This is a genomic window from Caldicoprobacter faecalis, assembly GCF_900115765.1.
GTDB lineage: Bacteria > Bacillota > Clostridia > Caldicoprobacterales > Caldicoprobacteraceae > Caldicoprobacter > Caldicoprobacter oshimai.
The window spans coordinates 1-57671 of sequence record NZ_FOXR01000010.1 but is presented as its reverse complement, the minus strand read 5'-3'; the positions used below and the strand labels follow the sequence as shown (position 1 = coordinate 57671).

General features: G+C 47.7%; 55 protein-coding genes, 1 tRNA gene, 1 riboswitch and 2 other annotated features (1 of these 59 running past the window's edge). Of the genes, 49 read left to right on the top strand and 7 right to left on the bottom strand.

Features of this window, described 5'->3' with window-relative positions; all coding sequences use genetic code 11:
* The 5 genes from BM241_RS05715 to BM241_RS05695 all read left to right on the top strand — a co-directional run.
* Positions 1–938, top strand: partial view of a metallophosphoesterase family protein gene (locus BM241_RS05715; RefSeq protein WP_051456370.1) — the 3' portion only. 286 nt of this gene lie to the left of the window's left edge; 938 of the gene's 1224 nt are visible here — the last part of the coding sequence; the start codon falls outside the window, past its left edge; it ends in the stop codon at positions 936–938.
* Entirely contained in the window at positions 935–3499 is a 2565-nt protein-coding gene (locus tag BM241_RS05710; RefSeq protein ID WP_092282251.1) for an AAA family ATPase, read from the top strand. The genes BM241_RS05715 and BM241_RS05710 overlap by 4 nt, the downstream gene beginning before the upstream one ends.
* 435 nt (positions 3500–3934) lie before the next feature.
* Complete coding sequence (locus tag BM241_RS05705; protein WP_092282250.1) at positions 3935–4498, top strand: RNA polymerase sigma factor; 564 nt, start codon at positions 3935–3937, stop codon at positions 4496–4498.
* A 17-nt stretch (positions 4499–4515) separates the two neighbouring features.
* Entirely contained in the window at positions 4516–5331 is an 816-nt protein-coding gene (locus BM241_RS05700) for an anti-sigma factor family protein (RefSeq protein WP_177206101.1), read from the top strand.
* Positions 5332–5436: 105 nt separating this feature from the next.
* The gene (locus tag BM241_RS05695) at positions 5437–6387 is read left to right on the top strand and encodes a hypothetical protein (protein WP_092282248.1); all 951 of its coding nucleotides are present in this window, start codon (positions 5437–5439) and stop codon (positions 6385–6387) included.
* 177 nt (positions 6388–6564) lie between these two features.
* Here the strand turns inward: BM241_RS05695 and BM241_RS05690 are convergent, their stop codons facing one another.
* On the bottom strand, positions 6565–7503 hold the full coding sequence (locus BM241_RS05690; protein WP_092282259.1) for an ArsR/SmtB family transcription factor: 939 nt from the start codon (positions 7501–7503) through the stop codon (positions 6565–6567).
* A gap of 475 nt (positions 7504–7978) precedes the next feature.
* Between BM241_RS05690 and BM241_RS05685 the strand changes: the two genes are divergently transcribed.
* From BM241_RS05685 to thiT, 18 genes are all read left to right on the top strand, one after another.
* Complete coding sequence (locus BM241_RS05685) at positions 7979–9454, top strand: alpha-N-arabinofuranosidase (protein WP_092282247.1); 1476 nt, start codon at positions 7979–7981, stop codon at positions 9452–9454.
* A 75-nt stretch (positions 9455–9529) separates the two neighbouring features.
* A complete protein-coding gene (locus tag BM241_RS05680) occupies positions 9530–9790 on the top strand; it encodes a DUF6171 family protein (protein WP_025747964.1) in 261 nt (86 codons plus the stop codon).
* 432 nt (positions 9791–10222) lie between these two features.
* Positions 10223–11548, top strand: coding sequence for an aspartate kinase (locus tag BM241_RS05675; RefSeq protein ID WP_242948275.1), 1326 nt, complete (start codon positions 10223–10225; stop codon positions 11546–11548).
* Positions 11545–11673 carry a hypothetical protein gene (locus BM241_RS12945; protein ID WP_278292257.1) on the top strand — a complete coding sequence of 43 codons (129 nt, stop codon included), beginning with the start codon at positions 11545–11547 and terminating at the stop codon, positions 11671–11673. The genes BM241_RS05675 and BM241_RS12945 overlap by 4 nt, the downstream gene beginning before the upstream one ends.
* Positions 11648–11918: a binding site (T-box leader), on the top strand. (Overlaps the previous gene by 26 nt.)
* Before the next feature lie 209 nt (positions 11919–12127).
* Positions 12128–15247 (top strand): isoleucine--tRNA ligase, encoded by a 3120-nt coding sequence (gene ileS, locus BM241_RS05665; RefSeq protein ID WP_092282244.1) that lies wholly within the window; start codon positions 12128–12130, stop codon positions 15245–15247.
* Positions 15248–15571: 324 nt separating this feature from the next.
* Positions 15572–15772, top strand: a complete 201-nt coding sequence (locus BM241_RS12995) for a YkvA family protein (RefSeq protein WP_340147906.1) — start codon at positions 15572–15574, stop codon at positions 15770–15772.
* 1 nt (position 15773) lies between these two features.
* Positions 15774–16406: a cyclase family protein gene (locus BM241_RS05655; RefSeq protein ID WP_025747959.1), complete on the top strand. Its 633-nt coding sequence runs from the start codon at positions 15774–15776 to the stop codon at positions 16404–16406.
* A gap of 407 nt (positions 16407–16813) precedes the next feature.
* Positions 16814–18028: an endonuclease Q family protein gene (locus tag BM241_RS05650; RefSeq protein WP_092282243.1), complete on the top strand. Its 1215-nt coding sequence runs from the start codon at positions 16814–16816 to the stop codon at positions 18026–18028.
* Between the two features lie 38 nt (positions 18029–18066).
* Complete coding sequence (locus BM241_RS05645; protein WP_092282242.1) at positions 18067–18930, top strand: 5'-methylthioadenosine/S-adenosylhomocysteine nucleosidase family protein; 864 nt, start codon at positions 18067–18069, stop codon at positions 18928–18930.
* Entirely contained in the window at positions 18923–19903 is a 981-nt protein-coding gene (locus tag BM241_RS05640; protein ID WP_092282241.1) for an SPL family radical SAM protein, read from the top strand. Before BM241_RS05645 ends, BM241_RS05640 begins: the two co-directional genes overlap by 8 nt.
* 202 nt (positions 19904–20105) lie before the next feature.
* On the top strand, positions 20106–21038 hold the full coding sequence (locus tag BM241_RS05635; protein ID WP_092282240.1) for a hypothetical protein: 933 nt from the start codon (positions 20106–20108) through the stop codon (positions 21036–21038).
* Positions 21039–21523: 485 nt separating this feature from the next.
* Entirely contained in the window at positions 21524–22867 is a 1344-nt protein-coding gene (gene mgtE / locus BM241_RS05630; RefSeq protein ID WP_092282239.1) for a magnesium transporter, read from the top strand.
* A gap of 280 nt (positions 22868–23147) precedes the next feature.
* Positions 23148–24542: an ABC transporter substrate-binding protein gene (locus tag BM241_RS05625; protein WP_025747953.1), complete on the top strand. Its 1395-nt coding sequence runs from the start codon at positions 23148–23150 to the stop codon at positions 24540–24542.
* A 74-nt stretch (positions 24543–24616) separates the two neighbouring features.
* Positions 24617–25465, top strand: a complete 849-nt coding sequence (locus BM241_RS05620) for a carbohydrate ABC transporter permease (protein ID WP_025747952.1) — start codon at positions 24617–24619, stop codon at positions 25463–25465.
* The gene (locus BM241_RS05615) at positions 25462–26292 is read left to right on the top strand and encodes a carbohydrate ABC transporter permease (RefSeq protein WP_025747951.1); all 831 of its coding nucleotides are present in this window, start codon (positions 25462–25464) and stop codon (positions 26290–26292) included. Before BM241_RS05620 ends, BM241_RS05615 begins: the two co-directional genes overlap by 4 nt.
* Before the next feature lie 68 nt (positions 26293–26360).
* Positions 26361–27407, top strand: a complete 1047-nt coding sequence (locus BM241_RS05610) for a LacI family DNA-binding transcriptional regulator (RefSeq protein ID WP_025747950.1) — start codon at positions 26361–26363, stop codon at positions 27405–27407.
* A 119-nt stretch (positions 27408–27526) separates the two neighbouring features.
* A complete protein-coding gene (locus tag BM241_RS05605) occupies positions 27527–29818 on the top strand; it encodes a glycoside hydrolase family 31 protein (RefSeq protein WP_092282238.1) in 2292 nt (763 codons plus the stop codon).
* A gap of 172 nt (positions 29819–29990) precedes the next feature.
* Positions 29991–30100: riboswitch (TPP riboswitch) on the top strand.
* Positions 30101–30165: 65 nt separating this feature from the next.
* The gene (gene thiT / locus BM241_RS05600; protein WP_025747948.1) at positions 30166–30723 is read left to right on the top strand and encodes an energy-coupled thiamine transporter ThiT; all 558 of its coding nucleotides are present in this window, start codon (positions 30166–30168) and stop codon (positions 30721–30723) included.
* Positions 30724–30853: 130 nt separating this feature from the next.
* Here thiT and BM241_RS05595 read toward each other — a convergent pair whose 3' ends face one another.
* Positions 30854–31147 carry a hypothetical protein gene (locus tag BM241_RS05595; RefSeq protein ID WP_025747947.1) on the bottom strand — a complete coding sequence of 98 codons (294 nt, stop codon included), beginning with the start codon at positions 31145–31147 and terminating at the stop codon, positions 30854–30856.
* Between the two features lie 260 nt (positions 31148–31407).
* On the opposite strand from BM241_RS05595, the gene BM241_RS05590 reads away from it, so the two are divergent.
* From BM241_RS05590 to BM241_RS12940, 4 genes are all read left to right on the top strand, one after another.
* Complete coding sequence (locus tag BM241_RS05590; protein WP_025747946.1) at positions 31408–32649, top strand: adenosylhomocysteinase; 1242 nt, start codon at positions 31408–31410, stop codon at positions 32647–32649.
* A gap of 160 nt (positions 32650–32809) precedes the next feature.
* Positions 32810–34141 (top strand): amidohydrolase, encoded by a 1332-nt coding sequence (locus BM241_RS05585; protein ID WP_242948273.1) that lies wholly within the window; start codon positions 32810–32812, stop codon positions 34139–34141.
* Complete coding sequence (locus tag BM241_RS05580; RefSeq protein WP_092282236.1) at positions 34131–35729, top strand: ATP-binding protein; 1599 nt, start codon at positions 34131–34133, stop codon at positions 35727–35729. The genes BM241_RS05585 and BM241_RS05580 overlap by 11 nt, the downstream gene beginning before the upstream one ends.
* A 447-nt stretch (positions 35730–36176) precedes the next feature.
* Positions 36177–36308 (top strand): hypothetical protein, encoded by a 132-nt coding sequence (locus BM241_RS12940; RefSeq protein WP_276576387.1) that lies wholly within the window; start codon positions 36177–36179, stop codon positions 36306–36308.
* Between the two features lie 177 nt (positions 36309–36485).
* On the opposite strand, the gene BM241_RS05575 is transcribed toward BM241_RS12940, so the two are convergent.
* From BM241_RS05575 to BM241_RS05565, 4 genes are all read right to left on the bottom strand, one after another.
* Complete coding sequence (locus BM241_RS05575) at positions 36486–36815, bottom strand: cell wall hydrolase (RefSeq protein ID WP_242948271.1); 330 nt, start codon at positions 36813–36815, stop codon at positions 36486–36488.
* A gap of 30 nt (positions 36816–36845) precedes the next feature.
* Positions 36846–36980: a hypothetical protein gene (locus BM241_RS12935; protein WP_278292247.1), complete on the bottom strand. Its 135-nt coding sequence runs from the start codon at positions 36978–36980 to the stop codon at positions 36846–36848.
* Between the two features lie 65 nt (positions 36981–37045).
* Positions 37046–37477, bottom strand: a complete 432-nt coding sequence (locus BM241_RS05570; RefSeq protein WP_025747942.1) for a ferritin-like domain-containing protein — start codon at positions 37475–37477, stop codon at positions 37046–37048.
* 14 nt (positions 37478–37491) lie between these two features.
* On the bottom strand, positions 37492–37935 hold the full coding sequence (locus tag BM241_RS05565; protein WP_025747941.1) for a hypothetical protein: 444 nt from the start codon (positions 37933–37935) through the stop codon (positions 37492–37494).
* Positions 37936–38109: 174 nt separating this feature from the next.
* On the opposite strand from BM241_RS05565, the gene BM241_RS05560 reads away from it, so the two are divergent.
* On the top strand, positions 38110–39780 hold the full coding sequence (locus tag BM241_RS05560; protein ID WP_092282234.1) for a formate--tetrahydrofolate ligase: 1671 nt from the start codon (positions 38110–38112) through the stop codon (positions 39778–39780).
* Positions 39781–39999: 219 nt separating this feature from the next.
* Here the strand turns inward: BM241_RS05560 and murC are convergent, their stop codons facing one another.
* Positions 40000–41388 (bottom strand): UDP-N-acetylmuramate--L-alanine ligase, encoded by a 1389-nt coding sequence (gene murC / locus BM241_RS05555; protein ID WP_092282233.1) that lies wholly within the window; start codon positions 41386–41388, stop codon positions 40000–40002.
* Positions 41389–41547: 159 nt separating this feature from the next.
* On the opposite strand from murC, the gene BM241_RS05550 reads away from it, so the two are divergent.
* From BM241_RS05550 to BM241_RS05455, 21 genes are all read left to right on the top strand, one after another.
* Positions 41548–41632 (top strand) — tRNA-Tyr (locus tag BM241_RS05550).
* 202 nt (positions 41633–41834) lie between these two features.
* Positions 41835–43025: a methionine adenosyltransferase gene (metK, locus tag BM241_RS05545; protein ID WP_025747938.1), complete on the top strand. Its 1191-nt coding sequence runs from the start codon at positions 41835–41837 to the stop codon at positions 43023–43025.
* A gap of 205 nt (positions 43026–43230) precedes the next feature.
* Positions 43231–43599 carry a glycosyltransferase family 2 protein gene (locus BM241_RS05540; RefSeq protein WP_092282232.1) on the top strand — a complete coding sequence of 123 codons (369 nt, stop codon included), beginning with the start codon at positions 43231–43233 and terminating at the stop codon, positions 43597–43599.
* A gap of 188 nt (positions 43600–43787) precedes the next feature.
* Positions 43788–44390 (top strand): RNA polymerase sigma factor, encoded by a 603-nt coding sequence (locus BM241_RS05535; RefSeq protein ID WP_025747936.1) that lies wholly within the window; start codon positions 43788–43790, stop codon positions 44388–44390.
* A 37-nt stretch (positions 44391–44427) separates the two neighbouring features.
* The gene (locus tag BM241_RS05530) at positions 44428–44652 is read left to right on the top strand and encodes a DUF1659 domain-containing protein (RefSeq protein ID WP_025747935.1); all 225 of its coding nucleotides are present in this window, start codon (positions 44428–44430) and stop codon (positions 44650–44652) included.
* 34 nt (positions 44653–44686) lie between these two features.
* Positions 44687–44902 (top strand): DUF2922 domain-containing protein, encoded by a 216-nt coding sequence (locus BM241_RS05525; protein ID WP_025747934.1) that lies wholly within the window; start codon positions 44687–44689, stop codon positions 44900–44902.
* A gap of 195 nt (positions 44903–45097) precedes the next feature.
* Positions 45098–45244 carry a YvrJ family protein gene (locus tag BM241_RS05520; RefSeq protein ID WP_084054691.1) on the top strand — a complete coding sequence of 49 codons (147 nt, stop codon included), beginning with the start codon at positions 45098–45100 and terminating at the stop codon, positions 45242–45244.
* A gap of 341 nt (positions 45245–45585) precedes the next feature.
* Positions 45586–45987: a binding site (T-box leader), on the top strand.
* 67 nt (positions 45988–46054) lie between these two features.
* Positions 46055–47068: a 3-deoxy-7-phosphoheptulonate synthase gene (aroF, locus tag BM241_RS05515; RefSeq protein WP_025747933.1), complete on the top strand. Its 1014-nt coding sequence runs from the start codon at positions 46055–46057 to the stop codon at positions 47066–47068.
* Between the two features lie 391 nt (positions 47069–47459).
* Entirely contained in the window at positions 47460–49685 is a 2226-nt protein-coding gene (gene recD2 / locus BM241_RS05510; protein ID WP_025747932.1) for an SF1B family DNA helicase RecD2, read from the top strand.
* Positions 49686–49698: 13 nt separating this feature from the next.
* On the top strand, positions 49699–50418 hold the full coding sequence (locus BM241_RS05505) for a ComF family protein (RefSeq protein ID WP_177206100.1): 720 nt from the start codon (positions 49699–49701) through the stop codon (positions 50416–50418).
* A 46-nt stretch (positions 50419–50464) separates the two neighbouring features.
* Entirely contained in the window at positions 50465–50884 is a 420-nt protein-coding gene (locus BM241_RS05500) for a MerR family transcriptional regulator (protein ID WP_092282230.1), read from the top strand.
* Positions 50885–51019: 135 nt separating this feature from the next.
* Positions 51020–51304, top strand: a complete 285-nt coding sequence (gene flgM / locus BM241_RS05495) for a flagellar biosynthesis anti-sigma factor FlgM (protein WP_092282229.1) — start codon at positions 51020–51022, stop codon at positions 51302–51304.
* Positions 51305–51444: 140 nt separating this feature from the next.
* Positions 51445–51942, top strand: coding sequence for a flagellar protein FlgN (locus tag BM241_RS05490; protein WP_092282228.1), 498 nt, complete (start codon positions 51445–51447; stop codon positions 51940–51942).
* Positions 51943–51959: 17 nt separating this feature from the next.
* Positions 51960–53627: a flagellar hook-associated protein FlgK gene (gene flgK, locus BM241_RS05485; RefSeq protein WP_025747926.1), complete on the top strand. Its 1668-nt coding sequence runs from the start codon at positions 51960–51962 to the stop codon at positions 53625–53627.
* 38 nt (positions 53628–53665) lie between these two features.
* Positions 53666–54550: a flagellar hook-associated protein FlgL gene (gene flgL, locus BM241_RS05480; RefSeq protein WP_025747925.1), complete on the top strand. Its 885-nt coding sequence runs from the start codon at positions 53666–53668 to the stop codon at positions 54548–54550.
* A 182-nt stretch (positions 54551–54732) separates the two neighbouring features.
* Positions 54733–55296, top strand: a complete 564-nt coding sequence (locus BM241_RS05475; RefSeq protein WP_143094058.1) for a DUF6470 family protein — start codon at positions 54733–54735, stop codon at positions 55294–55296.
* 2 nt (positions 55297–55298) lie between these two features.
* On the top strand, positions 55299–55742 hold the full coding sequence (fliW, locus tag BM241_RS05470; protein ID WP_025747923.1) for a flagellar assembly protein FliW: 444 nt from the start codon (positions 55299–55301) through the stop codon (positions 55740–55742).
* A gap of 22 nt (positions 55743–55764) precedes the next feature.
* Positions 55765–55995, top strand: a complete 231-nt coding sequence (csrA, locus tag BM241_RS05465) for a carbon storage regulator CsrA (protein ID WP_025747922.1) — start codon at positions 55765–55767, stop codon at positions 55993–55995.
* 135 nt (positions 55996–56130) lie between these two features.
* On the top strand, positions 56131–56256 hold the full coding sequence (locus BM241_RS12930) for a hypothetical protein (protein WP_278292238.1): 126 nt from the start codon (positions 56131–56133) through the stop codon (positions 56254–56256).
* Complete coding sequence (gene hag / locus BM241_RS05460) at positions 56253–57086, top strand: flagellin Hag (RefSeq protein WP_092282227.1); 834 nt, start codon at positions 56253–56255, stop codon at positions 57084–57086. Before BM241_RS12930 ends, hag begins: the two co-directional genes overlap by 4 nt.
* Before the next feature lie 43 nt (positions 57087–57129).
* The gene (locus BM241_RS05455) at positions 57130–57594 is read left to right on the top strand and encodes a glycosyltransferase family 2 protein (protein ID WP_242948270.1); all 465 of its coding nucleotides are present in this window, start codon (positions 57130–57132) and stop codon (positions 57592–57594) included.
* Positions 57595–57671: the final 77 nt, after the last annotated feature.

Sequence of the window (57671 nt, the reverse complement as noted above, 5' to 3'; positions counted from 1 at the left end):
ACGACCTACACAACGCTGCGGGAAAGGCCACCTCGGTTGAGATATATGATGTGGTTGACCTCCCGGGCGTGTACGTGCGCCGGAAGCCCAGCCTGGATGTTTTAAATACGCGGCGCGGCGCTTTCCAAGTGGTGGCCCTACCCTATGCTTCGCCCAGCAACCTTGCCGTTGAGGGTTCTACCATAGAAGAGATTTCCATCGCCATCCGCGCTAAGCTGGGGCATCTGCTGGACATGTTGATAGAGAAGCTGGACCCTGCGCTGCCTGCCGTCCTTATGGCGCACTTTTCTCTGATAGGCGCGGTGTCAGGCTCCGAAAGGGCCATTATGCTGGGGCGAGAAGTGACGCTCCCCGTTGGGTTCTTTGCAAGGCCCGAGATTGACTATGTGGCTATGGGGCATATCCACAAGCACCAGGTGCTTTACGATAAGCCACCCGTGGTCTACTGCGGAAGCCTGGACAGGGTGGACTTCAACGAGGAGAAAGAGGATAAGGGCTTTGTCGAGGTATTGCTAAAGAAAGGCGCGACTTCCTTTGAGTTCATTAAGCTGGATACCCGGCCTTTTAAGACCTTTTATGTGGATGCCACCACCGGCGATCCCTTCAAAAAGGTGGTGGAGGCCATTCAAGGGCAACCTTTGGAAGAGGCAATTGTCAAGGTAAAGGTGAGGCTGCCAGCCCATGCCCTGTCCCATCTTAGAGAAAAGGAGCTTTACAGGATACTTCGCGAGAGGGCTTTTTATGTGGCCGGCATTGAAAAGGACATAATTTCCGACCTTTCGCACTTGAGGCATCCGGGCATCACCGAGAAGATGGACGTCATGCACGCGATAGCCGAGTACATTTCAAAGAAGGAGGAGTACAAGGATATAAGGCAGGCGCTGCTTAAGGCAAACGAGCAGCTGATTCAGGAGCTCAAGGAGGAGGGAGCCATATGAGACCTCTCACTTTGTATCTGCGTAATTTTAAGTCCTACGGCGAAAAAGCGCCGGTGCTGGACTTTAACTTATTCGATGTAGCGCTGCTCAGCGGGGACAACGGCAACGGCAAGTCGTCCCTGGCAGATGCCATCGCCTGGTGCATATGGGGCAAGTGTAAGGGCATGGACGGCAGGGGTGGCGTAGATGACCTGGTGAGGACGGGTGCCGACGAGATGGAGGTGGCCTTTTCATTTGAAGAAGATGGCCAAGTTTATAAAGTGGTGCGCAAGCGCGACAAGCGAAGAGGCCTGTCATCCCTGGACTTCATGATAAAGAGGGGTGATGCCTTTGTACCCATAAGCGGGAACCGCATAGACGAGACCCAGCAAAAGATCCAGGAGGTCATCAAGCTGGATTATGAGACCTATCTGTGTACGGGGTATTTAAGTCAGGGTAAGGCTGACCTGTTTGCTACTAAAAAACCCAGCGAACGGAAGGAGATACTGGCCGAGATACTCAATTTATCGGTTTACGATAAGCTGGAAAGAAAGGCGCTGGATAAGCGCAATGAGGTGCAAAACAGCCTGGAGCTGCTGGAGAGGGAGATAGAGCTGCTGCAGCAGCAGATTGCCGAGAAAGAAGCTGTTCAAAGCGAGATAGTTCAGGTAGAAAATGCCCTTGACGAATTGCAGACAAAGGAGAAGGGCCTGAAAGATCAGCTGGAAGCGTTGAACAGGCAGAAGGAAGAGAAAAACGCCATAAAGGAGAGGATCGAATATCACCAGCAGCAGTTGAACCTGGAACAGAAACAGCTGATTGTCCTGGAAAAGGATAGGGGGAACCTGCAGGCGCGAATTGAGGACTACCGAAAGACGCTGGAGAACGAAGCCGAGATCGAGAAGCATTATGCAGAATTTAAGGCTTTGGAGGAACAGGAGAAGGCCCTGGCTTACAAATACCAGTGCACCGCTGAGCTTAAAAATAAACGGGAGCGCCTGCTGGGCGAGCTGAGGGTCAAGGAGCAGGAGCTGCGCCACCGTATCGATGTGCTGGAGAGGGAGAAGGCTCAGCTTGAAGGCAAGATTGCGCAGGTAGAGGCTCTGCACAAGGAATACCAGGTGTGCCGGAAAAATATCGAGGAGCTGAATGCGCTGGAGAAACAGCTGGAGGCGCTGGAGAAGAGGGTGGCAGAGATTGTGCAGGAGACGGCCGAGCTGGCCAGCAGGGAAGGCGCTTTGAGGCGACAGCTAGAAGAGCTGAAGGAAAGGTTTACTGCCCTTAAAGGTGCTGAGTCCAGCTGCCCGGTTTGTGGGAGGCCGCTTGATGTGCAGCACAGGGATGAATTGATGCATGGGATATCGGAACAGGGGAAGGCCGTTCAGCAGTCCATACAGGGACTTAAAAAAGAGATGGCCAGCCTTGAAAACGAAAGGAAGCAGGTACAGCTCCGGATCGACGGCATAAAGACAAGGCTTAAAACTCGAAGTAGGCTGGAATCCCAGATGGCTTTGATAAGCAACCAGATCAATGAAGCTCAGGAGGCGCGGCAGAAGGTCGAGGAGCTGATGGTACAGCTCGATCCTCTTAAAAAGCAGCTTGAAGCAAAGGACTATGCCCAAGATGCGATGCAACAGATAGAGGAGATTGAGCGTCAAATACAGCAGGTAGGCTATGACCCGCAGGAGCATATTAGTGTGCGGGACAGGCTGAGCAGGCTGGCTAAGGTGCCCAGCCAGTGGGAGGCCGTGCAGAAGGCTCGGGCGCAGATGGATTCCGACCTTGAGAGCTTACAGCGGGTTGCCAAGCTTATCGATGACAGAAAAAAGCACATACAGGACATGATGCTTCTGTTGGATACGCTGGAAGGCTCCATAAAGGACTTGCCGCAGATACTTACGAGGATTTCTGAGCTGGAAAGAGAGCTTCAAAGCCTTCAGAGGGACATCCGCGCCATGGAAGCCAGGAGAGGAGCTTTAAAGGAGCGCATGGGAAAGATTTTAGCCGCCGAGCGACAGCTTGAGAAAAAGAGGGAGGAGCAGCGTCAGCTCTACCAGCAGCTGGAGGTGTACAAGGCGCTGGCCTTGATATACGGCAAACGAGGCATTCAGGCCGCTATCATTGAAAATGCCATACCCGAGCTTCAGGATGAGACCAACCGGATTTTGGCCAAAATCACCGACGGGCGACTTGCGGTGGAGTTTTTGACGCAGCGCGATACCAAGTCGGGCAACGTGGTGGAGACGCTGGACATCAGGATATCCGATGGTATGGATACCAGGAAATATGAGACCTATTCTGGCGGCGAGGAGTTTCGCATAAACTTTGCAATACGCATTGCCCTTGCCAAAATACTGGCCAACAGGGCGGGAGCCAACATGCGTATGCTCATACTAGATGAGGGCTTTGGTGTGCTCGATGAGCAGGGACGGGAGCGGCTGGTAGAGGTCATAAACGCCATAAGGGACGAGTTTGACAAGATACTGGTGATCACACACGTTCAGGAGCTCAAAGACGCTTTCCCGGTTCAAATCGAGGTCATAAAGACGCCTGAAGGCTCAACTTTCAGGTTAGTGGGCTGAAGTGTATAAACTTGATATAATATGAAGTGATAATACTGTCGGAAATAAAATTTGATAAACTGTTTTGATAAAGCGATGGCTTAACTATATATTTTTTTAGATGATTGTAAAGACGAGAATGATATTTCTCAAAATAGTGGCTGAAGCAATACAATAAATACAATTAGAAAAACGTTTTTTATTTTTGCGTTTTAACTGATTGCTTTGATAAAAGTTTGATGAAAATAGACATAAAAGAGTATAAAAATTATACGAGATCCCCAAAAATTCCTCATATGTATTAAACGTCTATATGCATTGTGATATAATTAATATCTAAGTAGTATAATTAGTATCTAACAAGAGGCTTATTGAGGCGTTTATGGGTAAGAATAGCGGCTGGCAGTAACGGGATGGCAATCGGGGCTGTGTAATCTAAAAGGAGGAGGGAATTGAATGAATGATGAGGCCTTGCTGATAGAAAGGGCCCAGAACGGCGATGTGTTGGCATTTGAAGAGCTGGTCTCCCTTTATGCAAAGAAGATATACAACTATTGTTACAGAATGACCGACAGCCGTGAAGACGCAGAGGATTTGGCCCAAGAAGTGTTTATAAAGGTATACCGAAATTTGAAATCGTTTAAAGGGAACAGCAAATTTTCAACCTGGGTATACCGCATTGCATATAATACATGCGTTGATAGATATCGAAATGGCAGGAAGCTTGATACCATTTTGCTAAATCCCGGCAAGAATGAAGACGCCGTTGAGATAGAGCTTGTATCCAATGATCTGCTGCCGGAAGAAGAGGTGATAAAAAGGGAACGATACAGGAAGCTGCAAGCCTGTCTCGCCAGTTTAAAGCCCGAATATAAAACGGTGATTATACTGAGAGATATACAGAATTACAGCTATGAGGAAATTGCGGAAATCTTGCAGGTCCCTTTGGGTACCGTTAAATCCCATATAAGCCGTGCAAGAGCTGCATTATGCGACGCTCTTCGGGAAATGCTGGAATGACAGGAGGTGAGCTTAGGATGGATTGCAGGGTTGCGCAGGAACTTATTTCTTCGTATATAGACGATATGTTGGACAGGGAAGAAGCCCGGCAGCTCGAAGCGCATATAGGGAGCTGTTCTGAATGCAGGCAGAGGTTTGAACAGATGAAGGATGTGGTGCAAATGGTAGGTACGCTTGAAGAAGAGGAGTTGCCCGATGGCTTTTCGGATAGGCTGCGCTCTCGCCTGGAAGCCGAACAGGTAAGCAAAATGGTGTATAAAAAGCACAGCGGATTCTCCAAGTGGGTAAAGTGGGTGGGTATAGCTGCAGCAGTGGCCGTTATTGTTCTGGTTATCAGGGTGTTAAGCGTGGACGGGTTGCTGTATATCTCTCCGCAGGGAAAGGGACAGACCGATTCGGCAGCTCTAGAGGATGTGTCTAAGAGCTCGCTGAAAGGCTCGCAGGCCGAAGAGTCGGCAGGGGCAAGCGATAGGCCGGCAGCACAGAGCGAGGTGCAACAAGAGCAAATAAGGGATAATGGGGATGTGCGGGTTTCTGATACTGAGTCTAAAACATCAGAGCAAGCCGAAGACGCGGATGGCTACATCAAGGTGGATAAGGTTGAGCTGAGGGTGCAAGATGTATGCATAACCCCTCAAACCCTTATGATAAGGGCTATTCAGCATGGTATAGAAGTGGTTGAGCAGACGGAAAACAGCATTACGCTGAAAGTTAAATCCATTGAACAGCGCAAGGCTCTATACCGTGAGCTTGAATTGCTTGGAGAAGTGGAAGAGGTGGGGACGAACTTTGAATCGGATATGGTATCCATTGTAATCGTACAGCAAGAGTGATGTGTTTTTAAACTTTATATAATATACAAGCATCAACTGTATAAACAGGATAATTATGGTTAATAATATAGGTAAAAATTAATAAATTGAATGGGAGGGATACGCATGGCTAGGAATGAAACCGTCAAGAATGACAACGCTGTGGACAACAGCGCGCCAGGCATCGATGCTGAACTCATGTCTTCGATGAAGGAAGAGGTGCTCCGTGCAAAAGAGGAAAATGTTCCTATGCTGCAGGCTTTTGAAGCGGTGGCCAAAAAGAGCGGTCTTAAGGTCAACACCATAAGAAACTATTATTACCGCTATTTGCATGCTCAGCTTGTGGACAATAATGAATCAGGTGGCAAAAGAGGAAAGGTAAGGTCTTTGAAGGGAGTAGCAGGAAAGTCTTTTACAGAGGACGAGGTCAAAAACCTGGTTATGTCCATATTGATAGCGCAGGCCGAAGGCGAGTCGGTACGCTCGTGCGCCAATCGCCTGGCAGGTGGAGACCCCAAGAAGATGTTGAGATTACAAAACAAATACAGAAATGTAATAGCCAGCCAGCGTGAATATGTTGAGAGTTTGATGGCCGAGATGTCTCAAAAGGGGATGAGGTATTTCAATCCTTATACGAGACAAATAGTGGATGGCAACTCTGTCCCAGTATTTGCTGAACAAGGTGCAGGATCTAAAGCAGATACAAGAAGCGGTACTGATACACAGCCTAGCGGCAAAGATTCGCTCATAGGGATAATCGGGGATGCTGTTGCCACGTTGAGCACATTTGACGATTTCTCGGTTGAGGGCTTCTTCAAGGGATTGAAGCAGCTGGTGGACATGGCAGCAAGGGGCAGAGAAAAGGGAGATGGCGATGAGTTGACCCGCCTGGAAAAAGCATACAATGAGCTTAAAAGCAAGCTGCAGGAGCTCCATGATTTTGTGCGCCAACTTGCGGGTATCAATCAAAGGTTTGTGGATTTGCCGGATGAGCAAAAGCTATCTGCATTGAGCGATTATATAAACGAGGTCAAAGCATGGTTGGATACTTATGAGAAGGTATATAAAGATGCTTAATCGCTTGACGATTAAGCGTCAGAAGATGGACCATAAAATTTAAAGGCCAGCCTGAGATACAGAAAAAGGCTGGTTTTTGTTTATTTTGGCAGACAAAAGGGTTTTTAAAGCCAACACGAGTGCAAAGTTGAGAAAAACAAAGGAAGCAACCCAGTAAGGAAGTAGCTCAAACGATTTTTATGAGGAAGATGTTTGTGGAGCAGAAACCGGCCTTATGCTGTAATACACGCGAACCACGATATCCTGGTCATAGTTTCCAAACCCTTTGCCGTAAAGGGTGACTCCTCCTATGTGTTTTGCGTCGTCCAGAACCGCGATGCGAAACGACCACTGCTTCAGCGTGAGGGATAGATCTTCAATGGTCACCTCTGACAGCTTTTCCCCATCGATGAAGCTCCCTTTGTCGTTTACGCGTATAACCTTTAAAAGGCCATACTGATTTATGTTATTGCTCCACCATGAAGGAGTATATATTCCCCTTTTTCCCCCAAAATCGCCGGGGCTGGTCCAGTTCCCGATGTATACTCCGTTGATGAAGAAGGATATATCCGATGGCCAATTATCGTTAACGCCCGGGGCTTCGGAGCCCAGCTCCATTGAAATCTCCAGCTCTTCGGGTTGCTGGTTGGGCAGAAGGTAATTCGGGATTTTGTATTCCACATACCCCTGCGTAAACCACAGGATTCTGGCGTTTACCCTTTCGGGGTCAAGGAAATAGCGGGGGTCATCGAAATGGCCTATGACTTTTTCGTGGCTGGCCAGCCCGCAGGTGGGCGTCACCTTAAAATCGGTATAGTGTCCTACAGGGATGGATATCTCGTGGTACTTCCTTTCGGGCTTTTGACCTGTTGGGAAGGATATTTCCAGCGAATCTATTGCCAGGCTGCATAGTTTTTGTATACCACCCCTACAAGGGGTTATCTCGGCTTTTATGATGCCGGCCTTTTCAAGTTTTCTTATATGCATGGTCATGATTGCATTGCTGAGATTCAGCTTTTCGGCCAGCTCTTTGATGTTCATCGGTTTTTGGGCCAGCAGGTTTATTATCCTCAGCCTTACATTGCTGGCCAGTGCTTCGTATACAGGCAGCCATCTTTCGGTGGCATCAATTTTCATACAGGTGTGGCACATGAAGTTCCGGCTTTATTAAATCGAGAATGTGCCTTTTCCTCCTTTCCCTTATTTGGTGTGTACGTTAACACAGCTTTGTAATTAACACTATTATAAACTACTTAATCAATACAGTAAAGACTGTATTTACCACCAAGAAGTCTGTCTTTGTCGTCGACATATATTATAAAACGCGTTTTGTATTGCTGTTTGCTTTTTGTAGTTTACATATATTTTGTGTTTACGCAGTGTGTTTGGCACGCGTTATTTAAACGGATGTTGAGGGACGTATTTGCAGTTATAACGCTTTAATAACCGCATATTTCATGTATGAGACATATATTTAAAGATGTTCAAAACCATTTGATAAATAAAAAATTGACAGATATCGCATCGACGCCTTATAATGAATACAAACAATTATATTAAGCATTTAACATAATCATTAAACACTTAAAAGGTGAGAAGGAGGGGGTTTTAAATGATCAAGATGATCTTGAATGCCGATGTCAAAAAGGGGAGGATAAACAAAAACATTTATGGGCACTTTGCCGAGCACCTTGGCAGGTGCATCTATGAAGGGTTCTGGGTAGGCAAGGATTCGCCCATTCCCAACACCGACGGCATACGTGATGATGTGGTTGAGGCCTTGAGGAAGGTGAAAGTGCCCGTGCTCCGATGGCCGGGAGGGTGTTTTGCCGATGAATACCACTGGCGGGACGGCATCGGTCCCTATGAGAGCCGGCCCAAGACCATCAATACCCACTGGGGTGGGGTGGTGGAGAATAACCACTTTGGAACTCATGAGTACTTCAGGCTGTGCGAGCTGCTGGGTGCAGATGCGTATATTACCGGCAACGTGGGGAGCGGCACCGTCAGGGAGCTACGTGAGTGGATTGAGTACATAACCTTTGACGGCGACTCTTCGCTGGCCAACTTAAGAAGGGCGAACGGCAGGGAAAAGCCCTGGAAACTGCCTTATGTTGGCATAGGGAACGAGAACTGGGGCTGTGGAGGGAACATGCGCCCCGAATACTATGCTGACCTGTTCCGCCAGTACGCCACTTATGTGCGCAATTTCAGCGGCAACAGGATATACAAGATTGCCTGCGGGCCCTCCGACGCTAACTATCACTGGACCGAGGTATTAATGAGGGAAGCTGGACGCTATATGGATGGCCTGAGCCTGCATTATTACACCGTGCCGGGGACGTGGCAGAAGAAGGGATCGGCTACCCAGTTTGACGAGCGCGAATGGTTTGTCACCTTGAAGAAGACGCTGATGATGGATGAGCTGATTACCAAGCATTCCACCATTATGGATCGGTATGACCCCGAAAAGCGGGTAGGGCTTATTGTGGATGAGTGGGGCACATGGTATGACGTGGAGCCGGGTACCAATCCGGGATTTTTGTATCAGCAAAATACCCTGCGGGACGCCCTGGTGGCAGGCATCAACCTCAACATATTCAACAACCATTGCGACAGGGTGCACATGGCCAACCTGGCTCAAACGGTAAACGTGCTGCAGGCCATGATTCTGACTGAGGGCGAAAAGATGATCGTTACTCCCACCTATCACGTATTTGATATGTACAAGGTCCATCAGGATGCTCAGCTGCTGTCTCTGGAGTTTACCAGCAGCCTGTACAGCTACGGAGACGAGGGCATTCCTCAGGTCAGCGCCTCTGCTTCCGAGGATGATCACGGCAAGATCCATATATCGCTGTGCAATCTGGATCCCAACACGGTAGCCGATATACGCTGTGAGCTGAGGGGAACTCGCAGGACTAGGGTCAGTGGAACCATATTGACATCCTCTGAGATGAATGCCCATAATACCTTTGATGAACCCAATGCTGTCAAGCCGGTGGCCTTTAGCGATGCGGCTCTGGTGGATAACGTGCTGGAGGTCAAGCTTCCATCCAAGTCTGTGGTAGTGCTGACTCTTGAATAGAAAGATGTAGCCTAAGGAAAAGTATTGCTCATAGCATGTTTTTGTAAATTAAGTATTCTCAAGAGGTGCAATGTCATGGAAAACGGCGAATGCAAGGGGTGCAGCGCTACCGTCAGGCTTTCACAGGAGGAGATAGAGAAGATATTTGGCGAAACGCTCAAGGTGAGGAACGTCAAGCTGGTAACCCAGGAGGAGTATCACGGCAGGCTTGAGATTTGTAGACAGTGTCAGTATTTGGAGTATGGCACCACTTGCAGGCTGTGCGGCTGCATAGTACAGATTAAAGCCAAGCTGGCCGGTGCGCGGTGCCCTTATCCCTATCAGCCCAGGTGGTGATGGCCTTGAGCAGCCCCTGAGGGGATTTCCACAGGGGCTGCTTTTTTTGCTTTCTTTTTGTTCTGCGGTGTTTTCCATATATAAGAGGGAGCGGGTGAGATGGTGAAAGGTCATATGGTTTAATGTGCCATACGGCCAATTCAATGCGGCGATGAAGGGGTTTTACTGGTCGATCTTTTATGAGGCTTAAAATGCAGGATGTGCAGCCAGGTGTTTCAAGTAAGGCCGGCGATGCAATTTGATTGTTATGGCCTGTCCAACATGTTCCACTAATTGTGGCTTAAGCGGTTTCTACAAATATGAAAAACGCAGTTTTAAAAATTGCAAAATTTTGAATAGTGCATGGATTGAATGTATCAGTCACACTTGACTTTTATATTGCATAATTCTATAATAATCCTTGTTATTCTAGCGTTGGGAGGATTGAAGGAAGTGGGAGTGATAGTTGCAAAATTCGGGGGGACGTCCCTTGCAAATGCCCAGCAATTTCGAAAGGTGCAGAATATAGTATTGAGCGATCCGCGGAGGCGATATGTGGTTGTGTCGGCGCCTGGAAAATGCCACAGCGGAGATACCAAAGTAACCGACCTTTTATATGCCTGCCATAAAAAGGCTAGTCAGGGTCAGGAATTCGGGGACGTATTTGAGGTTATAGCGCAGCGTTACATGGATATAATCAAGGGGCTAAACCTCGATCTGGATTTTGAGCCGTTGCTGAGGGATATCAAGGAGAGGATTGCAGCTGGAGCTTCTGCTGACTATGTTGCAAGCCGCGGCGAGTATTTGAACGGTCTTATCCTGGCAGAGCTGCTGGGATATGACTTTATCGATGCCGCAGAGATAATATTCTTTGATCAAAATGGCGTATTTGACAGCGAACGCACTAACGAGGCTGTAGCTAGACGCCTCAGTCACCATGAGCGGGCTGTCATCCCCGGGTTTTACGGTTCGATGCCAAACGGCGAGATAAAGACCTTTCCCCGTGGAGGCTCTGACATCAGCGGTGCTATAATAGCGCGGGGTGTAAATGCCGAGGTATACGAAAACTGGACCGACGTTTCGGGATTTTTGATGGCCGACCCGCGCATAGTGGAAAATCCTAAACCCATTCGCAAGATCACCTATCGTGAGCTGCGAGAGCTGGCCTATATGGGAGCCAGCGTGCTTCACGAGGATTCGATATTTCCGGTCAAAAAGGCCGGCATCCCGGTACACATAAAGAACACCAATGCTCCCGATGAGCCGGGAACGATAATAGTAAACGAGGCTGAGCCGGTTACGTGCACAGGGGGTATAACGGGGGTAGCCGGACGAAAAGGGTTTACGGTGATCGCCATCGAGAAGACGCTGATGCACGTGGAGCTGGGGTTTGGGCGGCGCCTACTTTCCATCCTGGAAGCCAACGGTATTTCCTTTGAACACATGCCGTCGGGCATAGATACCATATCCGTGGTGATTGCCGATTCCCAGCTGGATGGCAAGCTTGAAAAGGTGATTGAGGAGATCAAAGCACAGCTCAACCCCGATTCGGTAGAAGTTCACTCCAACATGGCGCTAATTGCTACCGTAGGCCGCGGTATGGCTCGTACCCCCGGCATAGCGGCAAAGCTGTTTACGGCGCTGGGCAACGAGGGCATAAACGTTCGGATGATTGACCAGGGGTCCAGCGAGATCAACATAATCGTAGGGGTTGAGAATGAGGACATGGAAAGGGCGGTCAGGGCCATCTACTACGCTTTTGTGGATAGTTGCAAATGAAAAGTTGCAGCCAGGCCTTTACAAACGACCATATTTTGATTATAATACTTGCAAACGGGAATTTGGAACAGCAAGCTGTACGGATGATATATCTTGAAGCCAAACGTGATGAAGGGGAGAAGTAGGTACCTTTGATGGCACAGCGAGTTGGGGATGGTGCGAGCCCAACCCACAACAGAGGTACTGAATATCACCCCGGAACGGCCGGCCGAAAAGTATTGCCATGAGGCGGCACATGAGTAGGCTAGGACGGAGCCCTACCGTTAGAGAGGGAGCATATAGGGGAGCCCCTGTATGTGTAAGAGAGGGTGCACGCATACCGTGCGCCAAATCAGGTGGTACCGCGGAAGCCAAGCCTTTCGTCCTGATGATGGATGAAAGGCTTTTATTTTTAAGCAAAAATCTTCTTATATCCTCTGTGTTTTCAAGCGGAACTGGGCGTAAATTTTCTAAACGTGAGGAAGTTGTGCTTTGTGACCCAAGAAGTATTTGGGTTAAAGCTGGACTTTATGAAAATGCTGTATTAAAAGCGTGTGAATTCTGAATGCGAGACTATATTGAGCTGATGGAGGGGACGGTATGTATCAGAAGGTTTCAACCAGCCTGGATTTTGCACAAAGAGAACAGAAAATACTGGAATTCTGGAAGCAGAACCGCATATTTGAAAAGAGCATAAAGCTCCGTGAAGGAGGGCCTACCTTTACGTTTTATGATGGGCCTCCTACTGCAAATGGTAAACCTCACATAGGGCACATATTGACCCGCGTGATAAAGGATATCATCCCCCGGTATAAGACCATGAAGGGGTATAAGGTGCTGCGCAAGGCAGGATGGGATACCCATGGCTTGCCGGTGGAGCTTGAGGTGGAGAAGGAGCTGGGTATAAATGGCAAGCCCGAGATCGAGAAGTACGGTATTGAGCCGTTTATCAACAGATGCAAGCAGAGCGTGTGGAAATACAAGCAGGAATGGGAGAGGATGAGCGAAAGGGTTGCCTTCTGGGCCGATATGGAGAACCCTTATGTCACTTATTACAATGAATACATCGAGTCGGTGTGGTGGGCCCTTAAAAAGATATGGGAGAAAGGGCTGCTGTACAAGGGGCACAAGGTGGTACCCTATTGTCCGCGCTGCGGCACTTCGCTGTCCAGCCATGAAGTAGCCCAGGGTTACAAGGAGGTCAAAGACCCATCCATTTACGTAAAATTTAAGGTGAAGGGTCAGGATAACGCTTTCCTCATGGCATGGACAACCACTCCGTGGACGCTTCCATCCAACGTGGCGCTCACCGTCAATGGCAACGAAACCTATGTTAAGGTCAAGTGCGCAGATGAGATATACATCCTGGCCGAGGCGCTGGCTCCCACTGTGCTCAAAGAGGAGTATGAAGTGCTGGAGCGCATGAAGGGTATAGATCTGGTGGGCATGGAATACGAGCCGCTGTTTGACTTCGTCAAGGTGGACAAAAAGGCCTATTACGTCGTAGCCGACGATTTCGTAACGCTGACTGAAGGTACCGGTATCGTGCATACCGCTCCTGCTTTCGGCGAAGATGATGCCAAGGTGGGTAAGCAGTACGACCTGCCTTTTGTTCAGCTGGTGGACTCTGAAGGCAAGTTTGTGGATGCCGTCAAACCGTGGAAGGGAATGTTTGTCAAGGACGCCGATCCGGAAATAATAAAGCACCTGGAGCAGAGAAACCTGGTATACGCCGTGATGGAGTATGAGCACTCCTATCCTTTCTGCTGGCGGTGTGATACCCCTCTGCTGTACTATGCTAGGGACACCTGGTTTATCAAGATGACGGCAGTAAAGGAGCAGCTGCTCAAGAACAACCGCCAGATTAACTGGTTGCCAGAGCACATAAGGGATGGCCGGTTCGGCAATTTCCTGGAGAACGTGGTTGACTGGGGTTTGAGCCGCGAGCGATACTGGGGTACCCCGCTGCCCATATGGGAGTGTGAGTGCGGTTACCGCCATGTGGTGGGCAGCATAGCCGAGCTTAAGGAGATGGGCAAGGATGTACCTGATGATATTGAGCTTCACAAGCCATATATTGACCGCGTGTTCTTGAAGTGTCCTGTGTGCGGCAATGACAGGATGAAGAGGGTGCCTGAGGTCATAGACTGCTGGTTTGATTCGGGGTCTATGCCCTTTGCCCAGTGGCATTATCCTTTTGAGAACCAGGAACTTTTCAAGGAAAACTTCCCTGCCGACTTCATAAGCGAAGCCGTTGACCAGACTCGAGGGTGGTTTTATACCCTGCTGGCCATTTCTACGCTGCTGTTCGACCAGCCGCCATATAAGAACGTGATAGTGCTTGGCCTGGTGCTGGATAAGGACGGGCAGAAGATGAGCAAGCACAAGGGCAATGTGGTGGATCCGTGGGTGGTGCTTGATCGCCAGGGGGCCGATGCGGTACGATGGTACTTCTATATAAGCAGCGCGCCGTGGCTGCCCAGCCGCTTCTCGGAGGAAGCCGTAAGCGAGGCCCAAAGGAAGTTTATGGGTACCCTGTGGAACACTTACGCATTCTTTGTGCTGTACGCTAACATTGACCAGTTTGATCCCACCAAGTATGCTCTGGAGTATGATAAGCTGTCAGTGATGGACAGATGGATACTGTCCAGGCTGCACTCGCTCATAGCCGTGGTGGACGGCAACTTGAACAACTACCGCATCACCGAGGCCGCAAGGGCCATACAGGATTTTGTGGATGACCTGAGCAACTGGTATGTCAGGAGGAGCCGTGAGCGCTTCTGGCAAAAAGGTATGCCGCAGGACAAGATAAATGCGTATATGACTTTGTACACTGTGTTGGTAGAGCTGGCTAAATTGGCGGCGCCTTTTGTGCCCTTCATTACAGAGGAGATATATTGCAACCTGGTAAAGAGCGTGCGAAGCGACGCTCCCGAGAGCGTGCACCTGTGCGATTACCCGCAGTCTGACCCCAAATGGATCGACAAAGAACTGGAGCAGAACATGGACATGGTGCTCAAGCTGGTGAGCCTGGGGCGTGCCTGCCGCAACGCAGCCAACATAAAGATACGCCAGCCGCTTAAGGCGCTCTATGCAAAGCTGAACTGTGATCTGCCCGAGAGCTTTATCGAGCTGGTCAAGGATGAGCTCAACGTCAAAGAAGTGGTATTAACCGATGATATCGATAGGTTCACTGTTGTGACCATCAAGCCTCAGCTTAAGACCGTGGGGCCCAAATACGGTAGGCTGGTGCCCAAGATTTCAGAGGCGTTAAAGGCGGTGGATGGCAAGAAGGCGCTGGAGGACTTCGAGAACGGCAGGCCGCTTGTGCTGACGGTGGACGGCACGACGGTGGAACTCACCAGGGATGACGTGCTGATCGAGACAGGGCACATGGAGGGCTTCGTGGTGGAGAGCGAGCACGATATAACGGTGGCTCTTGACACCAACCTTACGCCCGAGCTGATTGAAGAAGGGTTTGTACGCGAGATCGTCAGCAAGGTGCAGAATATGAGAAAGGAAGCCGGGTTTGAGGTAACCGACAGGATTGCCCTGTATTATCGCGACAACGACAGGATTGCCGGAATAATTGAGCGCAACAAGGAGGCAATAGCCGAGGAGGTCCTGGCTCAGGAGATACTCGAAGGAAGCGCCGAGGGGTACACCAAGGAATGGAACATAAACGATGAAAGGGTAACGTTTACTGTTGTGAAGAAGTAGGGGAGATTTAAAAGGATGGGGTTTTTACCCCATCCTTTTTTGACTCGTTGTTTTTGGTACTGCATTGTGGAAGGCGTATATAGAGATAAAAATGTGATTGACAGAGAATTCATAATCTGCTATGGTCATAGTTAAGGTTTCAGGCCACACAATTAAAGCAGTGTAATACTGATGAAGTATACGAGGCCGGTGTTTTATTATGTTGAAAAAAATTGCCAACACCCTAAAAAAGCGATCTAAAGAGTTGAAAAAAGAGGTTGCGGCGCTCTACCTTGCATGTAAGAGAAAAGATGTTCCTGGTATGTAAAGGCTGTTGTCACAGCTGTGGTTGCCTATGCTTTAAGCCCTGTTGACCTTATTCCAGACTTTATCCCTGTGTTGGGCTACTTAGACGATCTTATAATATTGCCTTTAAGCATACTGCTGGCGATAAAGCTTATACCAGCTGAAATTATGGCTGAGTGCCGAAGTCAAGCCGGTGACTTATTTAAAGATGAAAAAGTTTTAAAGGAGGGAGGAGATTAGCATGAAGTGGATAGACATAACCCTGCCCATGGAGGAAGGTCGCCCTAGTTGGCCGGGCGATACCCCGTTTACCCGTCGTGTAACTCGCGAGATAGGCAAAGGTTCCAATGCCAATGTATCTACCATTGAATGCAGTGTCCATTTTGGAACTCATCTGGATGCTCCCTATCATTTCATACCCGATGGCAAAAAGGTTGATGAGTTGGATTTGAATCTGCTCATTGGGCCCTGTCAGGTGGTGGAGGTACCAGCAAGGGGCGTATATGTAGACCTTGAAGCCCTTAAAAAGCTTGTGGTGCCGGGAGTCAAGAGGCTGCTCATCAAGACCACCAACTCGCGAATAATCAATGACAGGGAGTTTCACAGGGATTATGTTGGACTGTCGGCAGAGGCAGGTCAGTGGCTGCTCGAGCAGGGCGTAAGGCTCCTCGGCCTGGACTATTTCTCGATAGGCGCCTACGGCGATACAAAGGACATACATACCGTATTTCTGGGGCGCAATGACACAGTAGCCCTTGAAGGAATCGACCTGTCTGGCGTGCAGCCAGGAATGTACTATTTGATATGCCTGCCCATGAAGATTGCAGGGGCGGACGGAGCGCCTGTGAGGGCGGTACTGGGCGTTGAGGATTGATCTTTTATAAGGGATTTGTGATAGGATGCGTTTTGGCGTTTGACAAATACTATGCTTTTGTGGTTCGTGGTGCTGGGCAAAACCTGATTTCTTATGCGGGGTGTATGCCGGCATATATTTTGCCGTATTGTGCCTGTGTGATCCTATAAAATTCCTTTTAACCATTTTTAGGAAATCCAAAGTACGAATTATAAAGGGATGAATTTATATAATTGTTGGTAAGCATGGGCAAATAATTCAAACGACTTCCATAAAGAATACTATGAAAAGGGAATGCTATAAAAAATAAAAAAGTTCACAGGAAACATCTATAAAAAGTTTTTAAACAGCGCTATATGAGTATCGAAGAACGCCATACGATAAAAGTAATTGAAAGTATCTGCATACTAAAAGGAGTAGCAGCAGTTATGAAAGAGTACTTTGTGGATTTGCATGTCCATATCGGAAGGTCTTCGGATGGGAAAGTAGTCAAGCGCGGTACCGCCAATGACCTGACCTTTGCAAATATCGCATATGAGGCTCGCTACCGCAAGGGTATAAATGTCATAGGAGTGGTGGACTGTGTCTCACCCTGGATTATAAAAGATATAGAATACCTCCTCAAAAAAGGCGAGCTGGAGGAACTGCCTGAGGGAGGCATGATATACCGGGATGACCTGGTCATACTTCTGGGCTCTGAGATTGAAACCCGGGAAAAAGGGGGCTGCCATGCCCATTCTGTGGTGTTTTTTCCCTACTTTTCGCAGGTCAAGGAGTTTTCGCACATAATGGAGGACTACATGCCCAATCTGGCAGAGAATTCCACTATGAGCAGGCTTTCGGGGCAGCAGCTTTTCCATATAGCGGATTCGCTGGGCGGGTTTTATATGCCGGCCCATGCCTTTACGCCCCACAAGAGCTTTTACGGCAACTGCACTCATAGCCTGCACACTGTTTTTGATGAGGACTCCTTTGCCAAAATTCCTGCCATAGAGCTGGGGCTCAGCGCCGATACCTACATGGCCAGTTTGCTTTCTGAGCTGGACGGGAAGGCCTTTACCAGTAATTCGGATGCCCATTCGCTGATCAAGATGGGCAGGGAGTACAACGTCATGAGGCTTGCTGCTTTGAACTATGAGGAGGTGTTGAAGGCGCTAAAAGGGCAGGACGGCAGAGGAATTGTAGCAAATTACGGCCTTGACCCCAAGCTGGGGAAGTACCACAGGACCTTTTGCCTGCAGTGCAAGGAGATTACCGATCTACCGCCGCCCGTGCTCAAGTGCCCCAATGACCCTGGGCATAGAGTAGTGGTGGGCGTCCGAGACCGAATAGAGGTTATCAAGGATCGCGATGACAGCCCGACTGATATGAAGGAGCAGTTTGCTAAAAGAGCCTCAAGTGCCAAACGTCCACCCTATCATTATCAGGTGCCTCTTAATTTTTTGCCCGGGGTGGGGCCAAAGACCATAGACAGGCTTCTTGATGCCTTTGGTACCGAGATGAACATCCTGCACAGGGTTGAGCCGGAGGACCTGGCCAAGGTGGTCCCACAGTCCATTGTGGACCTGATAGTAAAAGGGCGCGAGGGACGCCTGGCCATAGCTCATGGAGGCGGGGGTATATATGGAAAGGTTTTGGACTGATCTTGCGTTAGGTTTTTTGTATTAAAGGGGAGTGCTCTATGATATATATTGTGACCGCTTTACCATGTGAGGCCAGCCCCATTGTTAAAAGATATGATTTAAAGCGGGATGACGCCTGCAGGCATTTTCCCCTTTACCGGGGCGATGACATGTTCCTCATAGTGAGCGGTGTGGGCAAGATGGCTTCAGCAATAGCTACCGCTTACCTGATTGCTCAAAACGTAAAGCGTGACGAAGCTGGAGGGGAGGAAGGCCTGGCCATTATCAATATAGGGGTGTGCGGTACGCTCAATCAGCGATATCCAATCGGAACTCCGCTGCTCATTCACAAGGTCATAGACCATGAGACCGGGAAGCAATATTTCCCTGATATTCTAATAGAACACCCTTTTGAAGAGGGAAGCATTGAGACGTATAACGATGTGGTAAGGCGGGAGGACGTTTTAAGCGGACGAGTGGAGCTGCAGGCTGATTTGGTGGACATGGAAGCATCGGGCTTTTTCCAGGCCGCAGCCCGCTTTTTGGCCCCGCACCAGATATATGTCATAAAGGTGGTGGGGGATTACCTGGATGTGGTGGATTTTGACAGGCAGCGGGTTGCTCAATGTATATCGGGGGCCCTGGATGCGGTAGATGGGTTTATAAAACAGGTCGAAGGGTTATGCAGGGTGGAAGGAGATGTGCTAACCCAGGATGAGCGCCTGCAGCTGGAAAGAGTTAAAGAAAGCCTGCGCCTTACTGTGACGCAGAGCCATCAGTTGATGGACATGGCCAGGAGGTATAAGCTCAGGACCGGCAGGCCGCTCCCTGACTTTTCGGAGTTTGCTCAAACCAGGGTCAAGGTCAAGGCTGAGGGGAGGAAGGCGCTTGAGAGAATCAGAAGGCTGCTCCTTTATGAGTAAATTTTCCCACATATATATAGAGGAACGAGCTGCAGCTTATCCTGTGGCACAGCACGTGTTGAGCCGTTTTCCCGGATCTATAAGGGTGATGATACGGCACTACAAGGATGTGTTCAACAGGCCCCATCAGGACTTCCGATGTCAAAAGGCTTCCACAAAGCTGATCCTAGCTGTGAAGCGAGAGCCTTTTCTGTATCCTGGCCCCGAAGTGTGTGAGGATTTTGGCAACCCGAACTTTTACTACACATCGCCCGTTTTGAACTGCGTCTATGACTGCGATTACTGCTATTTGCAGGGGCTTTACCCTTCAGCCAATATTGTAATTTTCGTAAACATAGAGGAATTTTTCAAGGCCGTGGACAGACAGCTTGAGAGCGGGCCTTTGTACCTTTGCCCCTCTTATGACACCGACCTGCTGGCTCTGGAAGGGATAGTTCCCTATGCCTCCCGCTGGATAGAGTTTGCGGGCATCAGGCAGGGCCTGCGCATCGAGCTGAGAACCAGGAGTGCCAACTACAGCGCCATTGCCGGTTTGACCCCGGTAGAACAGGTGATACTGGCATGGTCGCTGTCGCCTCATGAGGTTGTGCGGCGCTATGAGAGGCTGGCTCCTCCCCTTAAGGCCAGGCTGACGGCCATAAAGGCTGCCCTGCAGGACGGATGGCAGGTGAGGCTGTGCTTTGAACCATTGATTAAGATACACAACTGGCAGCAGGTATATCGTGAGTTTTTGGATGAGGTTTTCAGCATAATCCCGGCGGAAAGGGTTTTTGATGCCAACATAGGGGTTTTTCGCATGAGCAAGGAGCAGTTCAAGAGGATCAGCAGACTGAGGAGCGATACCGATATATTTGCTTTTCCCATGGTATGCCGTGAGGGAGGGGTTGTGACGTATGAGGATGAAAAGGAGCTAAGGGACTTTTTTTACCAGAACCTTAATAGGTATTTGCCAGAGGAAAAGATATATGGATGAGAGATGTATGTGTAATGTAGCACGTATAGCACAGGCTATTCAGCGAGCATTCTGCAAATTAAGTTTGCTGCAAAATCAAATTTAAATGTTTGCTGTAGCAGGAATTTCGACTGTTTGTGAAGAATGTCATATTATTGTAAAAAGTCATATTTAGCCTCCAAAAAGCAAATACCAAAAATTCAGAAAGGAGAGTGGGTCAGCTATGCCCGTTACGGTTAAAGAGGTCAATTACGGGGAGTTTGGCAAATGTGTTGAGATTTCCAATGGAACGGTTGATCTGTTGGTCACGGTCGATGTGGGGCCTAGGATCATAAGGTTTGGCTTTGTAGGCAGAGAGAATGAGCTGTGCGAGGCACCCCAGGCTTCACAGCCGGTGATGGAGCCCGTAGGAGGGGTATGGAAGATAAAGGGTGGGCACAGGCTGTGGCACAGCCCCGAGAACAACCCCCGTACCTATGTACCCGACGACCAGCCTGTGGAGTGGCAAGAGGTTGAAAACGGCATAAAGGTCAAGCAGAAGGTGGAGCCATGGGTGCAGATCGAGAAGGAGATGGAGATCACTCTGGCATCCTGCTGCGACAGGGTACGGATAGTCCATCGCCTGACAAACAGGAATGCATGGCCTGTGGAGTTTGCCGCATGGGCCTTGACCGTCATGGCACCCGGTGGCAAGGAGGTTGTACCCCAACCTCAGAGGGATACCGGCCTTCTGGGCAATCGTGTGCTTGCGCTGTGGCCGTATTCCAAAATGAACGACCACAGGGTGTACTGGGGAGACAAGTATATCGTGCTGCAGCAGGACCCCAATACCAGGCATCCCTTCAAGTTTGGTATAAACAATGAAGATGGATGGGCGGCCTATTTCAATCACGGCAATCTGTTTATCAAGCGGTTTGTGCATCAGATGGGCAGAAAGTATCCCGATTTCGGGGTTTCGTACGAGACCTACACCACCGATTTCATGCTTGAGATGGAGACGCTTTCGCCCATGACCCTTGTCGAGCCCGGAGATACGCTGTCCCATGTGGAGGAATGGGAGCTCATCGGCGATGTGGAGATGCCTTCTAACGACGAACGCGAAATCGATGAAGTGGTAAAGAAATACATAGTGTGCTGCTGCAGCTGCTGCGAATAAGCCATGGGATTGTCTGTTAAATGAGCGGGTTTGCTCTCTACAATAAGCCCGCTTTCTCTTTTTTGGTGTCTAAAAAATTTTGTTTGAATTTTTGACAGGTGTGTGTTATTCTATTCGAGTGAAGTTTACAAATTTTGAACTGGTATGGAGGTGGTAGAATGGACGCCGGCCCTAGTAATTTGCCTAAAAGTATAAATGAAATAGGGTATAGAGGGGGTGGTGCGTTCTACTGCCTCTGTTTTCCATTTAATAAAAATTTAAACATGTTTTGGCATTGAAAGCTTTTTACAATTGTCTGAGCCATACATTGCCTAATAAGGCTATATGGTTTTGAAAGTAATAGGGATAATAAGTTTATGAAGCTGGTTTGTAAATGGAAAACACGGGGCAGTAGATGAGGTAGAGATAGTGCGGTGTTTTGATGCAAACGGATTTCTCGACTCTATTATGCTTTCAAAATCATATAGCGCAAAGGAGGTAATGGTATGGCTATCGATGACATCAAGCAGCTGCTGGAGGAAAAGAGATATGCTGAGCTGAAAGAAAAGATAAAGGATATGCAGATACAGGACATAGCAGAGATTGTCGATGAGCTTGATACCAAAAACGCCATTATTCTGTTCAGGTTGCTGCCCAAAGAGATAGCGACTGATGTCTTCTCGTATCTCTCTTCCGAACGGCAGAGCGAAATATCCATGATGATAGATGAAAACGAGCTTAACGAAATTGTAAGCGACCTGTTCTTTGACGATAAGATCGACTTCCTGGAAGAGATGCCGGCCAACGTTGTCAAGAGAATATTGAGAAATACCTCTGAGGCCGAGCGCAAGTTGATCAACCAGTTTTTGCAGTATCCGGAATATTCGGCTGGCAGCCTGATGACCATTGAGTTTGTTGACCTCAAAAAGGAGATGACGGTGGCTGAAGCCCTGGAGAAAATTCGCAGGGTTGGCCGGGACAGGGAGATAGTTTATACATGTTATGTGACCGACGCCTGGCGCAAGCTGGAAGGCATCGTCTCTTTAAAAGACCTGGTTTTGGCTTCGCCCGATACCAAGGTCGAGGATATAATGAAGAAGGATGTCATATATGTTGATACCTATGATGACCAGGAAGAGGTTGCTGATGTGTTCAAAAAATATGACCTTCTGGCTGTGCCGGTAGTGGACCAGGAGAAAAGGCTTGTGGGTATAATAACCATAGATGATATCGTCGACGTCATTGAAGAGGAAAATACCGAGGATATTCAGCGCATGGCTGCCATTCAGCCCACCGAAGAGGAGTACCTGGATGCCACTCCTTTTATGATTGCAAGGAAAAGGCTATTATGGTTGCTCATATTGATGATATCGGCTACCGTAAGCGGATATATCATACGGAAGTATCAAGTTGCTCTTGAAGCGGTAGTGGCTTTGGCGGCTTTTATACCCATGCTTATGGATACCGCCGGGAATGCCGGTTCGCAGGCCTCGGTTACGGTGATACGAAGCCTTGTATTGGGAGAATTGAAGTTTGGTGATATATTAAAGGTCATATTGAAGGAAGCTCAGGTAGGAGTGCTGGCTGGTGTGGCGCTGGCTTTGGTTAACTTCATCAGGGTGTATTTTGTTGAAGGCTATGGTTTTGGCATTGCAATTACCATATCCCTCAGTTTAATATTTACGGTTATAATTGCTAAAATTATTGGTGGGACGCTGCCGATGATTGCTAAAAGGATTGGACTTGACCCCGCTATTATGGCCAGCCCGCTGATTACCACCATTGCCGATGCCATTTCGCTGACCATATATTTTTCATTGGCGGTTTGGATACTGCATATTACGATGTAAAGTTGATACGCTCGTTAGTTAATATGTTATTCTATGCATATTGATAGGAATATGAACCAGCGTGTGTACCAGTTATAAAAAGTTTTTTACTCTGTCAAGAATTTGATGGGGTAAAAGGCTTTTTTATTTTTATTGTAATGGTTTCAATATATAAAAATTTAATTAGACTCTTGAATTTTGATATTGCTGTTGATATAATAATTGGTAACGATACCGGTAAGGTTACCGGTAATGTTAACGGAATTATGTTTGATGAAGGGAGAGAAAGGGGATGTATTTGATGAAAAAAGGAAGGGGTTTTGTTGCTTTTCTATTAGTATTGGTGATGGTGTGTGGAGTTCTATCTGCATGTACTTCAGAAGAGGCAGAGAATAATCAACAGCCCTCACAGTCCAACAATAATGAGAAGGTTGATGAGATTTACTTTTTGAATTTTAAGCCAGAAATAGCAGATGTCTATAACAAGATTGCGGCTGACTATGAGGCTGAAACGGGTATTAAGGTCAAAGTTGTGACGGCAGCGAGTGGTACATATGAGCAAACGCTGAAATCTGAGATAGCCAAATCAGAACCTCCTACCATATTCCAAATAAATGGGCCAATTGGTTATCAAACATGGAAAGAATATTGCCTTGATCTGAAGGATACAAAGCTATATAGCTTTTTGAGCGATCCAAACCTTGCAATAACATCCAATGGCGGTGTATACGGTATACCATACGTAGTTGAAGGATACGGAATAATATACAACAATGCTATTATGGAAAAATATTTTGCTTTATCGAATCGAGCTACTGACTTTAAGTCAATGGATGAGATAAATAATTTTGAAAAACTAAAGGCTCTAGTAGAAGATATGCAAGCTCATAAGGATGAGTTGGGAATTGAAGGGGTGTTTGCTTCTACATCTTTAGCACCTGGAGAAGCCTGGAGATGGGAGACTCATCTCGCCAATATACCTTTCTATTATGAATTTAAAGATAAGCAAAATTATGATAATCCAATTTTGGCAGGCTTGGCATCAAATGAGATTGCTTTTAAATATAGTGAAAACTACAAGAAAATTTTTGATTTGTATATAAATAATTCGTGTACTGAAAAGGCTATGTTAGGTACGAAGACTGTAAATGATTCCATGGCTGAGTTTGCTCTTGGGAAGGTAGCTATGGTTCAAAATGGTAACTGGGCATGGGCACAGATTAAAGGTGTGGAGGGCAATGTAGTTGATGAGAAAGACATCAAATTTCTGCCAATTTATATTGATGTTGAAGGAGAAGAATCCCAGGGATTGTGCATAGGTACGGAGAATTATCTTGCCATCAATAGCAAAGTTTCTGAGGCCAAGCAAAAAGCTTCCATTGAGTTTATTGAGTGGTTGTTTAGCAGTGAAAAGGGTAAGGATTATGTGGTCAACGAATTAGGATTTATAGCACCATTTAATACATTTGAGGAAGATGAAAAGCCCAAGGATCCGTTAGCAAGAGAAGTTTTAAATTGGATGGAAAAGGATGGAGTAAGTAGTGTTCCATGGGTGTTTGCTGTATTCCCAAGCCAGAATTTCAAAAATACTTTTGCCGATGCATTGCTAGAGTATGTTCAAGGAAATAAATCGTGGGATGAGGTTACAAAAACCGTAATCGAGTCTTGGAAGGTCGAAAAAGCTAAGGGAGAATGAAAAATAAAAATGGTGAGTCAAGCAATATATTTGACTCACCATTTTTAGCTAATTCTTAAGCGGGAGAGATGTATATGCATAATAGGCATATGTCAAGATATTTTTTTGTATTCGTCTTTCCAACTTTGCTCGCGTTCTTGTTATCGTTTGTTATACCTTTTATATTGGGAATCGTATTATCGTTTACTGATTTTACCTCCATCATTGACGCAAAATGGGTAGGCATTAGTAATTATATAGAGGCTTTTTCAAATAAGGACTTTCTTAATGCCCTGCGGTTTACGGTAAAAATTGCAATTGTAACAGTTATTACAGTTAATTTCTTTGCAATGTGCCTTGCTTTGTTGTTGACTAGAAAAATAAGAGGGACCAATGTTTTTAGAGCAATCTTTTTTATGCCCAATTTGATCGGGGGTATTGTATTAGGTTATATATGGCAACTGATCATAAATGGAGTGTTGTATAAATTTGGCGTTACCTTGACATATAAACCTGAATATGGATTTTGGGGATTGGTTATATTGATGAATTGGCAAATGATTGGCTATATGATGGTAATTTATATAGCGGCAATCCAAAGTATACCTAATACTTTAATAGAAGCCGCCAAGATTGACGGTGCAAGCCCATTTCAGATTTTGACAAGGATCAAACTTCCGATTATTATGCCGTCCATTACTATATGTCTGTTTTTGACTATGGCGAATTCTTTCAAGAATTTTGATTCTAACTTGGCTTTAACAGCGGGTGCACCTTCTAGAAAAACGGCTATGCTTGCCTTAGATATATACAATACATTTTACAACACTTTAAATGGTGAAGGTGTAGGCCAAGCAAAGGCAGTTGTATTTTTTATCATAGTAGCTGTAATAGCATTCTTGCAGCTAAAATTAACCCGCAGAAAGGAAGTTGATAATGTATGAAGGATAATAAAGGCAACGCCCTGTTATTCATATTGCTGTTTATATTATCTGTATTATATTTGATCCCGATTCTAATCGTCTTTATAAACTCGTTTAAAGGAAGGCTGTATATAAGCGATCAGCCATTTGCATTGCCAAATGCAGAAACCTTTTACGGATTAAAGAATTATACTATTGGGCTTGCCAAAACAGGCTTTTTTAAGGCAGCGTTTTGGTCATTCTTCATTACCGTGTTATCTGTTGGTGTCATTGTAATCTGTACCTCTATGACAGGTTGGTTTATAACAAGGGTAAGAAATAGGGTAAATAACTTTCTGTATTATGCTTTTGTATTTTCGATGATAGTGCCTTTTCAGATGGTGATGTACACTATGACAAAAATAGCAAATATGTTAAATCTTGATAATCCAGTGGGTATAGCTGTTATTTATTTAGGATTTGGAGCCGGTCAATCGGTGTTTTTGTTTAGTGGTTTTGTGAAATCAATTCCTGTTGAGCTTGAAGAGGCGGCAATGATCGACGGGTGTAACCCTGTGAAAACTTTCTTCTGGGTGGTTTTTCCGGTTCTTAAACCTATTGCGATTACTGTAGCGATTTTAAATGCAATGTGGATATGGAACGATTATTTGCTCCCTTATCTTGTCATAGGAGCAGAGTATAAAACTATACCCATAGCAATTCAGTACTTGAAAACTGGATATGGTGGAATTGATATGGGAGCGATGATGGCAATGTTGGTTTTGGCTATTATTCCTATTATCGTATTTTATTTAGCATGTCAGAGGTATATTATAGAGGGAGTTATTGCGGGTGCGGTAAAAGGGTGATTATACTATAATTGATAGATAATAACTTGCAATAAAGTGACAAATAAGGAGGAGAATGATATATAGAGATGCCGTTATTGACGATTAAAGATATAGCGAGAAAATGTGGTGTTAGCGTAACAACTGTTTCCAGAGCTATCAATAATCATCCAGATATTAATGAAAAGACAAAAGAACGTATTATGCAGGTGATAAAGGAGTATAATTATATACCTAATAACAGTGCAAGAAATTTAAAGCGCATTGAATCGAATACAATAGCCGTGCTTATAAAGGGAATTACCAATCAGTTTTTTAATAAAATGTTAAAAGTTTTCGAAGCTGAAATTGAAAAGAATAAGTATGACTTTTTGTTACATCCTGTGGAGGAAGATGAAAACGAAATTGACGTAGCAATTTCATTAGAAAAAGAGAAGAAACTGAAAGGAATTATCTTCTTGGGAGGGTATTTTTCCCATTCTGTTGATAAATTGAAATATTTAAATGTACCATTTGTGTTAAGCACTGGTGGCTTTTCTGAAGAAGTGGAATCGGATAAGTATTCCTACGTAATGGTTGATGATTTTAAGGAGAGCTATAAGATAGTTGATTATCTGTGTAAATTGGGGCATAGAAGGATAGCCATCATATCTGTTCCTGAAAGTTCACAAAATATTGGGAAAACGAGACTCTATGGGTACAAAAAGGCGCTACAAGATAATAATATTCCTTTTGATCCAGCGTTGGTTAGATATAAAGACGTTGAAGATAGGGACTTTTTTTCGATGAGGTATGGCTATGAGGTCGCCAAAGAGTTACTTCAATCGAATGTCAATTTTTCTGCAATATTTGCTATATCTGATACTATAGCCGTTGGCGCCTGTAAAGCGATATTTGATTCGGGGGGAAAAGTGCCAGAAGATTATTCTGTGGCTGGATATGATGGTATCGACATTGCCCACTATTATAATCCTTCTATAACCACAATACGTCAACCTGTAGAAGAAATCGCTCGAGAATCTATACGAATTCTTTTTGAGAAACTTAACAACAATAAAAAAATAGAAAAACACAAAATATTCGATGGTGAATTAATTGTCGGACAGTCAACAATACCTTATAACAAAAAGAGTTGATATATTCTGCAAGACTATGGAAACCATGGAGGAAAATTTTTTATATGCATATAAAAGTAATCATGTAGCGCCTCATTGTAGGTCAATAGCAATATACCATAAAATTTTTCGGGAGGGGAATGAAGCAAATGCTGGACAAGATTGAAACATATAGAGTAACAGGAAACATGGTAGCACTGGAAACTAAAAACGTTAATGTGTACATCGAAATATTTGACGAGGGAATAATAAACATTGACGTTGCATTTGGTTCTAAGGATCCATACAGCCAGGCAGTGGTCATAAAAAATAAAGATATTGCATTTGACGTAAGCGAAAAGGACGACTGTATGTGCATTTCCACTGGTTTATTGCGTTTAAAAGTGCATAAAGACAACTGCAATATGGAAATAGAAGGTAGGTATGGGCTAAAACTTGATGATATAGAATTGACCTTGGAAGAAAGCAAGCGGTCATGTGCTATAAAGATAAGGGAAGATGAGTGTTTTTATGGTTTAGGAGAAAAGACGGGGTTCTTGAACAAGAGGGGCGCAAAATACACAATGTGGAATACCGATTGCTATGAACCCCATACCGAGAGCACTGATCCACTATATGCCAGTTTTCCCTTTTTCATCGGATTCAATCGATATGGATGTTACGGTATATATTTTGACAATACGTTTAGGACCTACTTTGATATGGGGAAAAGCGATAGCAGTAAAGTCGAATTTGGGGCTGAAAAGGGACCGTTGAGTTTCTTCTTTATTTATGGCCAAACCATGAAAGATATAATAAAGGGATATACCGATATTACAGGTCGAATAGACCTGCCACCTATATGGGCTTTGGGATATCACCAAAGCAAGTACAGCTATTATCCTCAGAGTGAGGTTGAACAGCTGGCTAAGACTTTTAGGGAGAAGGGCATTCCCTGCGATGCAATATATTTGGATATACATTACATGGATGGGTACAGAGTATTTACTTTTGACAAAGAAAGGTTCCCTGATGTAAAAGCAATGTTAAAACGGCTTAAAGAGATGGGATTTAAAATGGTAACTATTATAGACCCAGGTGTTAAGGTAGACGGAAATTATAGTGTGTTCAAAGAAGGCCTTGAAAACCGCTATTTTGTTACAGACAGTAATGGTTTGCCTTTTGTGGGTAGGGTTTGGCCAGGGCCTTCATGCTTTCCTGACTTTTCGAGGAGCGATGTGAGGAAATGGTGGGCAGAGAAACACAGAGAATTTATTGAAATGGGAATAGACGGAATATGGAATGACATGAATGAGCCAGCGGTTATGGATACACCTTCTAAAACTATGCCCGAGGATATGATACACTTAAACGATGGCCAGCCAATCACACACGCACAGTTTCACAATGTTTATGCGCTGAATATGGCTATGGCGACTAAGGATGCGATGTTGAGGTTTAGACCCAATCAACGGCCTTTTATATTGACAAGGGCGGCTTTTTCGGGTATACAGAGATACGCGGCTGTGTGGACAGGGGACAACAGGAGTCACTGGGATCACGTCAAGCTTTCCATTCCAATGCTTTTAAACATGGGGCTTTCGGGAGAGCCGTTCTGCGGAGCCGATATAGGAGGTTTTGAAGATGATTGTAGTGAAGAACTTTTTATAAGATGGATTCAGGTAGGCGTATTCTATCCGTTTTGTAGGAATCACAATGCGCTGGGAAAGAGGGAACAGGAGCCATGGGCGTTTGGAGAACGAGCACAAAAAATCGCTACGCAATTTATAAAGTTGCGCTATAAGCTGTTGCCGTATATCTACAATTTGTTTTATGAATCACACAAAAACGGCATGCCCGTACTGAGACCTCTTGTTTTGGAATATCCGGGTGATGAGAAAACTTATTTCATGTTTGACGAGTTTATGCTGGGAGATAGCATACTTGGAGCTCCCATATATGAACCCGGCAAAACGATAAGGGCAGTATATTTGCCAGAAGGTAACTGGATAGACTGGTGGACGGGAAAAGAATATGAAGGTGGCAAATACTATCTCGTTGAAGCGCCATTGGATAAAATGCCGCTTTTTGTTAAAGCGGGAGCAATAATACCCATGGCTGAACCGGTAAGCTGCACTGCCGATGGCATAAAAGTAAAATTCCATGTTTTCCCGGGAGTTGCGCAGGCGGAATATGTTTATTATGAAGATGATATGATTACGGAAAATTATAAGAATGGAAAGTACAATTTATATAGAATAAAGTATCGGAAGGATATGGATACAGTGAAAATAGAGATGGAGAAGTTGTATTATGAATACCCTGAAGGGCAAAAGGGATTCAGAGTAGTATTTGAAGGAGGAGAAGGTATCGAGAAAATCCTGGTAAACGGTCAGCAGGTAAACCCGCATGTAATAGATGAAACTGCTGTAGCAATATATGTGGAGCCATAGAAAAACAAATGCGCTTTTGTATGAAATTTTGCCACAATCTTGTTGTAAGATGGGGAAATGGACTTTCATTTGATTTTTAATGGATTTATTGAGGTTATCGGGGTTAAAATGTTGGGTGCTAGGCCTGGACAATTACATGTATAAATGTTATTATATTACCATAATAAAAATTAAATATCAAACGGGGAGCTGAAGCAATTCGGCTGAGAGGGAGTTGTATGACTCCGACCCGATGAACCTGATCTGGGTAATGCCAGCGTAGGGAACGAATTGTGGAAGGGGACTACGTGCCCTATTGTTTGGCATGTAGTCTTTTTTCTCCCCGGAAAAAGGGAGGAGAGGATAGTATGAAGAGGACGAACACCAGGATGCTGGTGGAAGCCGGAGTTATGATAGCTCTGGCGCAGGTGCTTAGCTATGTAAAGGTTTATGAATTACCGCAAGGTGGGTCGGTTACGGCAGGATCCATGGTTCCAATACTCTTTTTTGCGGTAAGATGGGGTGCCCGAGGGGGCATACTTGCCGGGATGGCATATGGCTTGCTTCAGTTTATTCTGGGCGAAAAATACAGCTATCATATAATATCGATATTGTTCGATTATATCATAGCGTTTGGCTGCCTCGGTTTGGCTGGTTTGTTCAGGCAAAAGGGCATGGCTGGGGTTATGGCCGGGGTATTCTTGGGTATACTGGGGCGCTTCATATGCCATGTGATATCGGGTGTAACGGTCTTTGCAAGTTACGCTCCTGAGGGACAAAGCCCATGGGTATACTCCATACTCTACAACGGCTCTTACCTGCTTCCAGAGCTTATAATCTCAATGGTGATTGTAGGGTTGCTGTACAGGTCCCTCGAATTCCAACTGCACATGGATAATAGATCCTCTTCTAATTATTCAGCTTAATGTGCAAAGTAAAAAACTCAGGAGGAAACTCCTTTAATCATTTATACACAAAAGTTTGGAATCTTCGGTTATTACAATCCTTTGAATGCGATGCTTGTAAAATAAAAAGTCCAGGTATTTTGCCTGGACTTTACTCGTTAAATGGTACCTTGTTCTTTTCTGCGAATCTCTTGAGCACATCGACGATCCACTGGAAATCGTCCTTTATAATGCCCTTTTCGATGATATATGGTGCATCTTCGCCCTGAACGTGAACTTCTATCCTTTCAACGGGCTTGGAGAAGAATAGTATTTTCTTTATGCCGGTGGTGCGTTGAAACTTGATTATCTTGCTGGCATGGAATCTTTTCCAGTGTTTGCCGCCTGCAAGTAATGAAAGCTCTCCCAGATCCGCATTAAACTCCTTGACATACTGGGCCCCCATACTACCCATTCCTCCTTATACGTTTTTACTCCCGTTGAAGTAAAACGCTGAGGAATACGGTATAATAGATATGCAAATACGCTTTCTGGATATGATACAGCGGCAAACGGGATGCTATATTAATTATAGCATACTACTAAAACCGAGAAAAGGGGTAAGGATTGTCATACGTTTAGAATTTAACGATACATTTTTGTGACAATGTGCTAAAATATGGTTATGCTGTACTTTGCGAAATCAATACGGGGAGGCATTTTTCTATGAACAGCACTATCAGAGACATAACTCTGGCAGATGAAGGCCAGAGACGAATCGACTGGGTCAGGCGCTACATGCCATTGCTCAACCAACTGGAGAAGGAATTTGAGGCGACAAAACCTTTTAAGGGTAAGAAGATTGCGGTGTCGGTACATCTAGAGGCCAAAACGGCTTATCTGTGCCTCGTTTTGGCAGCCGGAGGTGCTGAAGTTGCTGTCACCGGCAGCAACCCTTTATCTACGCAGGATGCCGTGGCGGCGGCGCTGGTAAAAGCCGGGCTTACAGTTCATGCATGGCACGGCGCCACCGAAGAGGAGTATAAAGAGCATTTGAGCAGGACGCTGGATATAAGGCCCGACATCATCATCGATGATGGGGGAGACCTGGTGGCTATGCTGCATTCTTCGCGCCAGGAACTGTGTGACAGGATAATAGGCGGCTGCGAGGAGACCACCACCGGCGTCCTCAGGCTGCGGGCCAGGGAACGGGAAGGCAAGCTTAAGTTTCCCATGATCGCCGTAAATGATGCCTACTGTAAACACCTCTTCGACAACCGGTATGGCACGGGACAGTCGGTATGGGATGGTATCATGCGCACCACAAACCTCATCATCGCGGGCAAGAACGTGGTGGTGGCAGGGTATGGCTGGTGCGGAAAAGGGGTGGCCATGAAGGCCAGGGGCCTTGGTGCAAACGTGATCATAACCGAGGTGGACCCGATAAAAGCCTTGGAGGCTGCCATGGATGGCTTCAGGGTGATGACCATGCTTGAGGCTGCCGAGATTGGCGATGTATTCATAACCACCACCGGTTGCACCAAGGTCATAAGGCGAGAGCACTTTGAAAGGATGAAGGATGGGGTACTGCTAGCCAATGCGGGGCACTTTGACGTTGAAATATGCAAACCTGATCTGGAGGCCCTGGCGGTGGAAAAGCGCATGATGCGCCATAATGTTGAGGGCTACGTGATGAAGGATGGAAGGGTGCTGAATCTCCTGGCCCAGGGAAGGCTGGTGAACCTGGCCTCGGGTGACGGGCACCCTGCCGAAATCATGGATATGAGCTTTGCGCTGCAGGCCCTTTCGGTGCAGTATCTGATTGAGAACGGGGACAAGCTCGAACCAAAAGTATACAGCGTTCCACGGTTTATCGATTACAGGGTGGCACGGATGAAACTCCAGGCCATGGGCATCAACATCGATTCCCTGACCCCAGAGCAGGAACGCTATCTTATGTCTTATTGAGTTTACATGGAAATGCTGTGCCGGGACAAGCGTTTTTGAAGGATAAAATGAGTTTGGCGTGTGAAGCCAGAGGTGAAAACTGAGGCGGTTCAAGATAAGCATATAAATGCACGGAAGGAGGCAATGGGCGCATTTGTGATATCCTGTGTAGAGATAGGATGTGCTGCGCCGGTATGTTATGAAGGCTCTCATAAGAAACGTTTATGTAATTACCATGGATGATCAAGACAATCGATATCCTGACGGCTGCATTGCCGTAGAAGGCGATACAATTGCATACGTAGGGGATGAAGAACGTCTGCCTGCGGGTTTTGTGCCCGATGAGATACTTGACGGCTGTGGCATGCTGGCCTTACCTGGGTTTGTCAATACCCATACCCATTCGGCTATGTCGCTGTTCCGGGGCTATGCCAACGATATTCCGCTCATGGATTGGCTGGCGCAAAAGATATGGCCTCTTGAGGATAGGTTGCAGCCACAGGACGCTTACTGGTTGTCCATGCTGTCCATTGCAGAAATGGCCATGAGCGGGGTCACCGCTTTTGCCGATATGTACATGTTCATGGATCAAACCGCAAAAGCGGTGGAGCATTCAGGGATTCGAGCTGTTCTGGCAAGAGGATTGCAGGGGCCGGATGCCAGGTCGGAGCAGCGCCTTGCGGAAAACCGCCGGCTGTGGGAGGAATGGCACGGCCGGGCAGGAGGGCGTATAAGGGTTATGGTGGGGCCACATGCCATCTATACCTGTGACGGTGACTACCTGAAGCGCTGCATGGATCTGGCAGGGCAACTGGGGGTGGGCCTCCACATCCATTTGGCCGAGACGCGCACCGAAGTCGAAGAGGCATTGAAGAAACATGGAAAAACCCCTGTTGAATACCTGGAGAGTATAGGCTTTTTTAATCTGCCGGTTTTGGCCGCTCACTGCGTGCACCTTACGCAGCGCGATATGGACATACTTAAGGAACACGACGTACAGGTGGCGCACTGCCCTGTTAGCAATTTAAAGCTGGGCAGCGGCATCGCGCAGGTATCCCGGCTCCTTGAAAAGGGGATAAACGTGGGGCTGGGGACCGACAGCGCAGCCAGCAATAACAGCCTGAGCGTTATGAGGGAGATGACCTTTGCCGCTTTGCTGGGCAAAGGCATAAATGAGGACCCAACCGTTATTCCGGCAAAACAGGCCCTTAAAATGGCCACTGTTTGCGGTGCAAAGGCTATAGGGTGGAGCCATGAGATAGGTTCCCTGGAGCCGGGAAAGAAGGCCGATATAATACTGGTCAGGTGTGATGCCCCGCATTATCATCCTGCTGCTGACCCGGTCACCCATCTGGTGTACAGCGGGCGCGACGCTGACGTTGATACCGTTATTGTAAACGGAAAGGTATTGATGAGGAAGCGGCAGCTGACCACTATAGACTTGGAGAGGGTATACCATGAGGTTGAACGAATAAGACACAGGGTTATGGGGGGAACTGGAGATGCGCGTTGAAAATGTTGCAATGAGTCGCATTGAGGAACAGGCAAGGAGGGTCGACAGGGCCTTGAAGGGCCTGGTTTTGTACAGGCAGCTGCGGCATGAGCCGGCTGTTCAGGCATTCGAGGATTTTGTGGCCGGCCTTGTAAGCGACGGCGTTTGTGCCGGACGGCTGTGGGATGACTACAACCGTTTTGTACACTGTATGATAAACGCTCTGGTGGAAATCGGCATCCTTCAATACGGTGATGGCACTTCATTATATGGCGGTGAACTTTCGGAAAGCAGCTTTTTATCCGGGGAAAACGGAGCATTGCCCTGCAATGATGGCGTTTGGCCGCACCATGGAAGTACACAGGAGTCACAGGCAAACGATATGGGCTGCCGTGAGGAGATGGAGGATGGGAGTAAAGCCAAGGATGTAGGTTGCCTTGAGGAGATACGTAATGGTGGTAACCAGAAGAACGCTGCACAGGACGAGGGAGGCGTTGCAGGGGATATGCTGTGGAAGGCCTACTGGGGCTACAATATGCTGAGCCACGAGACCGTTTTTAGCCGCTTTGCCGAACACGCAGGCTTTGAAGGGATTCCGGGATGGCTGAAGGCTGCCATGGAATTTGAGTTGGGGCACTTAAGGCAAATAGCCATGGTGGACTGGAATGAGCTTTTAACCCTGGCCAGGCACAAGACTGGCATCGACGGATGGCTAAATATATTCGCCTGTGGTGGAATAAACCAGCCGGTACCGTATCACCAGGTGGTAAACTGGGGGGTGCGGGAGCTGGCACATCACTTCTACCGCAACGGGTCTGGCATGTTTGGCATATTCAAGGGTTTCAGGTGGGAGCGTGTGGATGGCCATGGACGCCTTAAAGGAATTGCCGGCGTGGATCCTGTGACGCTGGACCAGCTGGTGGGCTATGAGGAGCAAAAGGCAAAATTGATCGAGAACACCGAGCAGCTGCTCAAAGGGTACAGGGCCAACAACGTACTGCTTTATGGCGATAAGGGCACCGGCAAATCGTCACTGGTCAAAGCGCTGGTGCACCGGTATGCCGGGCAGGGCTTGAGAATTGTGGAGGTGCCCAAGGACTGCCTGAGGGATTATTATCAGATACTGGAACAGCTGGAAGGGCGCAGGCAGAAGTTCATACTGTTTGTGGACGACCTGTCTTTTGAAGAAGGCGAAGTGGAATACAAGCATATAAAAGCGCTGCTAGAAGGAGGGCTTAAGGCCAGACCTGCCAACGTGGTGGTGTACGCTACGTCCAACCGCAGGCACCTGGTAAGGGAGTTCCATCGCGATAGGAGCGGCGCGTATTCAGGCCAGGAGGATGAAATCTCGCCCATCGACTCGATGCAGGAGAAGCTGTCGCTGTCGGATCGGTTTGGCATAACCCTGACCTTCACCGCGCCCAACCAGAGGACCTACCTGGAGATGGTGGAACGCCTTGCGGCCAGACGCGGGATCTCGATGGACGCCGATGCTTTGAGGGAAGAGGCCTTGCGCTGGGAGAAAAGGTATAACGGCCGCTCAGGCCGCACGGCTCGCCAGTTTATAGATTATCTCGAGGCAAAGCTGGGCACCGCGTCTCGGAGCTAAGAGGTCGTGTCAAGGTATAGCGATGGAGTGCAACCATCGGCAAAAAACGGCGTCAGCTGATGGACATTGGCATAAATGGCGGCGTTGGGGTGTTTGTCAGAAAGCTTCGAACAATTAAAAAGCTCAGCTCCTGATTCAAATAGCTATAAAAAGATCGCCAACTGAATAGGGTAGTTGTTGTATGACCGGGAGGCATACACTGAGAAAGATTGAAAAAATAAAAGTAATATCGTAAATATTTTCAAAAGGCCTGTAGTTATAAAGAGCATGTGAGAATCTTAATAGTCGGTATGGGCGTCCCCGCTATTATATGGAAGACTTTGATGCTGTGATGTGGTATTTAATACTTTGTTAGATGGTTATTAAAGGTTTTATAAAAGTTGCGTAAAACTTTTGAAATATATCTAGGGTATAATATAAGCAAACCAAATAAGAGGGGGGAGGCCCATGTACAGGCTGTTCAGGAGCGAGGTCGGAAGAGGGATTACCGGAATCATAGTTTCGATCATACTGGTGTTGGCGGCATTATTCCCCATATTCTTTATGGAGCTGTTAAGCCAGCTGGTGTCTTTGACCTGAGTTTTGTGGCAAATGCTGTGTTGGGCATTTGACGGACGATATAGATTGTGGTGGATATAACATCTGCACAGGTACATGAAAGTCAGTGGCATATGAAAGCCATCTCCGTGGGAGGGGATGGCTTTTGTGTTTTTAAGTGAACTGGTATTAAACATGAAATGACCGGGTAGTACCCGGTCATTTCATGAATACATGGTTGCCTATCACTATTCTGCTTGCAGCTTTGCGCTCTTTCATCCACCTGGATGTGGCCGTCCTGGGGTTATAATAAAACAGGCATCCTCCGGTTGGGTCATACCCCATTACGGCATCCAGGGCGGCTCGATAGCATTCTACATCGGGGGTGAGATAAATCTGTCCGCCCTGAACGCACGTGAAGGCGTAAGGCTGCATTATAACCTCTTTTAAGGTATTGGGGAAAAGGGGAGATTTCAACCGGTTCATTATTACGGCGGCTACTGCTACCTTACCTGTATAGGGCTCTCCTCTTGCTTCGCCATTTATCACTCTGGCCAGCAGGTGTACATCATCTGGCTTTCAATGGGTAATACTGCATATCCTGTTGACGTAGTCTGTTATGACTCTGTGCTGGTTTAAGTCTGTCTCTGCCAGTGCCTGGGTGGGTATCATGAAGCAGGCTGTTGCAAGCACGAAGGCTAGAGCCTTTTTCATGATTGTTCCCTCCTCCATGTATTATTTTGTGCTGGCCAGAACTTAATATACCTTGAAATAAAAGGCTATATCTTGTTATAGCGTTTTAGTATGCCCTGCAGCATTCTCGCGTGCCTTGCTTCATCTTTTGCCGAAAGGTTGAAATAGTCCCGGGCCGAAGCGATACCCAGCTCTTGTGCCTTGTCTGCTGCCTCTTTCTTTCCTTGATTGGCAAATACTTCACCTTCTAACATTCTTTTGATGTTTTCGAATATGTCTTCCTGCAACATGCCGTTGAGCTCTGCAAATACTGCGGCATGCTCGGCTTCCTCCCAGGCAATGGTTTTGAGTACCTCTGCTATCTCAGGATAACCCTGCCTTTGGGCCAGCCTTGCCATGGCCAGGTACATGCCCACTTCGCTGGTTTCGCCGTTGAAGTTTTGTTTGACCACCCTTTCAAGCTCTGTACCTTTGGTTTCGCCGAGTATGTTTTCAGTTACAAGCTTTAAATCCTGCATATTATCGCCTCCCATCACTTGTTGTTTTTTATATTGCTGAAAGCGTCAAATATCCTTTGTGCAATTTCCTTATTTTTATTGTTCAAATCGGCAAAGTACAGAAAGGTGCTGCCCTTATATTCTAAGTAGTCTCCCAAAAGCGCTATTTCCATACAGCTTCTTATTATGTTTATGACGCATTCGTCATCGTGATATAGCTGACAGTTTTTGCATTCGTTAAGTATAAAGGCTATGGCATTTATTAGCTCTTCTTCATCATACAGCTTGGTGTCGAAGGAGGGTATGTTGTCCATGCCGCCCTCTATGAACTCGTTGTGTTGCTTAAAGGCCTTCAGCAATACGTGCTTGCAATAGCCTATAAGGCACGCCTCTTTTTGACATGTACCGCAAAAGTCCTCGGTGAGGCAGCATTTTCCTACCTGTTCAATCAGCCGGTCGTAGTTGATGTTTTTGTTCAACCATCATCCCCCTTTTATTGTGCGCTGTGATGTGGTATTATCTCTATATATTTAATTAACCACCAGATAAAGAGTTAAAACAGTTTTTGTCCATGCAAGTAATAATTTGAAATAATGACAGCAATGCGAAATCTTAAATGGCAAACTTAAACAGAAAGGGGAAATGCGTACATAATGCTCAGCGATATCGAGATTGCACAGCAGGCAAAGCTCAGGCCCATCGTCGATGTGGCATCACAGATTGGGCTCAGTGAAGATGACCTGGAGCTGTATGGCAAATATAAGGCTAAGGTGAACTTGGCGGTATGGGACAGGATTAAAGACAGGCCAAATGGCAGGCTCATATATGTAACCGCTATTACCCCCACTCTTGCCGGCGAGGGGAAGACCACAACCGCGGTGGGGATCACCCAGGCACTGGGCAGGCTGGATAAGAAGGTGGCGCTGTGCTTGAGGGAGCCGTCCCTGGGTCCGGTGTTTGGCATAAAAGGCGGGGCAACCGGCGGGGGTTATTCTCAGGTGCTGCCCATGGAGGATATAAACCTCCACTTTACCGGCGATATATACGCGGTGGGGGCGGCGCATAACTTGCTGGCCGCCATGATTGACAACCACATCGTCAAGGGCAATGAGCTTAACATCGACCCCACGCGCGTTGTCTGGAAACGGGTGATGGATATAAACGACAGGCAGCTGCGCAGCATAGTCACCGGTTTAGGAGGAAAGGCCAACGGCATTCCAAGGGAGTCAGGCTTTGACATCACGGCCGCCTCCGAGATTATGGCCATACTGTGCCTGGCATTGGATATGGAGGACTTAAAAAGGCGTCTGGGAGACATGCTGGTGGCTTATACCTATGATGGACGTCCGGTGTATGCCAGGGATCTGAAAGCCGTGGGCGCCATGGCCATACTGCTCAAGGATGCCATAAAGCCCAATATAGTGCAGACTCTGGAAGGTCAGCCTGCTTTTATACACGGTGGCCCGTTTGCTAATATTGCTCATGGCAACAACTCTATTATGGCCACCCGTATGGCTTTGAAGCTGGCCGACTACGTCGTTACCGAAGGCGGTTTTGCAGCCGACTTAGGCGCCGAGAAGTTCTTTGATATAGTCTACAGAACCGCTCATATAAGGCCCGATGTGGTGGTGCTGGTGGCTACCATTCGCGCGCTCAAGTTCCACGGCGGCCTGCCTTTGTCCGCTTTAAATGAAGAGGATTTGGCCGCGCTTGAGAGAGGACTGGCAAACTTGGATCAGCACATAGACAATTTGAAGAATATTTTTGGCCTACCCGTTGTGGTGGCTTTGAATAGATTTCCTGCCGATACTGCCGCCGAGATACAGCTTTTGAAAGAGCATTGTGCAAGGATAGGGGTGAAGATGGCGGTATCAGAAGTGGTAACCCGCGGTGGAGAAGGCGGAATTGAACTTGCCGAGGCGTTGCTGGAGGCAATGCAGCAGGAGAACAACTTCAGGCCGCTTTATGACCTTGAAACGTCAATCGAAGAGAAGATCGAGGCCATCGCCTGCCGGGTTTACAGGGCGGATGGCGTCGTGTACAGCAAGGAAGCCAAACGTGCCATAGACACTTTGAAACAGCTGGGATATGGCAATCTTCCAGTGTGCATAGCCAAGACGCAGATGTCATTTTCGGACGACCCGTCCTTGAAAGGTGCTCCCAGGGGCTGGAAGCTCAACGTTCGCGAGGTCAAGGTATCGGCCGGTGCGGGATTTATTGTGGTGCTGACGGGATCCATGATGACAATGCCGGGGTTGCCAAAGAACCCCGCTGCCGAGAACATGGACATAAAGCCCGATGGCACCATAGTGGGGCTGTTTTAAAGCATACGGTGCATACGGCGGGTATATGATTTGTGCGGCATGTGCTGTACACGGGTACCTCGGGCAGTATAGTGCCAGAAAATTTCGTACAGCTCATGCCGCACTCTTTTTTGTTTGTTTTATGCTGTTAAAAAGAAGTTTTCTGTTCAGCTGAGCAACTAGAGACGATATGTCAATGATCAACATTCATTAGAAAACGGATAATTGACAATCGGCTGTTTAAACGGTAGCATTGAGCAGCATATCGCCGATGCGGTATACATCTCCGGCGCCCATGGTGATTACTATATCCCCTGGGCTGGTATTCTCTTTGAGGTAGTTTACTATCTCTTCAAACGTCTGCATGTACGTACATGGCTGGCCGGTCTGTAAGATGGCCTGCACCAGGTCACGAGAGTGAACCTCGCCAGTATCCTTTTCCCGCGCTGCGTAAATATCGGTTATTATGAGCTGGTCGGCTTGCTTGAAAGCGTGTACAAATTCGTTAAACAGCTTTTTGGTACGGGTGTATGTATGGGGCTGAAACACGCACCATATCCTGTTGTGGGGATAGTTTCTCACTGTCTCCAAGGTGGCCTTTATTTCGGTGGGGTGATGTGCGTAATCATCCAGGATGGTGACATCTCCCATTTTGCCCTTGAATTCCAAACGGCGGTGAGTACCCGTGTAGGTCCTCAGGGCCTCCTGTATTACCTCGAAGGGTATGCCCAGGGCATATGCGGCAGCGGTTGACGCCAGGGCGTTGTACACGTTATGCTTGCCGGGTACAGACAGGCTTATATTACCCACGTATTCCCCTTTGCAGTAGGCTTTGAAAGAGGCCGTTCCCTGGCTGTTGTAATGTATATCGCAGGCCTTCCAGTCTGATGGTCCGTTGATACCGTAACTTATGGTATTGCATTTGACCTCGGAAAGCAGCTTTGCTACCAGCGGGTCATCGGCGCAGCCCACTGTGTATCCGTCTTGTGGCACCAGGTGTGCGAACTTGCTGAATGCCTGGTATATGTGGTCTATGTCTTTGAAGTAATCCAAATGGTCTGCGTCTATATTTAGGATGATGGCTATGTACGGCCTAAAGTGTAGGAAGCTTTCGACGTATTCGCAGGCCTCGGTTATAAAGTACGGGCTGTTGCCCGTGCGTACATTGCCGCCTATGGCATCCAGCTCGCCGCCCACCAGTATGGTGGGGTCCAGGTTTGCATGGAGCAAAATGGTTGACAGCAAGGAGGTGGTGGTGGTTTTGCCGTGGCTGCCCGATACCCCTATGGAATAGGGGTAAGCCTCCATGATCTGGCCCAGCAGCGTGGCCCTGTCGATCACAGGTATGTTTCTTTTGCGGGCTTCCTGTATTTCGGGATTGTCTGCTTTGACGGCGGCGGTATGTACTACCAGCCGGGCGCCTTGCACGTTTGAGGGGTGGTGCCCTATAAACACCCTGGCGCCTTTTTCCCTAAGCCTCTGCGTGATGTGTGATTCCTTCAAATCCGAGCCGGTGACGATGTATCCCCGCTGAAGCAGTATCTCGGCCAAGCCGCTCATGCTGATGCCGCCTATACCTACAAAATGGACCTGGCATCCTTTAAAATCGTCTATGTGAACCGTTTGCATTGTTACACACTCCTTGGATATAAAGGCTATTTCCTATTATAACCGTTGGGATTGCTGTTAATCAATGGGCGAATTTTTAAAATAGAGGTTGACTTTATAGGGTTTTTATCATATAATTATATACTGCGATAGGGATGTATGATTGATAATTTTCAACATGGAGGGGTGCCCGAGTGGTCAAAGGGGGCAGACTGTAAATCTGTTGGCGCAGCCTTCGGTGGTTCGAATCCATCCCCCTCCACCAGGGAAAAGGGTGGTTGATATAAAAATATCAGCCACCCTCTTTTATATTTTTCGACTTTTAAACGGGTTCACTCTCTGGCTTGAGTGGAGCATTTTGGTCCTATGCCTGTATTGATTTTTCACTGATGGTATGCTATACTTAACTCTATTGTTGGACAAATTTATATTTAACCAGTATCTTTACTGCTTGAGGAGGCGAACAAATGAGAAGAAGGCTGTTTACGTCGGAATCTGTCACTGAGGGGCATCCCGATAAGATATGTGATCAGATCTCTGATGCTGTGCTGGATGCCATTTTGGCCAAGGACCCCTATGCCAGAGTGGCGTGTGAAACCGCTGTGACCACAGGTCTTGTATTAGTCATGGGAGAGATCACCACCGATTGTTATGTGGACATTCCCAGCATTGTACGCGATACTATCCGTGAAATAGGATATACAAGAGCAAAATACGGATTTGATGCTGACACCTGTGCAGTTATCACTTCCATAGATGAGCAGTCGCCAGACATCGCGATGGGGGTAAACAAAGCCCTTGAGGCCAAGATGCATGAGATGGAAGACGATATAGAGGCCATCGGGGCGGGCGACCAGGGCATGATGTTTGGCTTTGCCTGCAACGAGACCCCTGAGCTCATGCCTCTGCCCATTTCATTGGCTCATAAGATCACCAGGAGGTTGGCCCAGGTGCGCAAGGATGGCACGCTGGAGTATTTAAGGCCCGATGGGAAATCCCAGGTTACCGTGGAGTATGAGGGGGACAAGCCGGTGCGTGTACATACCGTCGTCGTTTCGACGCAGCACAGCCCGGATGTCGACCACTCCACCATTGAAAGGGACGTAATTGAAAAGGTCATAAAGGCTGTTATTCCTTCCGAGCTTCTGGATGACAAAACCCGTTATCTGGTCAACCCGACCGGCCGCTTCGTGGTAGGAGGCCCTCAGGGTGACTCGGGACTTACCGGGCGAAAGATCATAGTGGACACTTATGGCGGGTACGCGCGGCATGGCGGCGGTGCCTTCTCGGGCAAGGACCCCACTAAAGTTGATCGTTCGGCCAGCTATGCAGCGCGGTATGTGGCCAAAAACATTGTTGCAGCCGGGCTAGCGGATAAGTGTGAAGTGGCGGTGGCCTATGCCATAGGCGTCGCCAGGCCGGTATCCATCAGTGTCGATACATTTGGTACGGCAAAGGTGCCTGAGGAGCTCATACTGGAGCTCATACACAAGAATTTTGACTTAAGGCCCGGTGCCATCATAAGGGACCTCAATTTGAGAAGGCCCATATACAAGCAGACGGCTGCCTACGGCCATTTTGGGCGCACGGATTTGGACTTGCCATGGGAGAAGACCGATAAGGCCCAGCTGTTGAGGGAGCAGGCCTTCGGCAAATAATAGCGGGACTCTGTTTCCAGAATACAGAGTATATGCACATCGGAACATTGGATACTAGAGTATATACAAAAATATGCACGCATGCCCCAGTCTCAAACGGGATTGGGGTTTTTTAATTTAAGCGGTATACTTCACCTTCTGAGGTGCAGCAGCATACTATGGAATGTGTGGATGGATTATCCTGCGCCGTAGAGGAGGAGTATGCATGTACATCGATACATACCTTACCATTGTCCTGTGGGTATTTGCTATATTCGGTTTTATATGCTTCGTGGTACTGGTGCTTCGCGATATATCATCGGCTTTAGGCAATAAAAAAGGGAGCTTCAATGTGGTCATAACGGCACAGAATCAGGAGGATGCCATAGAGGGCATCGTAAAGGGGTTTATCCTTAAAACGGCGGTGGACGGCGCCGAGGATTCGCTGGTCAACATCGTGCTGGTGGATGTGGGCTCCTGCGATGATACGCCAAAGGTCATGGAACGCCTTGCCAGGCAGTATCCTTATATAAAGTTTATAAGGCCGGAAGATCTGTGCGGTTGTTTGACCGGATTGATATACGGCCCCAAATAATGTTTTAGAAAAAATATACAGTTATATTTTGACATGATAAGAAAACGGGCAGCTTCTATTCAGGCCGGGAAGATTATTCCCCGGCTTTTTTCATGCCTTCCAAACCTGGGCTATCATGTAGTATGAGCTGTACAGCCTAAAGAAATTGGTGCAGGGCCGGCCCTCGATGAATGGGAGGGTGTATTGCCTTGGAATACCTGCTTAAAGGGGTGGTTGAGAGAGCCAAACGGGGAGAGGCTGCTGCCGCTCAACAGGTCATTGACAGGCTGCATCCCCTCATCTGTTCTGCCATACGGCGGTGTGGACCTGGGCTTGACAGGAAGGACCTGTATCAGGAAGCCTGCCTTATAATCCTTCAGTGTATAAGGGATTTTGACCCTTCAAAGGGGGTACCGTTCCTGGTATACGTTAAAAAGAGGGTGTATTTTGGCTTGATAAATGCCGGAAGGCAAAGAGTTCCAGCCATTTCGCTGGATAAGGAATTTGAAGGGCATGACGGCGATACGTGTACCCTGGGAGACCTGCTGATGAGCCCCCAGCCCGGAGTGGAGGAGACGGTGATGCAGACCGGTGAAGTCAGGCGGCTGTACCGTGCCATAGGCCAGCTGTCACCCAAACAGAGGCAGGTTATACTCCTGCACTTCTTCTACGGGCTGAAGTACAGGGACATAGCCCGGGCAAGAAACAGCCACTACAAATCGGTGCTCAGGCTGAAGGACAGGGCTCTGAAATCCTTGAAAAGGCATCTGGAGAAAATCGAGGACGATGTATCTCTCAAAAGCCGGTTTTGAATTCTAGGAAGTAGATAAAGAAAAGGAGGTGAGGACGATGGCGCTGGAGATAAGGCCTATGGATGCTAGGCTTCAGATTCAGCTGGATATGGGGCAGGACCAGAATGGCAGGAGGATCACCAGGACTCGAAGCTTGAACAGAATAAAACCTGATGTATCTGATGAGGACCTCTACAACATAGCTGCTGCTCTGGCATCGCTTCAGTCCCATCCAGTGATAGCAATCCGCAAGACGGCGCAGTTTGATTATGTCAACGTATAAGTAAACTTAAATTTCAGGATAGGGGGTGAGAGAAGTGGCGCAGACGCTGGAGATGGTTTTCAAGACGGGGCAAGGCAGAACCTACCGCATCACGCTGGATGACCCGCGTTTAGACCTTCAACCGGCAGAGGTTAAGGCTTTCATGGACCTGGTGATCAGCGTAAATCCTTTCGATATAGAGGGTGGACTGGTCGAAATAGCAGAGGCAAACATCATCGATACAGAGGTTCAGCCCCTGCAGCTGGTTTGAGGAAAGATAGAGGAGTGCATGCCACTCCTCTATCTTATTGAAATATCTGAAATATCGGTTTAAGGGGATTTTTCATTGAATTTACAGTCTCATGCTCTACGCTCTCGTATAGCTTGTATAGATTTTATGGCTTTATGAACTATTTTTACACCATTATGTTGACTTGTTCATAAAATATGGTAAGGAGGAATGGGTATGGAACAGCTGCTCAGCCTTGTCGGCAACGTCGGATTTCCCATCGTGCTGTCGGTGTATCTGCTTGTGCGCATTGAGGGAAAGCTGGAGGGTTTGACGCAGTCCATTCAGGAGCTGGCACGGGCCATAGCAGCAATGGAGCGTTAAAAAGTGGCTTCGCGCCGTGAAGGTTTTACGGTATCGTAAAGTTTTTACCTTTGAGTTGGTCACTTTTTGAAGAGGCATTCAAGGTATAACTTTTTGCTTTAATAATTTATGGGAAACAAAAAACATATTGTAACCACCAAAAACGTTTTTCTGTGCGATGTTAAATATTAGAGGCTTTAAGGATTTAAGTATGATATAAAAGGGCATTAAGGCATTGATGTCCAATTATTTGCTAATTACGGTTTAAGGTTTAAGCATGACATAAAGAGCATTAAGGGGTATTGACTCCGGCGAAAGTGATATAGTATAATTTCTGACAATAAAAAAATGGAAATATTGTATAAAAGGCTATGAACGGGAAAAGTACATTCACTGCGAGCCTCCAGAGAGCCGGGATAAGGTGCGAGCCCGGTGGTAAGCGGTGTATGGAAGTTCTCCCGGGAGCTGCAGGCTGAAGGGGAAGTGCCTGTAAAGCGAGGATGGGCGGATGCGGCGGTACTTGCTCAAACATGAGCGATTCTCGCTATAGATGCAATGAGCAGCCATAAGTGTTTTTTTAAAACAGGTGCGTTCCCTGCGTAGGCTGAGACGGTGGCCTTCGCCGTTATCCAGGAAGGGGGATATGGCGTCTTTGCCTTTGTTACAGGCTTTTGAGGGGCAAAGACAAGTATCCTTAAACGAGAGGGTTATCGCAGCGATAACCAATTTAGGTGGTACCGCGGGAAATACTCCCCGTCCTAAACAGGACGGGGATTTTTTTATAGCCATATGATGCGCGTTTATCACAAAATTCCGAAGGGGGGTTTTAAAGTGATTGTGGTCATGAAACCCGGAGCTACCCAGCAGGAGATCGAGAACGTTGAAAAGCGGCTGAGGGAGCTGGGATTTAAAACCCATACCATCCGCGGCGAAGTGAAGACGGTGATTGGCGCCATAGGTGACAAGAGGCTGGTGAAGGAGCATAACCTTTCACAGCTGCCAGGGGTGGAGGGCATAGTCCCCATAATGAAGCCATACAAGCTGGTGGGGCGCGAGCTTAAAAAGCAGGATACGGTGGTGGAAGTGGGCGATGTGCAAATCGGCGGGAAAAAGCTGGTGGTGATGGCCGGTCCCTGTGCCGTTGAGAGCGAGGAGCAGATATATGAGGTGGCCCGCAGGGTGAAAGAGGCGGGTGCCACCGTGCTAAGGGGTGGGGCCTACAAGCCCAGAACCTCCCCATATTCCTTCCAGGGCATGGAGGAGGAAGGCCTCAAGCTGCTGCATCAGGCTGCTAGGATGACTGGCCTTAAGGTGGTTACCGAGGTGATGGATACCAGGGATGTGGAGCTGGTCAGCCGCTATGCCGACATCCTGCAGATCGGGGCGCGCAACATGCAGAATTTCCGGCTGCTCAAGGAGTGCGGCCTTTCAGGTAAGCCGGTGCTTTTAAAGCGCGGCTTGTCGGCCACCATCGAGGAATGGCTCATGGCTGCCGAGTACATCGCGGATGCCGGCAACCAGAACATCATACTGTGCGAGAGAGGTATTCGCACCTTTGAGACGGCAACGCGCAATACCATGGATATTAACGCCATTCCGGTGGTAAAGGAACTTTCGCACCTTCCGATTATAGCCGATCCCAGCCATGGTACAGGAAATTGGAAATGGGTGGATGCTGTGGCCAGGGCATTTGTGGCAGCGGGTGCAGACGGGCTCATGATAGAGGTGCATCCTGACCCTGCCAATGCTGTAAGCGATGGAGCGCAGTCCCTCCAGCCCGAGAAGTTCGCCCGTTTGATGGAGGCATTAAAACCCATTGCGCAGGCAGTGGGGCGGGAGCTATAATCTTCTCGAGAGATTAAAACAAACTGTACTGTTGGCGCTGTGTGAAAAGCCATGAAATAAAAAATCAACTGCAGTGTTTGCATGGGATAGAAAAGGTGACTGCAGCGCTTTATTATCGTTTATCTGAATAAAAACAGAAGCAAAGCTTGTCCGTGATGTAGTGAGGCTGTAAGCCGCGGTTGAGTCACCGGTAAATGTTGTGTCGTTCACGCGGTTTATGTGAGACTATAATATCGAAATGAGAAAAGAGGTGAATTGCCTGAAAGGATATGGTAAAATATCTTTAAAGCTTGCAGGGATTGAGCTATTTAGTAAATTCCAGCGAGTTGCGGCTGTGATTTGTGATATGCTCTGGGTTATATATAATTACGGGAAGCGGGTGGCTTAAAAAGTGGTGGAAATCACGGGCATTATAGAGGAAGTGGTGTTTCGTAACGAGGATAACGGCTTTACTGTGATAGAAGTGCGGGATGAGAGCAGCAGGGCTCTGGTGACGGCGGTGGGTAGCCTGCCCTATGCCAATGCGGGCGAGAAGGTGCACATCGTCGGCGAATGGACCATGCACCCCGATTATGGCCAGCAGCTTAAAATTCACGCTATGAAAAGCGTTGTGCCTTCCACTTTGGATGGCATGGAAAAATACCTGGCATCGGGGCTCATAAAAGGGGTAGGGCCATCCACCGCCAAAAAGCTTATAGAACGCTTTGGGATGGATGTCTTAAACGTCATAGAGTTCAGTCCCGAGCGTCTCACTGAGGTGGAAGGCATTGGCCCTGCCCGAGCCGAAATGATAGCCGCTTCTTACGCCGAGCATAGGGAAATAAGGGAAGTCATGATGTTTCTTCAGTCCTACGGCATCACCACCACCTATGCCATAAAGATATACAAGATGTACGGCAATGACGCCATTGGCATCATAAAGGAAAATCCCTATCGCCTGGCCGACGAGGTGACGGGCATAGGATTTAAGACGGCTGACAGGATAGCGCAGAACATGGGCGTGGCCTTTGATTCGCCCTACCGAATTGCGGCAGGGATAAAATACGTGCTTTCACAGGCGGCAGCCGATGGGCACACCTACCTACCCAGGGATATTCTGGTGGAGCAGGCTTCGCTTCTGCTGGGAGTAGACAAAAGCCTGGTGGAAAATGCCATCATATCCCTGGCGGTTCAGCAGTCGGTGTTTATAGAGAACATCGAGGGCCAGACGGCGGTGTACCTCGCGCCTTTTTATTACGCCGAGGTGGGTGTGTGCAGGCGCCTTGTAGAGCTGTCAATGGTGGACGTAAACCCGGGCGCGTTTGACATAGAGGAAATGCTGAGGAAATTTCAGAAAGAGGAAGGTATACTCCTTGCGCTGAAGCAGCGGGAGGCCGTGATCGAGGCTTTATCCAACGGGGTGACGGTTATAACGGGTGGGCCCGGCACCGGCAAGACCACCATCATCAACTGCATCATAAAGCTGATGGAGCAGCAGGGGATGACGGTGGTTCTGGCGGCCCCCACCGGCAGGGCGGCCAAGCGCATGACCGAGACCACCGGCAGGGAGGCCAGGACCATACACAGGCTGCTAGAGTACAGCTACAGCGATGAAGGGCCCTATTTCCAGAAGGATGAGGACGATCCCATACTGGCCGATGCGGTGATAATAGACGAAGTATCGATGGTGGATGTCCTGTTGATGAACCATCTTTTGAAGGCCATCGTGCCCGGCACACGGCTGATACTGGTGGGGGATGTGGATCAGCTACCTTCGGTGGGACCGGGCAACGTGCTCAAGGATATAATCTCAAGCGGAATTATCAAGGTGGTGCGCCTGACCGAGATTTTCAGGCAGGCCCAGGAGAGCATGATAGTCCTCAATGCCCACAGGATCAACCAGGGCCATATGCCGTATCTCAACGTAAAGGGCGGCGATTTCTTCTTCAGCAGGCGAGAGACCCCGCAGCAGATACTGAACACCGTGCTAGAGCTCATATGTCGGCGGCTGCCCGCTTTTGCCGATTACAATCCCCTCAGGGACATACAGGTGCTGGTGCCAATGCGCAAGGGTGCCATTGGGGTTAACAATTTGAACAATGAGCTGCAAAGGGTTCTCAATCCTCCTTCGGCTGAAAAGCAGGAGAAGCTGTTCCGCAATATTCTGTTCAGGGAAGGCGATAAGGTGATGCAGATCAAGAACAATTACCGTACCCCTTGGAAGAGAAAGGTTCACGGCATGGTGGTAGAAGAGGGCGAAGGGGTCTTCAACGGCGACATCGGCTACATCGCCGCTATAGACCACGAGGAGCAGAGCATGACCGTCATATTCGATGACGACAAGGAAGTGGTATATGATTTTTCGCAGCTGGACGAGCTAGAGCTTGCCTATGCTATATCCATTCACAAGAGCCAGGGTAGCGAGTTTCCTGTGGTTATCATTCCGCTAGCGTGGGGACCGCCCATGCTTATGACGCGTAATCTGCTTTATACCGCAGTGACCAGGGCACGGGAGATGGTGATCATAGTTGGTCGTGAGCGAGCTATTGAGGCCATGGTCAGAAACGATTATGTGGAAAAGCGCTATTCGGGACTTACACACCACTTCAGAAAGCTGTTTGCAGTCTCTAACTTTTGAGAAGGTGGTACCCATGGACCTGTCTTCCATCAAGGAGGCCATTCTCGACATACTGTATCCCCAGAACATAGCCTGTATCCTCTGCCGGCAAAGGGCCAGGGACATAGACGACAAAGGCCTGTGCCGGACATGCGCTGGCTCGCTTCCACTTATTACCCCGCCGGTGTGCCATAAGTGTGGCAGGCCCGTCGGGGAGGAGGGCATATGTATCGACTGCGCGTATGTGCGCTATCATTTTGAACAGGCTGTCTCAGTCCTGCACTATACCCCCGAGATAAAGCAGCTCATACATCAGTTCAAGTATGGCGGCATATCGTATCTCAGCCGTACCCTGGGGTGGTGGATGGCTGAGGCTTTCAATCAGCGTTGTGGTTGGGATGTGGACGTCATCGTTCCGGTGCCGCTTCATCCCAGGAGACAGCGCCAGAGGGGGTTTAACCAGTCGGCTCTGCTGGCCAGGGAGATCAGCAGGAACATCGACGTGCCGGTCAATGAAAGCGTCCTTATCCGCAAAAAATACACGCCCGCACAGGCCGGATTGGACAAGTTCCAGCGCATGCAAAACCTATGGGATGCCTTTGAAGTAAGCCAGCCCGATGCAGTACAGGGAAAGGCGGTTTTGCTAGTGGACGACGTGTTTACCACGGGCAGCACGGTTGACGAGTGCAGCAGGGTGCTGCTTCAAGCAGGGGCTCAAAGGGTGTACGTGCTTACTTTAGCCACCGGCCGGTAAGCCACACATTCCCATATAAATGCTTTTGTTTGAGGGGTGAAGCGCTGTGGATATTCGCAATTGCAAGCGGTGCAACAGGCTGTTTCAGTACAACGGCATAAAGTACTGTCCCAGTTGCGTGATGGAGCTGGATGAGATGTTCAAAAAGGTGAGGGACTATTTGTATGAGCACCCCGATGCCACCATAATCGAGGTTTCAGAGGCCACAGGGGTAGAGGAAAAGATAATACTCGAGTTTTTGCGCGAGGGGAGGCTGGAGCTTAAGGAGCCCTCGCCGGTGCTGACCTGTGAGCGGTGCGGCAAGCCCATCACCACGGGAAGAATGTGCAAGGAGTGCCTTGCGGTGTTTGAAAGGGGCTTGAAGAAAGGGCTTAGCGAATCTGCCAGGAAGGTCTCGGATTTAAAGCCCGATAGCAGCAAAATACACCTGGCCGATTATATCATCAAAAAGAGGGACAGGGAATAAACAGGCAGAAAGGATAGGCTAAATGGATCCATTGGACGAGAAATGTGATTGAAGAGGGGAATGCAGATTACCCCTAAATTTTTTGTCCGCGCATGCCGATATTATATATGAATCGCGTTAAAGAGGTGAAGGGGTTTGAAGATCGATTCAACGCGCATTTCCCGGATATTGAATTTGTATGCCAGCCAGGATCCGCAAATTCGCGGCGTTAAGAACAGAAGCAGCAAAGCCGATGAGGTGGTGCTGTCAAAGGGGGCCCAGATTTTTCAGGAAGCGCTAAAGGCCGCAAAGTCGGTACCTGATGTTCGATTGGCAAAAGTGGAGGAGATAAAGGCACGGCTCGAAAGCGGGCAGTACCGCGTGGACAGCTGGAGCATAGCCTCCAAGATGGTGGACGATTTGCTGAAACAGGACAGATAGCCGAGATAGGTGCAGTTGCGTTTAAGTCATTTTTAAGCTGTTTTTGTTTATAGTTCAGAGCTTTTGCAAAGAGCTTTGCTTGGGAGGGTTCAAAGCATTAAGTGCTGCGAAGGCAAAATTGCGTGTGAGGGATTGAGGTCATGGACAGCCTGCAAAAACTTGTTGATATACTGGATAAGGAGTGCGAGCTTTACAGCATACTGCTGGATTTATCTAAAAAAAAGACGCAGGTTATTGTGGATGCTGATATAGGCGAGCTGGAAAAGATTGTGGAGATGGAAGAGCGTCTCATCTTTGAATTGAGGAATTTGGAGGATAAGCGGGAAGGATGGGTAGTCGATTTTGCAAGGCAGCGGGGCATTGAGCCCACGGAGGTCACCATATCCTACCTTACATCGCAGGCAGAGGGGCAGATTCAGGAGCGGCTCAAGCAGCTGCAGGAAAAACTTTACGGCATAATAGAGGAGCAGAAGCAGGTAAACCAGATAAACGAGCGGCTCATCAGGAACAACCTGGAGTTTATCGATTTTTCAATAGGGCTGATCACCGGTCAGGGACAGGTGGGAAGCATATACAGTAGGGCCGGTGGGGCAGGTACCAGGCAGCAGAGACGCAGCCTGATAGATAAAAAGGTATAAAACAGGGAGTGAGCTTTATGCGGTCTACTTTTTACGGTCTGGAAATTGCAAGAAAGGGTTTGCACGTCAATCAGGCAAATCTCGAAGTTACAGCGCACAACATTGCCAATGCCAATACAAAGGGATATTCTCGCCAGCAGGTCATACAGAAAGCCATAGAGCCCGGTATGGGCCTGGGCCTGTTTACCACCTACGGCGGATATGCCGTGGGGGGCGGCGTTGACATACAGCAGGTGCGCCAGATTCGCGATGCGTACCTGGACATGCAGTACCGCAAGGAGTCGACGGCTCTGGGCGAGTGGGAAGTTAAGCGGGATATGCTGGCATACATCGAGGCCATATTCAATGAGCCTTCCGAGTCAGGGATTAATACGGTGCTCAATGAGTTTTTCAACGCCCTTCAGGCCTTGAGCTTGAATCCCGAAGACCCAACCACACGCGCTACGGTGCAACAGAAGGCCCTGGCGCTTACCGAAAACATAAGGAACGTCTATACCAAGCTGGAAGAGCTGCAGAGGGAGGCCAACCAGGCCATAATATCCCATGTGGAGGATATAAATTCCTATGCCCGGGAGATTGCGGCCCTCAACGAGCAGATATTTAAGTTTGAATCCACCGGCCGGCCAGCCAATGACCTGCGCGACCAGCGCAACCTCATATTGGACAACTTGTCAAAAATAGTGCAGGTATCGGTGTACGAGGATGCCAGCGGCCGGTTCAGGGTGGACATTGCTGGGCAGACGCTGGTCAATCATACAAAGGTTTATGAGCTGGCCACGATACCAAGGAGCAGCAGTGTAAACGGCATGCCCTATCCCAAGAACAACCACGTGGATGTGGACGAGCTGGTGGAAGTGGTATGGAAGGATACCGGTGAAAGAGTCAACATCACCGGCGGCATTTTGAAAGGCTTTATCGACATGCGGGATGGCATAGGAGGCAAGGAGCAGCCATTGCCGGGGGTTCCAGACGAGCTGCTGGAACGGGGAGCATCGAGTGGCCAGACGGGTACCTCATCTGCTGATACGCAGTTTCAGCCCGCGCCCAACCAAAACGCCGAATACGGCATACCGTATTACATGCGCATGTGGAACCTGTTTGCTCATACCCTTATGATTACCTTTAACGAAATCCACAGCCAGGGGTACACGTTGAATGGTGAGACCGGGATATACTTTTTTTCGGATGGCAGTGCCGATTTTGACCCGGCAAACGCTCGACAACCCATAGCCAAGTACATCACCATATCGGATGACATAAGGGAGGACTGGAACAACATAGCGGCCATCTACTTTGATGAGGAGGATAAAGCTAACGGGATGGACCCTCAAAAAGGGTTTAACCCGGCCGAAGCAAAGGGCAACAACAAAAACATATTGAGGCTTCTTGATTTAAGGCACAAGACCTACGTGCCCGAGTGCAACAATATGGACAATTTCACCAAGGCGCTTATTTCCACGCTGGGCGTGGCCAGCCGTCAGGCCGCTCATATGGCCGATAATCAGGAGATGCTGGTTGCCGAGATGGACAAGCGGCGCCAGTCGGTATCGGGCGTATCATTGGATGAGGAGATGGCTAACATGGTGCGCTTCCAGCATGCCTACAACGCTTCGGCCAGAATTTTAACTGCCATTGACGAGATGCTGGAGACGCTCATCAACAGGATGGGTGTGGTGGGGAGATAAAATACAATAACAGCAAATGTGTAAAGGTGGTTTGAAAGATGCGTGTAACCAATGGAATGCTGATTACCAATATGATGCGGGATTATGCGAAGAATATGCGAAACCTTGAAAAGCTGCAGAGCCAGCTTTCATCCGGCAAGAGGATTTTGAGGCCGTCGGATGACCCAGTGGCCGTATCCAAGTCGCTCAAGCTGAGGGCGGACCTTGCCTACAACCAGCAGTATGTGAGCAATGCAGACAACGCCATATCGTGGCTTGAGGCCACCGAATCGGCCCTCAAGGACCTGGGGGACGTACTTCATAGGGCCAGGGAGCTGGCGGTTCAGGCCAGCAATGGAGCCCTTGCCCCCGAGGACAGGATGGCAATAGCCGATGAGATCGAGCAGCTGCAGGGACATGTGGTGCAGGTGGGCAATGCCACCTATGCGGGACGGTACATATTTGCCGGTTACAGGACGGATCAGCCGGCGTTTGTGGAGCAAAACGGCAGCCTGGTGTATCAGGGTGACAGCGGCAAAATAGCCTTTGAGATAGGGGTCGGCAACCGCATAGAGGTAAATGTGCTGGGCGGCGAAGGCGGTGCCGAAATAGACAAGATTTACGATGTGCTGGAGCGGTTTAAAAATGATTTGAGAAGTGATAATGCCACCAATTTGGGCGGTTACATAGGCGAGATAGACCAGCGCATGACGCAGATACTGTCCCAGCGCTCAATGGTGGGTGCCAAGGTAAACCGATTTGAGCTCATCCGTGCCAGGCTGAAAGAGGAAGAGATAAACTTTACAAACCTGCTTTCGCAGAACGAGGATGTCGATATTGCTGAAGTCATAGTGCGGCTTAAAGAGGCCGAAAACGTTTATAGGGCTTCGCTGGCTGCAGGTGCGCGCATCATCATGCCAACGCTTATGGACTTTTTGAGGTAGCATTGTGTAGTCGTGTAAAAATATATGCGGCTTTATTTAATAGTGTGGCTGTTTAAAGTATTTTGGTGTTTCAGTGAATTTCGTTTTATACAAGAGGATTAATATAACAATTGTAGTAAAATTCCTGTATATTGTATGGTAATTTAAGTTGTATGGCAGTTTAAAGTGAGTTTTAGGGGTGGATGTCGTTGTATCTGCGCATTACCACCAAGCCTGCCCTTATAGGGATTCGTACACAGCCGGCCAAGGTGGAGATAGACAGTTCACAGCCTCTTCTGGAGATGAAGCGGCAGCCCCCTAGGCTTGATATAAAGACCGAACCCGTAAGGGTGTACATTGATCAGTACGAATGTTTTGCAGAGCTGGGATATAAAAATTTTTGGGACATTGCACGCGCGCAGGCGCAAAAGGGCTACCAAAGGGTTATGGAATACATAGCCCAAACCGCCCAGGACGGCGATCGGCTGGCTGCCATAGAGCTGGGCGGAAACCCCATGGCTGACATTGCCGAGGAGAGGTCGTACCATGTGCCAGAGGCCGAGCCCGTGAAGCTGCCGTTGCCTAGGCCCAAGTTCTACGTAACCGGTGGAATCAGGATTGACTATCAGCCGGGCAAGGTTCATTTTAACGCCGTTGTACATCCGGTGAGGTATAAAGTCACGCCACACAAGGTGGAAATTTACATGAGGCAGTATCCAAGTATCACCATAGAATATGCGGGGCATTACATGGACAGGAGGGTATAGAATTGATCATTGAGTCCAGGCACTTTGGCTATATTGAAATACCCGAAGAGGAGATCATAAGATTTCCTTACGGGCTGTATGGTTTTGAGGACATAAAGGAGTACGTGTTGCTGGGCAAGGTGGGGGATGACAACCCCTTCATGTGGCTTCATGCTGTGCATAACCCGGATGTATGCTTTGTGGTCATAGACCCGTTTGTGTTTAAAAAGGACTATTCGCCTTCGATAAATGAGGAGGTTTTGCATAAACTCGAGGTTGAGGACCCGACTGACATACGCTTTTTATCAATTGTCGTCATTCCCCAGGATATGTACAAGATGACTGCCAACTTGCAGGGACCTATTGTGATAAACGCAAAGAAGAACATCGCCATGCAGGTTATACTTGATGATGAAAAATACACAACTAGGCATTATATACTCGAAGAAATGAAAAAAGGTGCATAAATCAGTAGATTGAGGTGGAGATATGCTGGTTTTAACCCGCAAGCCGGGTCAGTCGATTCTGATTGGCGATAACATAGAGGTGAAGATAATAGACGTGCAGGGAGACCAGGTCAGAATAGGGATAAATGCTCCAAAGGATATATCCATTCTGAGGAAGGAACTCATGGACGAGGTCAGGCAGGCCAACCGCGAGGCAGTGGTGGACAGCTTCGGTATTTCGCTTGAAGAGCTGAACAGGGTGCTTAAAGAATAGAGCGGGGAAGACCTGAAAGAATAACTGTGGGGAAACATAGTAAAAATTTACTACATAAGCAGTCAAAAAGTTCTACAGGAGGATAAAAATTTTTTGTTCCACCCCTAAAGTTTATGCAGAAGGTTGTCGATATATATGAGTGAAAGCAAAACCAAAGCCTTATCCTTTGCAGCGGCCGGGCAGAGGATGGGCTTTAAACAAAAAACCGCTGAAAAGGACTTCGGCGGAAATAAAAAAATTCAGGGAGGAATGATAAGATGAGGATCAACCACAACATAATGGCTCTCAATGCATACAGACAGCTCAGCATCAACAATACCGGTGTTCAAAAGTCTCTTGAGAAACTTTCATCTGGTTTAAGGATCAACCGTGCTGGGGATGACGCGGCAGGTCTGGCTATTTCGGAGAAAATGAGAGGCCAGATTCGCGGTTTAGAGCAAGCTAGCCGCAATGCACAGGACGCTATTTCACTCATTCAAACTGCTGAAGGTGCTTTGAATGAGACACATGCTATTCTCCAGCGCATGAGAGAGTTGGTTGTACAGGCAGGAAACGTAGGTACGAATCAGAGTGAAGATCTACAAGCTATTCAGGATGAGATTAGGGCTTTAATTGATGAAATTAATGGGATTGCTCAACGTACCCAGTTTAACACCAAAAACTTACTAGATGGTGGTTATAGTGGAGTTTTCCAGATTGGAGCAAATGAAGGGCAACAGTTGACTCTGACTATTAGTGCTATGACTGCTTCGTCGTTGGGAGTATCTACTGCTACGATTGATGTAACAACATTTGCTAGTGTTGGCGCCAGTGCTGTTGATGCAGCTATTTCGGCAATAGATGCTGCTATTAACACAGTTTCATCTCAACGTTCCAAGTTGGGTGCTACCCAAAACAGGCTTGAGCATACTATAAAGAACCTTGACAACGCAGCAGAGAACCTGACGGCTGCTGAGTCTCGTATACGTGACGTTGACATGGCAAAAGAGATGATGGAGTTCACCAAGATGAACATCCTGTCCCAAGCTGCTCAGGCAATGTTGGCTCAGGCAAATATGCAGCCACAGGCAGTGTTGCAGTTGTTGCGTTAAATTAGTTGATTTAATGGTTACAACCATAAAAGGTTTTAAATTTTTGGAAAGATGGTTGGGGTATTGTTTTCCCCTGACCATCTTTCTAATTTTTAAATTTGAGGTGAGCTGTGTGAAAATATCGGGATGCGTTATTGCCAAAAACGAGGAAAAAAACATTGCACGGTGCATTAATAGTTATAAGGATATAGTAGATGAAGTTATTGTTGTGGATACCGGTTCGAGTGATAGAACCGCTGAAATTGCCCAAAATTTAGGAGCAAAAGTTTATCATTATGAGTGGCAGAATGATTTTGCAAAGGCTAAAAATTTTGCATTATCTTTAGCAAAAGGGGATTGGATTATTTTTCTTGATGCCGATGAATTTTTTGCAGAAGGGCACTGCTATAATGTAAAGAAATACATTAAATTGATACATCGGAACAAGCGGTTTGATGGAATAGGCTGTAGAATGGCTAATATACAGGAAAATGGAGAAATAATAAATTATCTCAGACTTCGCACATAAAAAATGAGCTCTGAACCTTGAAAAATCAACATTTTTCGGCATAAAAATATAGAAACATCCTCTCTTTTATGGTATAA

Coding starts and splice junctions, on each gene's coding strand:
- BM241_RS05710 (WP_092282251.1), top strand. CDS start 935: ATGAGACCTCTCACTTTGTATCTGCGTAATTTTAAGTCCTACGGCGAA.
- BM241_RS05705 (WP_092282250.1), top strand. CDS start 3,935: ATGAATGATGAGGCCTTGCTGATAGAAAGGGCCCAGAACGGCGATGTG.
- BM241_RS05700 (WP_177206101.1), top strand. CDS start 4,516: ATGGATTGCAGGGTTGCGCAGGAACTTATTTCTTCGTATATAGACGAT.
- BM241_RS05695 (WP_092282248.1), top strand. CDS start 5,437: ATGGCTAGGAATGAAACCGTCAAGAATGACAACGCTGTGGACAACAGC.
- BM241_RS05690 (WP_092282259.1), bottom strand. CDS start 7,503: ATGAAAATTGATGCCACCGAAAGATGGCTGCCTGTATACGAAGCACTG.
- BM241_RS05685 (WP_092282247.1), top strand. CDS start 7,979: ATGATCAAGATGATCTTGAATGCCGATGTCAAAAAGGGGAGGATAAAC.
- BM241_RS05680 (WP_025747964.1), top strand. CDS start 9,530: ATGGAAAACGGCGAATGCAAGGGGTGCAGCGCTACCGTCAGGCTTTCA.
- BM241_RS12945 (WP_278292257.1), top strand. CDS start 11,545: ATGAAAAGTTGCAGCCAGGCCTTTACAAACGACCATATTTTGATTATA.
- ileS (WP_092282244.1), top strand. CDS start 12,128: ATGTATCAGAAGGTTTCAACCAGCCTGGATTTTGCACAAAGAGAACAG.
- BM241_RS05655 (WP_025747959.1), top strand. CDS start 15,774: ATGAAGTGGATAGACATAACCCTGCCCATGGAGGAAGGTCGCCCTAGT.
- BM241_RS05650 (WP_092282243.1), top strand. CDS start 16,814: ATGAAAGAGTACTTTGTGGATTTGCATGTCCATATCGGAAGGTCTTCG.
- BM241_RS05645 (WP_092282242.1), top strand. CDS start 18,067: ATGATATATATTGTGACCGCTTTACCATGTGAGGCCAGCCCCATTGTT.
- BM241_RS05640 (WP_092282241.1), top strand. CDS start 18,923: ATGAGTAAATTTTCCCACATATATATAGAGGAACGAGCTGCAGCTTAT.
- BM241_RS05635 (WP_092282240.1), top strand. CDS start 20,106: ATGCCCGTTACGGTTAAAGAGGTCAATTACGGGGAGTTTGGCAAATGT.
- mgtE (WP_092282239.1), top strand. CDS start 21,524: ATGGCTATCGATGACATCAAGCAGCTGCTGGAGGAAAAGAGATATGCT.
- BM241_RS05625 (WP_025747953.1), top strand. CDS start 23,148: ATGAAAAAAGGAAGGGGTTTTGTTGCTTTTCTATTAGTATTGGTGATG.
- BM241_RS05620 (WP_025747952.1), top strand. CDS start 24,617: ATGCATAATAGGCATATGTCAAGATATTTTTTTGTATTCGTCTTTCCA.
- BM241_RS05615 (WP_025747951.1), top strand. CDS start 25,462: ATGAAGGATAATAAAGGCAACGCCCTGTTATTCATATTGCTGTTTATA.
- BM241_RS05610 (WP_025747950.1), top strand. CDS start 26,361: ATGCCGTTATTGACGATTAAAGATATAGCGAGAAAATGTGGTGTTAGC.
- BM241_RS05605 (WP_092282238.1), top strand. CDS start 27,527: ATGAAGCAAATGCTGGACAAGATTGAAACATATAGAGTAACAGGAAAC.
- thiT (WP_025747948.1), top strand. CDS start 30,166: ATGAAGAGGACGAACACCAGGATGCTGGTGGAAGCCGGAGTTATGATA.
- BM241_RS05595 (WP_025747947.1), bottom strand. CDS start 31,147: ATGGGGGCCCAGTATGTCAAGGAGTTTAATGCGGATCTGGGAGAGCTT.
- BM241_RS05590 (WP_025747946.1), top strand. CDS start 31,408: ATGAACAGCACTATCAGAGACATAACTCTGGCAGATGAAGGCCAGAGA.
- BM241_RS05580 (WP_092282236.1), top strand. CDS start 34,131: ATGCGCGTTGAAAATGTTGCAATGAGTCGCATTGAGGAACAGGCAAGG.
- BM241_RS12940 (WP_276576387.1), top strand. CDS start 36,177: ATGTACAGGCTGTTCAGGAGCGAGGTCGGAAGAGGGATTACCGGAATC.
- BM241_RS12935 (WP_278292247.1), bottom strand. CDS start 36,980: ATGAAAAAGGCTCTAGCCTTCGTGCTTGCAACAGCCTGCTTCATGATA.
- BM241_RS05570 (WP_025747942.1), bottom strand. CDS start 37,477: ATGCAGGATTTAAAGCTTGTAACTGAAAACATACTCGGCGAAACCAAA.
- BM241_RS05560 (WP_092282234.1), top strand. CDS start 38,110: ATGCTCAGCGATATCGAGATTGCACAGCAGGCAAAGCTCAGGCCCATC.
- murC (WP_092282233.1), bottom strand. CDS start 41,388: ATGCAAACGGTTCACATAGACGATTTTAAAGGATGCCAGGTCCATTTT.
- metK (WP_025747938.1), top strand. CDS start 41,835: ATGAGAAGAAGGCTGTTTACGTCGGAATCTGTCACTGAGGGGCATCCC.
- BM241_RS05540 (WP_092282232.1), top strand. CDS start 43,231: ATGTACATCGATACATACCTTACCATTGTCCTGTGGGTATTTGCTATA.
- BM241_RS05530 (WP_025747935.1), top strand. CDS start 44,428: ATGGCGCTGGAGATAAGGCCTATGGATGCTAGGCTTCAGATTCAGCTG.
- BM241_RS05520 (WP_084054691.1), top strand. CDS start 45,098: ATGGAACAGCTGCTCAGCCTTGTCGGCAACGTCGGATTTCCCATCGTG.
- BM241_RS05505 (WP_177206100.1), top strand. CDS start 49,699: ATGGACCTGTCTTCCATCAAGGAGGCCATTCTCGACATACTGTATCCC.
- BM241_RS05490 (WP_092282228.1), top strand. CDS start 51,445: ATGGACAGCCTGCAAAAACTTGTTGATATACTGGATAAGGAGTGCGAG.
- flgK (WP_025747926.1), top strand. CDS start 51,960: ATGCGGTCTACTTTTTACGGTCTGGAAATTGCAAGAAAGGGTTTGCAC.
- flgL (WP_025747925.1), top strand. CDS start 53,666: ATGCGTGTAACCAATGGAATGCTGATTACCAATATGATGCGGGATTAT.
- BM241_RS05475 (WP_143094058.1), top strand. CDS start 54,733: ATGTCGTTGTATCTGCGCATTACCACCAAGCCTGCCCTTATAGGGATT.
- csrA (WP_025747922.1), top strand. CDS start 55,765: ATGCTGGTTTTAACCCGCAAGCCGGGTCAGTCGATTCTGATTGGCGAT.
- BM241_RS12930 (WP_278292238.1), top strand. CDS start 56,131: ATGAGTGAAAGCAAAACCAAAGCCTTATCCTTTGCAGCGGCCGGGCAG.
- hag (WP_092282227.1), top strand. CDS start 56,253: ATGAGGATCAACCACAACATAATGGCTCTCAATGCATACAGACAGCTC.